At 37.8% G+C, this 56,303-nt stretch carries 59 protein-coding genes, 2 tRNA genes and 5 pseudogenes (1 of these 66 running past the window's edge); 26 read left to right on the top strand and 40 right to left on the bottom strand.

All coding sequences use genetic code 11. The features are described 5' to 3' along the window. The 5 genes in view from lptB to KTI78_RS14145 are tightly spaced (at most 37 nt apart) and all read right to left on the bottom strand, a layout consistent with a single transcriptional unit that may run on beyond the window. Positions 1 to 469, bottom strand: the 5' portion of a protein-coding gene (lptB, locus tag KTI78_RS14165) for an LPS export ABC transporter ATP-binding protein (RefSeq protein ID WP_009389082.1). 278 nt of this gene lie to the left of the window's left edge; only the first 469 of its 747 coding nucleotides appear in the window; the start codon lies at positions 467 to 469; its stop codon lies beyond the left edge, outside the window. Next, on the bottom strand, positions 469 to 1,017 hold the full coding sequence (gene lptA, locus KTI78_RS14160; protein WP_002122334.1) for a lipopolysaccharide transport periplasmic protein LptA: 549 nt from the start codon (positions 1,015 to 1,017) through the stop codon (positions 469 to 471). The genes lptB and lptA overlap by 1 nt, the downstream gene beginning before the upstream one ends. Beyond that, a complete protein-coding gene (gene lptC / locus KTI78_RS14155; RefSeq protein WP_262446461.1) occupies positions 1,001 to 1,549 on the bottom strand; it encodes an LPS export ABC transporter periplasmic protein LptC in 549 nt (182 codons plus the stop codon). Before lptC ends, lptA begins: the two co-directional genes overlap by 17 nt. 37 nt (positions 1,550 to 1,586) lie before the next feature. Beyond that, complete coding sequence (locus KTI78_RS14150) at positions 1,587 to 2,126, bottom strand: KdsC family phosphatase (RefSeq protein ID WP_016141540.1); 540 nt, start codon at positions 2,124 to 2,126, stop codon at positions 1,587 to 1,589. A 3-nt stretch (positions 2,127 to 2,129) separates the two neighbouring features. Further along, positions 2,130 to 3,107 carry an SIS domain-containing protein gene (locus KTI78_RS14145; RefSeq protein WP_224992514.1) on the bottom strand — a complete coding sequence of 326 codons (978 nt, stop codon included), beginning with the start codon at positions 3,105 to 3,107 and terminating at the stop codon, positions 2,130 to 2,132. Between the two features lie 213 nt (positions 3,108 to 3,320). On the opposite strand from KTI78_RS14145, the gene cysS reads away from it, so the two are divergent. Continuing rightward, complete coding sequence (cysS, locus tag KTI78_RS14140) at positions 3,321 to 4,742, top strand: cysteine--tRNA ligase (RefSeq protein WP_262446459.1); 1,422 nt, start codon at positions 3,321 to 3,323, stop codon at positions 4,740 to 4,742. Between the two features lie 63 nt (positions 4,743 to 4,805). Further along, positions 4,806 to 4,881, top strand: a tRNA-Gly gene (locus tag KTI78_RS14135). Between the two features lie 125 nt (positions 4,882 to 5,006). Here the strand turns inward: KTI78_RS14135 and KTI78_RS14130 are convergent. Both KTI78_RS14130 and KTI78_RS14125 read right to left on the bottom strand, forming a co-directional pair. Continuing rightward, a complete protein-coding gene (locus tag KTI78_RS14130; RefSeq protein ID WP_262446457.1) occupies positions 5,007 to 5,465 on the bottom strand; it encodes a DMT family transporter in 459 nt (152 codons plus the stop codon). A 9-nt stretch (positions 5,466 to 5,474) separates the two neighbouring features. Further along, positions 5,475 to 5,909, bottom strand: a complete 435-nt coding sequence (locus KTI78_RS14125) for a DMT family transporter (RefSeq protein WP_262446456.1) — start codon at positions 5,907 to 5,909, stop codon at positions 5,475 to 5,477. Between the two features lie 98 nt (positions 5,910 to 6,007). On the opposite strand from KTI78_RS14125, the gene KTI78_RS14120 reads away from it, so the two are divergent. Together KTI78_RS14120 and KTI78_RS17645 are read left to right on the top strand one after the other, a co-directional pair. After that, positions 6,008 to 6,940, top strand: a complete 933-nt coding sequence (locus tag KTI78_RS14120; protein WP_262446488.1) for a LysR family transcriptional regulator — start codon at positions 6,008 to 6,010, stop codon at positions 6,938 to 6,940. A 174-nt stretch (positions 6,941 to 7,114) separates the two neighbouring features. Then, positions 7,115 to 7,383 (top strand): annotated as a pseudogene (locus KTI78_RS17645) (site-specific integrase); the annotation flags it as partial. A gap of 149 nt (positions 7,384 to 7,532) precedes the next feature. Here the strand turns inward: KTI78_RS17645 and KTI78_RS14115 are convergent. From KTI78_RS14115 to KTI78_RS14100, 5 genes and pseudogenes are all read right to left on the bottom strand, one after another. After that, positions 7,533 to 8,162 (bottom strand): hypothetical protein, encoded by a 630-nt coding sequence (locus KTI78_RS14115; protein WP_262446455.1) that lies wholly within the window; start codon positions 8,160 to 8,162, stop codon positions 7,533 to 7,535. Positions 8,163 to 8,546: 384 nt separating this feature from the next. Then, positions 8,547 to 9,140: a DUF4142 domain-containing protein gene (locus KTI78_RS14110; RefSeq protein WP_262446454.1), complete on the bottom strand. Its 594-nt coding sequence runs from the start codon at positions 9,138 to 9,140 to the stop codon at positions 8,547 to 8,549. 570 nt (positions 9,141 to 9,710) lie between these two features. After that, positions 9,711 to 9,812, bottom strand: a pseudogene (locus tag KTI78_RS17670) (hypothetical protein); the annotation flags it as partial. A 213-nt stretch (positions 9,813 to 10,025) separates the two neighbouring features. Next, complete coding sequence (locus tag KTI78_RS14105; RefSeq protein ID WP_239975756.1) at positions 10,026 to 10,355, bottom strand: hypothetical protein; 330 nt, start codon at positions 10,353 to 10,355, stop codon at positions 10,026 to 10,028. 85 nt (positions 10,356 to 10,440) lie between these two features. Then, positions 10,441 to 10,887, bottom strand: a complete 447-nt coding sequence (locus KTI78_RS14100) for a winged helix-turn-helix transcriptional regulator (RefSeq protein WP_262446452.1) — start codon at positions 10,885 to 10,887, stop codon at positions 10,441 to 10,443. 110 nt (positions 10,888 to 10,997) lie between these two features. On the opposite strand from KTI78_RS14100, the gene KTI78_RS14095 reads away from it, so the two are divergent. Then, on the top strand, positions 10,998 to 12,236 hold the full coding sequence (locus KTI78_RS14095; protein ID WP_262446451.1) for an MFS transporter: 1,239 nt from the start codon (positions 10,998 to 11,000) through the stop codon (positions 12,234 to 12,236). Positions 12,237 to 12,390: 154 nt separating this feature from the next. On the opposite strand, the gene KTI78_RS14090 is transcribed toward KTI78_RS14095, so the two are convergent. After that, positions 12,391 to 13,644, bottom strand: coding sequence for a mechanosensitive ion channel family protein (locus KTI78_RS14090; RefSeq protein ID WP_016141627.1), 1,254 nt, complete (start codon positions 13,642 to 13,644; stop codon positions 12,391 to 12,393). Positions 13,645 to 13,886: 242 nt separating this feature from the next. Between KTI78_RS14090 and KTI78_RS14085 the strand changes: the two genes are divergently transcribed. After that, positions 13,887 to 14,249: a DUF3592 domain-containing protein gene (locus KTI78_RS14085; RefSeq protein WP_262446450.1), complete on the top strand. Its 363-nt coding sequence runs from the start codon at positions 13,887 to 13,889 to the stop codon at positions 14,247 to 14,249. Between the two features lie 4 nt (positions 14,250 to 14,253). Here KTI78_RS14085 and KTI78_RS14080 read toward each other — a convergent pair whose 3' ends face one another. From KTI78_RS14080 to KTI78_RS14065, 4 genes are read right to left on the bottom strand one after another with little or no spacing between them, the layout of a single operon-like run. Beyond that, positions 14,254 to 14,898, bottom strand: coding sequence for a glycosyltransferase (locus KTI78_RS14080; protein ID WP_239969056.1), 645 nt, complete (start codon positions 14,896 to 14,898; stop codon positions 14,254 to 14,256). Beyond that, complete coding sequence (locus tag KTI78_RS14075; RefSeq protein WP_262446448.1) at positions 14,895 to 15,494, bottom strand: class I SAM-dependent methyltransferase; 600 nt, start codon at positions 15,492 to 15,494, stop codon at positions 14,895 to 14,897. The genes KTI78_RS14080 and KTI78_RS14075 overlap by 4 nt, the downstream gene beginning before the upstream one ends. Beyond that, positions 15,469 to 16,263: a PIG-L deacetylase family protein gene (locus KTI78_RS14070; protein WP_262446447.1), complete on the bottom strand. Its 795-nt coding sequence runs from the start codon at positions 16,261 to 16,263 to the stop codon at positions 15,469 to 15,471. The genes KTI78_RS14075 and KTI78_RS14070 overlap by 26 nt, the downstream gene beginning before the upstream one ends. Then, complete coding sequence (locus KTI78_RS14065; RefSeq protein WP_262446446.1) at positions 16,251 to 17,264, bottom strand: acyl-CoA dehydrogenase; 1,014 nt, start codon at positions 17,262 to 17,264, stop codon at positions 16,251 to 16,253. Before KTI78_RS14065 ends, KTI78_RS14070 begins: the two co-directional genes overlap by 13 nt. A gap of 249 nt (positions 17,265 to 17,513) precedes the next feature. Here KTI78_RS14065 and KTI78_RS14060 point away from each other — a divergent pair, with 249 nt between their 5' ends. After that, positions 17,514 to 17,747: a DUF2171 domain-containing protein gene (locus KTI78_RS14060; RefSeq protein WP_016141633.1), complete on the top strand. Its 234-nt coding sequence runs from the start codon at positions 17,514 to 17,516 to the stop codon at positions 17,745 to 17,747. 295 nt (positions 17,748 to 18,042) lie between these two features. Then, a complete protein-coding gene (locus KTI78_RS14050; protein WP_016141634.1) occupies positions 18,043 to 18,984 on the top strand; it encodes a metal-dependent hydrolase in 942 nt (313 codons plus the stop codon). Positions 18,985 to 19,037: 53 nt separating this feature from the next. Here KTI78_RS14050 and KTI78_RS14045 read toward each other — a convergent pair. From KTI78_RS14045 to KTI78_RS14035, 3 genes and pseudogenes are all read right to left on the bottom strand, one after another. Then, positions 19,038 to 19,599: pseudogene (locus KTI78_RS14045) on the bottom strand (TetR/AcrR family transcriptional regulator). Between the two features lie 865 nt (positions 19,600 to 20,464). After that, positions 20,465 to 20,803, bottom strand: coding sequence for a hypothetical protein (locus tag KTI78_RS14040; RefSeq protein WP_016141636.1), 339 nt, complete (start codon positions 20,801 to 20,803; stop codon positions 20,465 to 20,467). Positions 20,804 to 21,085: 282 nt separating this feature from the next. Then, the gene (locus tag KTI78_RS14035; RefSeq protein ID WP_262446444.1) at positions 21,086 to 21,853 is read right to left on the bottom strand and encodes a class I SAM-dependent methyltransferase; all 768 of its coding nucleotides are present in this window, start codon (positions 21,851 to 21,853) and stop codon (positions 21,086 to 21,088) included. A gap of 363 nt (positions 21,854 to 22,216) precedes the next feature. Between KTI78_RS14035 and KTI78_RS14030 the strand changes: the two genes are divergently transcribed. Both KTI78_RS14030 and KTI78_RS14025 read left to right on the top strand, forming a co-directional pair. Next, complete coding sequence (locus KTI78_RS14030) at positions 22,217 to 22,702, top strand: Lrp/AsnC family transcriptional regulator (protein WP_224992494.1); 486 nt, start codon at positions 22,217 to 22,219, stop codon at positions 22,700 to 22,702. Between the two features lie 178 nt (positions 22,703 to 22,880). Next, entirely contained in the window at positions 22,881 to 22,997 is a 117-nt protein-coding gene (locus KTI78_RS14025) for a hypothetical protein (protein ID WP_004793556.1), read from the top strand. Between the two features lie 15 nt (positions 22,998 to 23,012). On the opposite strand, the gene KTI78_RS14020 is transcribed toward KTI78_RS14025, so the two are convergent. The 4 genes from KTI78_RS14020 to KTI78_RS14005 all read right to left on the bottom strand — a co-directional run bounded on the left by KTI78_RS14020 (position 23,013) and on the right by KTI78_RS14005 (position 25,993). Beyond that, positions 23,013 to 23,822 carry a pyrroline-5-carboxylate reductase family protein gene (locus KTI78_RS14020; protein WP_262446443.1) on the bottom strand — a complete coding sequence of 270 codons (810 nt, stop codon included), beginning with the start codon at positions 23,820 to 23,822 and terminating at the stop codon, positions 23,013 to 23,015. Between the two features lie 345 nt (positions 23,823 to 24,167). Next, complete coding sequence (locus KTI78_RS14015; protein ID WP_262446442.1) at positions 24,168 to 24,392, bottom strand: hypothetical protein; 225 nt, start codon at positions 24,390 to 24,392, stop codon at positions 24,168 to 24,170. 212 nt (positions 24,393 to 24,604) lie between these two features. Beyond that, positions 24,605 to 24,820 (bottom strand): cold-shock protein, encoded by a 216-nt coding sequence (locus KTI78_RS14010; protein ID WP_016141641.1) that lies wholly within the window; start codon positions 24,818 to 24,820, stop codon positions 24,605 to 24,607. A 240-nt stretch (positions 24,821 to 25,060) separates the two neighbouring features. Beyond that, on the bottom strand, positions 25,061 to 25,993 hold the full coding sequence (locus KTI78_RS14005; protein ID WP_262446441.1) for a lauroyl acyltransferase: 933 nt from the start codon (positions 25,991 to 25,993) through the stop codon (positions 25,061 to 25,063). A 216-nt stretch (positions 25,994 to 26,209) separates the two neighbouring features. Between KTI78_RS14005 and KTI78_RS14000 the strand changes: the two genes are divergently transcribed. Beyond that, the gene (locus KTI78_RS14000; protein ID WP_239976992.1) at positions 26,210 to 26,827 is read left to right on the top strand and encodes a LysE family translocator; all 618 of its coding nucleotides are present in this window, start codon (positions 26,210 to 26,212) and stop codon (positions 26,825 to 26,827) included. Positions 26,828 to 26,925: 98 nt separating this feature from the next. On the opposite strand, the gene KTI78_RS13995 is transcribed toward KTI78_RS14000, so the two are convergent. From KTI78_RS13995 to KTI78_RS13985, 3 genes are all read right to left on the bottom strand, one after another. Further along, positions 26,926 to 27,471: a glycoside hydrolase family 108 protein gene (locus tag KTI78_RS13995; protein ID WP_262446440.1), complete on the bottom strand. Its 546-nt coding sequence runs from the start codon at positions 27,469 to 27,471 to the stop codon at positions 26,926 to 26,928. A 30-nt stretch (positions 27,472 to 27,501) separates the two neighbouring features. Beyond that, positions 27,502 to 27,891, bottom strand: coding sequence for a hypothetical protein (locus KTI78_RS13990; RefSeq protein ID WP_262446439.1), 390 nt, complete (start codon positions 27,889 to 27,891; stop codon positions 27,502 to 27,504). Between the two features lie 208 nt (positions 27,892 to 28,099). Further along, positions 28,100 to 28,354 carry a hypothetical protein gene (locus KTI78_RS13985; RefSeq protein WP_016141646.1) on the bottom strand — a complete coding sequence of 85 codons (255 nt, stop codon included), beginning with the start codon at positions 28,352 to 28,354 and terminating at the stop codon, positions 28,100 to 28,102. Positions 28,355 to 29,026: 672 nt separating this feature from the next. Here KTI78_RS13985 and KTI78_RS13980 point away from each other — a divergent pair. Then, positions 29,027 to 29,698 carry an XRE family transcriptional regulator gene (locus KTI78_RS13980; RefSeq protein WP_002119885.1) on the top strand — a complete coding sequence of 224 codons (672 nt, stop codon included), beginning with the start codon at positions 29,027 to 29,029 and terminating at the stop codon, positions 29,696 to 29,698. Between the two features lie 149 nt (positions 29,699 to 29,847). Here KTI78_RS13980 and KTI78_RS13975 read toward each other — a convergent pair whose 3' ends face one another. Together KTI78_RS13975 and KTI78_RS13970 are read right to left on the bottom strand one after the other, a co-directional pair. Beyond that, on the bottom strand, positions 29,848 to 30,084 hold the full coding sequence (locus tag KTI78_RS13975) for a hypothetical protein (RefSeq protein ID WP_016141647.1): 237 nt from the start codon (positions 30,082 to 30,084) through the stop codon (positions 29,848 to 29,850). A gap of 174 nt (positions 30,085 to 30,258) precedes the next feature. Next, positions 30,259 to 30,335 (bottom strand) — tRNA-Met (locus KTI78_RS13970). 256 nt (positions 30,336 to 30,591) lie between these two features. Here KTI78_RS13970 and xseA point away from each other — a divergent pair. Together xseA and xseB are read left to right on the top strand one after the other, a co-directional pair. After that, a complete protein-coding gene (gene xseA / locus KTI78_RS13965) occupies positions 30,592 to 31,857 on the top strand; it encodes an exodeoxyribonuclease VII large subunit (RefSeq protein WP_262446438.1) in 1,266 nt (421 codons plus the stop codon). Continuing rightward, the gene (gene xseB, locus KTI78_RS13960; RefSeq protein ID WP_262446436.1) at positions 31,847 to 32,041 is read left to right on the top strand and encodes an exodeoxyribonuclease VII small subunit; all 195 of its coding nucleotides are present in this window, start codon (positions 31,847 to 31,849) and stop codon (positions 32,039 to 32,041) included. Before xseA ends, xseB begins: the two co-directional genes overlap by 11 nt. 262 nt (positions 32,042 to 32,303) lie before the next feature. On the opposite strand, the gene KTI78_RS13955 is transcribed toward xseB, so the two are convergent. Beyond that, positions 32,304 to 32,522 (bottom strand): hypothetical protein, encoded by a 219-nt coding sequence (locus KTI78_RS13955; RefSeq protein ID WP_016141649.1) that lies wholly within the window; start codon positions 32,520 to 32,522, stop codon positions 32,304 to 32,306. Between the two features lie 47 nt (positions 32,523 to 32,569). After that, positions 32,570 to 33,163, bottom strand: coding sequence for a LysE family translocator (locus tag KTI78_RS13950; RefSeq protein ID WP_016141650.1), 594 nt, complete (start codon positions 33,161 to 33,163; stop codon positions 32,570 to 32,572). Positions 33,164 to 33,602: 439 nt separating this feature from the next. Between KTI78_RS13950 and KTI78_RS13945 the strand changes: the two genes are divergently transcribed. Together KTI78_RS13945 and KTI78_RS13940 are read left to right on the top strand one after the other, a co-directional pair. After that, positions 33,603 to 33,932, top strand: a complete 330-nt coding sequence (locus tag KTI78_RS13945) for a hypothetical protein (RefSeq protein ID WP_239968074.1) — start codon at positions 33,603 to 33,605, stop codon at positions 33,930 to 33,932. A 475-nt stretch (positions 33,933 to 34,407) separates the two neighbouring features. Then, entirely contained in the window at positions 34,408 to 34,764 is a 357-nt protein-coding gene (locus KTI78_RS13940; RefSeq protein WP_262446434.1) for a four-helix bundle copper-binding protein, read from the top strand. Positions 34,765 to 35,359: 595 nt separating this feature from the next. Here KTI78_RS13940 and KTI78_RS13935 read toward each other — a convergent pair. The 3 genes from KTI78_RS13935 to KTI78_RS13925 form a co-directional block, all read right to left on the bottom strand. Beyond that, entirely contained in the window at positions 35,360 to 35,767 is a 408-nt protein-coding gene (locus tag KTI78_RS13935) for a GFA family protein (protein WP_239968072.1), read from the bottom strand. 27 nt (positions 35,768 to 35,794) lie between these two features. Further along, the gene (gene cueR / locus KTI78_RS13930) at positions 35,795 to 36,196 is read right to left on the bottom strand and encodes a Cu(I)-responsive transcriptional regulator (protein ID WP_005070253.1); all 402 of its coding nucleotides are present in this window, start codon (positions 36,194 to 36,196) and stop codon (positions 35,795 to 35,797) included. 75 nt (positions 36,197 to 36,271) lie between these two features. Further along, positions 36,272 to 38,743: a heavy metal translocating P-type ATPase gene (locus KTI78_RS13925; protein WP_262446432.1), complete on the bottom strand. Its 2,472-nt coding sequence runs from the start codon at positions 38,741 to 38,743 to the stop codon at positions 36,272 to 36,274. A gap of 166 nt (positions 38,744 to 38,909) precedes the next feature. On the opposite strand from KTI78_RS13925, the gene KTI78_RS13920 reads away from it, so the two are divergent. Beyond that, complete coding sequence (locus KTI78_RS13920; RefSeq protein ID WP_079748319.1) at positions 38,910 to 39,110, top strand: heavy-metal-associated domain-containing protein; 201 nt, start codon at positions 38,910 to 38,912, stop codon at positions 39,108 to 39,110. 52 nt (positions 39,111 to 39,162) lie between these two features. Here the strand turns inward: KTI78_RS13920 and KTI78_RS13915 are convergent, their stop codons facing one another. Further along, the gene (locus KTI78_RS13915; RefSeq protein ID WP_016141656.1) at positions 39,163 to 40,122 is read right to left on the bottom strand and encodes a LysR family transcriptional regulator; all 960 of its coding nucleotides are present in this window, start codon (positions 40,120 to 40,122) and stop codon (positions 39,163 to 39,165) included. Positions 40,123 to 40,166: 44 nt separating this feature from the next. Next, positions 40,167 to 40,297 (bottom strand): annotated as a pseudogene (locus KTI78_RS13910) (hypothetical protein). Between the two features lie 104 nt (positions 40,298 to 40,401). On the opposite strand from KTI78_RS13910, the gene benA reads away from it, so the two are divergent. From benA to KTI78_RS13875, 7 genes and pseudogenes are all read left to right on the top strand, one after another. Then, entirely contained in the window at positions 40,402 to 41,784 is a 1,383-nt protein-coding gene (gene benA, locus KTI78_RS13905) for a benzoate 1,2-dioxygenase large subunit (RefSeq protein WP_031947818.1), read from the top strand. After that, positions 41,781 to 42,300 (top strand): annotated as a pseudogene (gene benB, locus KTI78_RS13900) (benzoate 1,2-dioxygenase small subunit). The gene benA and the pseudogene benB overlap by 4 nt, the downstream one beginning before the upstream one ends. 52 nt (positions 42,301 to 42,352) lie before the next feature. Next, positions 42,353 to 43,369, top strand: a complete 1,017-nt coding sequence (gene benC / locus KTI78_RS13895) for a benzoate 1,2-dioxygenase electron transfer component BenC (RefSeq protein ID WP_262446429.1) — start codon at positions 42,353 to 42,355, stop codon at positions 43,367 to 43,369. Between the two features lie 21 nt (positions 43,370 to 43,390). Continuing rightward, the gene (locus KTI78_RS13890; RefSeq protein WP_262446428.1) at positions 43,391 to 44,176 is read left to right on the top strand and encodes a 1,6-dihydroxycyclohexa-2,4-diene-1-carboxylate dehydrogenase; all 786 of its coding nucleotides are present in this window, start codon (positions 43,391 to 43,393) and stop codon (positions 44,174 to 44,176) included. 57 nt (positions 44,177 to 44,233) lie between these two features. Then, positions 44,234 to 45,427, top strand: coding sequence for a benzoate/H(+) symporter BenE (benE, locus tag KTI78_RS13885; RefSeq protein WP_262446427.1), 1,194 nt, complete (start codon positions 44,234 to 44,236; stop codon positions 45,425 to 45,427). A gap of 477 nt (positions 45,428 to 45,904) precedes the next feature. Beyond that, complete coding sequence (locus KTI78_RS13880; protein ID WP_174765894.1) at positions 45,905 to 47,263, top strand: aromatic acid/H+ symport family MFS transporter; 1,359 nt, start codon at positions 45,905 to 45,907, stop codon at positions 47,261 to 47,263. A gap of 44 nt (positions 47,264 to 47,307) precedes the next feature. Continuing rightward, positions 47,308 to 48,570: an OprD family porin gene (locus KTI78_RS13875; protein WP_262446426.1), complete on the top strand. Its 1,263-nt coding sequence runs from the start codon at positions 47,308 to 47,310 to the stop codon at positions 48,568 to 48,570. Positions 48,571 to 48,675: 105 nt separating this feature from the next. Here KTI78_RS13875 and KTI78_RS13870 read toward each other — a convergent pair whose 3' ends face one another. Further along, the gene (locus KTI78_RS13870; protein WP_032004013.1) at positions 48,676 to 49,782 is read right to left on the bottom strand and encodes a beta-ketoacyl-ACP synthase III; all 1,107 of its coding nucleotides are present in this window, start codon (positions 49,780 to 49,782) and stop codon (positions 48,676 to 48,678) included. Positions 49,783 to 49,877: 95 nt separating this feature from the next. Further along, positions 49,878 to 53,735 (bottom strand): ATP-dependent RNA helicase HrpA, encoded by a 3,858-nt coding sequence (hrpA, locus tag KTI78_RS13865; protein ID WP_016141664.1) that lies wholly within the window; start codon positions 53,733 to 53,735, stop codon positions 49,878 to 49,880. A 352-nt stretch (positions 53,736 to 54,087) separates the two neighbouring features. Between hrpA and ahpC the strand changes: the two genes are divergently transcribed. Further along, complete coding sequence (gene ahpC, locus KTI78_RS13860; RefSeq protein ID WP_003652649.1) at positions 54,088 to 54,651, top strand: alkyl hydroperoxide reductase subunit C; 564 nt, start codon at positions 54,088 to 54,090, stop codon at positions 54,649 to 54,651. Between the two features lie 194 nt (positions 54,652 to 54,845). Continuing rightward, positions 54,846 to 55,061, top strand: a complete 216-nt coding sequence (locus KTI78_RS13855; protein WP_005070287.1) for a KTSC domain-containing protein — start codon at positions 54,846 to 54,848, stop codon at positions 55,059 to 55,061. 65 nt (positions 55,062 to 55,126) lie between these two features. Here the strand turns inward: KTI78_RS13855 and KTI78_RS13850 are convergent, their stop codons facing one another. After that, a complete protein-coding gene (locus KTI78_RS13850; protein WP_262446424.1) occupies positions 55,127 to 55,714 on the bottom strand; it encodes an O-methyltransferase in 588 nt (195 codons plus the stop codon). Positions 55,715 to 55,759: 45 nt separating this feature from the next. Then, positions 55,760 to 55,978, bottom strand: a complete 219-nt coding sequence (locus tag KTI78_RS13845) for a DUF1653 domain-containing protein (RefSeq protein WP_004702746.1) — start codon at positions 55,976 to 55,978, stop codon at positions 55,760 to 55,762. Positions 55,979 to 56,303 lie beyond the last annotated feature (325 nt).

Raw genomic sequence — 56,303 nt, 5'->3', positions numbered from 1 at the left:
GTGCAATTTCAGCACGACGGCGCTCACCACCAGACACACTCATGCCCAATGAATCTTTAATATGACTGATTTTAAAGTCATTCAATAATTCAGTAAGACGTTGCTGGCGCTGTTGCTTATTTAAGTCTTTGCGTGTTTCTAAAATAGACATAATATTTTCAGCAATTGTTAGCTTTCTAAAAATAGAAGCTTCTTGCGGGAGATATCCAATCCCTTTACGTGCCCGTTCATGCATCGCCAAATCAGACATATCAAGATCATCAAGGTGAATTTCACCTTTATCCATACGCACGAGTCCAACAACCATATAGAAACTTGTTGTTTTTCCTGCACCGTTAGGGCCTAGCAAACCAACAATCTGTCCACTTTGCATACTAAAAGATACGTCTTTGACGACCCAACGTTTACTATAGTTTTTTGCTAAGTGCTTAATACACAAAGTTTGGGGTTGTTGAAGAGCTTGTTGCATTAGTCACGCGCTCCTGGGAAACTTTTTGAAGTTGATGGCGGAATAATAATCTGAACACGGTTAGATGATGAGCCTTGTGCTTCAACATCGCCTTTATTCATACTATATTTCAGTGAGTTACCACGAATACTTGAACCATCTTGATATAGATATGCACCGCCAGTCAAAGTAATAATGCCTGTATCTGCATTATAAACAATGGTTTGACCCTCGCCTCGTGCAACGCCTTTGTCTGCACTAATTTGCTGTTGGAATTTAGACGGTCTACCTTTGGCAGTAATCGTTTGAATTTCACGCTTAGAGTTTAGAGTAGCCACAATTGAGTCGGCTTGAAGCTTCATCGTACCTTGCTCAATCACGACATTACCCGTATAAGTCGTTAAACCCGTTTTCTCATTATAAGTTGCACGGTCTGCCACTAACGAAATTTGTTGATTACGGTCAGACGGTAAAGCAAAAGTCGAAGCAGATGATAAAGCAACGAATGTAATTACCGCAGCTTGTTTTAGGAAAGCTGAAGAACGTTTTAAATTAAGACTTTGGTGCATACTTTCCTCGAATATTAAAAAATTCGTACTGACCATTATTCAAATTGGCTTTTAGTCCTTTGCTGACAAAATCGCCTTGCGGAGATTGAACAACGACCTGATGATTCGTTTCAATTTCTCTGGTTTTTGGATAGCCAGTTAACTCATCAGTATGGAATTCAATCTTTCCTTGTGGCGCAAGTTTAGTAGCGACCACATTGCCCGATAATATAACTTTACGGTTATCATCGTAGCCATTTGCCTGTTTTGCAAAGAACGTTGCATCAACTTTGCCATCTTTATACATCGAGGCATTGAGTTGATCCAACTTTGATGTTTTTTGTTGCATATCCTGTTCAAGCTGACGAACTTCAGCACGAATATACAAATTGCCTTGATCATCAGTTTGAGTCAAATGGACGCCCTGCGCTGAATATGTCATATTCTTCGCAGAACCAATGTCTAGTTTTTTTGCCTTGCCACTATAGTAGTAATAACCACCACTTATAGCAGCAACTACTACAGCAACAATTGATAAAACTCTGGTATCCATGAGCAGGAATAGCCTACCTTTTTAAGTAATCTTATTATTAATGCGGTACTGCAAGATATTTTTCAAGAAGTTCTTGGTAAATGCCTTTTGCGATCAGCAACATATCACAGACCTCACGTACAGCACCACGCCCGCCCATCGATTGCGTAACCAAATGCGCACGGCGACGTACTTCTTCATGACCATTTGGCACAGTAACACTCATACCTGCAATCGCAAAAGCAGATAAATCAGGCCAATCATCGCCCATATACAAGCAATCAGACGGCAAAATATTAAACTGTGCACATGCTTCACGCAGCGCAGAACCTTTGTCTTCACGCCCTTGAAAGACTAGATCTACACCTAAGTCAGACATGCGTTTTTCAACAATATTACTTTTTCGGCCTGTAATAATGATGACTTTCATGTTCGCTTGCTGCACAAGCTTCATGCCTAAACCATCACGAATATCGAATGATTTAATTTCATCGCCACTATTGGTTAACGTTACAAAACCATCACTCAAAATACCATCAACATCCAGAACCAATGCCTGTAAATGACGTGCTTGTTCTAACAATGCATAAGATGCCATTGATTAATTTACCCCTGCCTGAATAAGGTCATGCATACTAATTACACCAATCACTTTATTTTGGTCATCGACCACCACAAACTGACTAATTTTTTTCAGGTTAAGCTGTTGTAGAGCTTCTACCGCACGTGCTTCTTGAGAAATAGTTGACGGTTTCTTTGTCATCACTTCAGAAACAGGCAAAGTCACATCGAAACCTTGCTGTTTATCAATTAAACGGCGCAAGTCACCATCGGTGAAAATACCAAGTAAATGGTCTTGGTCATCTACAATCGTGGTCAAGCCTAAACGTTTATTAGAGATTTCATAAAGTACTTGATTCATTGGCGTATCTGGTGAAACTTTTGGCAGTTCATCGCCTGTATGCATGAGGTGTTTTACATGTAAAAGTAAGCGTTTACCCAACGCACCTGCCGGATGCGAACGAGCAAAATCATCTGCAGTAAAACCACGTGCCTCAAGTAAAGCGACAGCCAGTGCATCACCCAAAACTAAAGTTGCTGTCGTACTCGACGTAGGCGCCAAACCTAATGGGCAAGCTTCGTCAGACTCGCCTAAAGTTAAAGCGATGTCGGCATTTTGCGGCATTGGACCTTTATCATCACGGCTAATGGTAATAAGCGGCACGCCAAGATGTTTGATTAACGGCATCAACATCATGATTTCATCACTTTTTCCAGAATTGGAAATCGCAATTAAAACATCTCCACGAACCAGCATTCCCAAATCGCCATGCCCAGCTTCGCCCGGATGCATAAAGAAAGAAGGTGTACCAGTTGAGGCGAAAGTTGCAGCCATTTTACGGCCAATATGCCCTGACTTACCCATGCCAGTAATCACAACACGACCTTTACACTGTAACAATATTTCACAAGCTCGATTAAAACTGTCACCAATTTGTGTTGCTAACACGTCTAAGGCTTGTTGCTCAATACGCAATGTTGCTAATGCGCTGCTTTGGAAATCTGTAGGATTGGGCATACGAGTTTGACTCAAAATAATTGATCTGATCTCTTGTGAAGATCGGTGATTTTAATCAAAAGATTTGGGGGCATTCTAACATAACTCAATCACCTACACGTTTTTAAATGTATAAGATTTCACAAGCTTATAAAATTCTTGCATAAAACTTTGTGAAAAATGATGCATCAGTTATGATGTAACACTGTTTTTGTTGAGTGTTTGAAAACCCTTATGCAACCGTTTGTTTTATATAACTCTGAGCAACGAAAAAAAGTTGAATTTGTACCTCGCAAAGAAGGTCACATCGATATGTACGTCTGCGGTATGACCGTTTACGACTACTGTCATATCGGGCATGCTCGAGTTATGGTTGCATTTGACTACATTATTCGTTTCTTACGTAGTCAAGGCTGGAAAGTTCGCTATATTCGCAACATTACCGACATTGACGACAAAATCATTAAACGTGCGAATGAGAATGGTGAAACAATCCAACAACTCACCACTCGTTTTATCGATGCAATGAATGAAGATGCAGCGAACTTAGGCTGTTTGGCACCAGATGAAGCACCTAAAGCGACTGAATATATCGATCAGATGCAAAATATGATTGGCAATCTGGTCAACAAAGGCTCTGCTTACCCTGCTTCAAACGGCGATGTTTATTTTGAAGTGACCAAATTTGAAAAATATGGTCGCCTCTCTGGCCGTAAGCTTGATGATATGCAAGCTGGCGCAAGTGAGCGTGTTGATGTAGAAGTTGAAAAGAAACATCCTTTTGACTTTGTACTTTGGAAACATGCGAAAGAAAATGAACCGTCTTGGGCATCCCCTTGGGGTAATGGCCGTCCGGGTTGGCACATTGAATGTTCCGCAATGTCGACTTGCTGCTTAGGCAATCACTTTGACATTCATGGTGGCGGTTCAGATTTAATGTTCCCTCACCATGAAAATGAAATTGCGCAAAGTGAAGCTTCGACTGGTGAGCAATATGTAAACTACTGGATGCATGTTGGCTTCATTAACGTTGATGGTGAAAAGATGTCTAAGTCTTTAGGCAACTTCTTTACGATTCGCGACGTGATGGAGAAATTCCACCCTGAAGTGATCCGCTACTTTATTGTGTCTTCACACTATCGTAGTCCTGTGAACTTCTCTGATGTGGCACTCAAAGAAGCAAAAACTTCTTTAACTCGCTTCTATCATTCATTTAAAGCTTATCAACAAGTGTATGGTCAAACGACAACTGAATCGCTTGATCAAAGCTTTATTGAACGCTTTAACAATGCGATGTGTGACGATTTCAATACTGCTGAAGCAATGGCGGTATTGTTTGAACTGAACAAAGAGTTAAACCGTGCTGTAAAAGAAGAGCAAGCTGACCAAGCGACTATTCTTTATTCGACGTTACGTCACCTCACCAACATTTTAGGTTTGGTACAACACAATGTAGATGATTTCTTAAAATCAGATATCGGACAAGAAGCGCTTGCTTTGTCTGATGCTGAAATTGAAGACTTTATTCAACAACGTGTGGATGCTAAAAAAGCAAAAGACTTTGCTAAAGCAGATGGTATTCGCCAGTCTTTGCTTGACCAAGGTGTTGTGCTTGAAGATACTCGTCAAGGTACAGTTTGGCGTCGTGCTGATTAAATGTTCAATTAAATCACAAGAGTGTTGACACTTTAGTGAAACACTCTATAATGTGCTCACATTGCGGGAATAGCTCAGTTGGTAGAGCATAACCTTGCCAAGGTTGGGGTCGCGAGTTCGAGTCTCGTTTCCCGCTCCAAAATTCAAAAACCACTTAATTCGAAAGAATTAGGTGGTTTTTTTATTGTCTAACACTTAATTAATATTCAAAGATAATAACAATCGTCGAGACGTAACAATTAAAAAAGGGCTTTTACACCCCGTTCAAGCTTCTACCTGATTTGTTTTACTACTCGAATAAATAAAATATAGCGCGATGCCTAAACAGATGAGCGCTGCTAATCGATAAATTGAAAAAGGTAGGACTTCATTACCAAACCAGCCAAAGTTATCAATCAGTATGCTCATTAAGAGCTGACCAAAAATAACTGCAACTGTTGCAACTGCTGCTCCAATTCTTTGTACGGCTAAAACCATAATTACAATATATGGCACACCACACATTGCACCTAATAATTGCCATTTGGGTACGTCTAATAAAGTTAAGCTTTGCTTCGGTTCAAAATAAAAAATAAGTAATGCTGTAATTAAAGCACCTACAGAGAAAGTTAGAAATGCGCTCTTAAATACACCAACTTTACTTCCAAGTTGACCATTAATTGCAGCTTGAACACTCAATAAAGCACCACCAATTACAGCTAATAAAATCATTAAAATAGTCATGTTACCCTCTTATGCAGTCGCTACAAGTGAAAGTGCTATCACAATAAAGACAAGAGCAATAACGCGCTTGCAATCAACTTTTCTACGCGGCGTACCCAGCAGGCCATAATGGTCAATAATAAGACTCTTAAAAACTTGCCCCGCCAAAATACCAATCATTGTCATGGCGATCCCGATAATAGGTGCCGTAATAGTGAGAATAATCACATAGATAGGTCCTAATACACCGCCTAATAATTGCCATGATGGAATACTAAAAAATGAGGGGCTATTGCGTGGACTAAAAAATAACATCAATAAAAAAGTAAGGGCTGCCCCTACTCCAAAAATACTGAAAGTTGCCCACAACTCACCCACTTCCTTTCCCAATGGACCTAAAAGCCCAGCTTCAACGGACAACCCCATCCCGCCTAAAATTGTTAGGAGCAGTAATATAATTTGCATCTACATTGCCTCAACTTATCTAGGCAACGAATACTAGAGTAGTCAATTCAATGAAAAAACAGCATAATTCACGAATCACTTTTGCAGAAATTGCACAGATGAATTTAGCAAATTCGATAGATATTCGTACTCTTCGCTTTTTTATAAGTGTATATAACGCTCAAAACTTTTCTATTGTGGCTCGTAAAGAAGATGTATCTGCCTCAATGATTTCTCGCACAATACAACAATTAGAAGATGCGTTAGGCCAGCAGCTTTTTTATCGGAATACTCGGGCAATTACCCCTACAGAATCAGGTAAATTGTTTTTTGAATATGCCAAAAAAATTACTGAACAATTTGATGAAGCACAAAAGGCTTTGCAAGATAAAACCATTGAACCATCAGGCTTAGTTAGAATTAATGCGCCTGTCTTTTTTGGTCAACGTCATATTGCCCCGTGGCTGACTGGACTATCGGAGCTTTACCCAAAACTTCAAATAGAATTAATTCAAACTGATGAATTTATAGATCCTTTACGTGAAAGCACTGACTTAATATTTCGTATTGGAACCTTAACAGACTCTTCTTTTCACGCACGTATTTTTGGAACACAGAAATATCATTTAGCTGCCTCACCCAAATACTTATCTAAGTACGGGACACTCAAAGATCCTAAAGAATTACATGACCACAAATGCCTAGTTTATAAAGGTTTTGAAGGCCCTAACCGCTGGTTAGTAAAAGAAACCAATGGGGAATGGATACACTACCCGATTAATCCGCTGCTCTCTTCAAATAATGCTGAAAGTTTAATGACAGCGGCACTCAATGGAATGGGTATTGTTTTATTTCCAGATTGGTTAATTGGTGAAGCACTTAAAAACGGCGAATTAATAAAACTATTACCTGATTACGAGACTTCTATTAAACCTCAGCCACAACATATTGCAGCAATTTATCCCAATGTTCGTCATCCCCCATTAAATATTAGAGTAATTATTGACTATTTTGCAGAAGTTTATGGTTCACTACCGTATTGGCAAGAATAATATTGAAGGAAATTACACCAGCAAGTTCCTATCTCCTTTCCCGCTCCAAAATTCAAAGACCACTTAATTCGAAAGGATTAAGTGGTTTTTTTATTGTCTATAGGTCAATTCAAAATTCGCATTAAAAAGCGCTTTATATTTCCATTGCAGTACCATGAAATTTGGAGTGTTATTATGCAAAAGCCGGTTAAGCGCGGAAACGCGTGGCGCATCACTGTCTGTTATTTAGGTAAACTTATACAGCTACTCGAGACACTGTGAGTGAGTGTGAACAATGGGCCGCAAAAAAATTATTAGAATTACAATCTCAACAGGCTAACCCTGAGTCTGAAAAAATCCATATCTCCTTCTATGCCCTTTTTGAACAGTACTATCAAGAAGAAGGCAGAAAAATGAAGAGTGCCCGCTTAATTGTTCAAATACTTAAATGCCTAAAGAATAATGAAAATATAATTAATATTTTATGATTAAACCCATCATTAAGTTTTTATTGATATTGAAATTAAAAATTGGCTTAAAATTAAAGATTAGCTTAAAAGTATATTATCGCAAAGTCTCCCCCATTGAGGAGACTTTCTAAGTATTAAATGAATTAAGGATGAATTTTTTTCAATCCATCTTCTACAGCAAATTTAGCTTCCTCCCACTGTAAACGTGAACTGCCTTTAACTTGTTCCCATTTAGTTTTCAATTTAGATTCAACCTCGGAAAAATTAATTTCTGCATTATTATGTACACGATTTTCATAACCTAAACGATAAGCAGCCTGATAATCACGATCATATTCTAAATTCTTGTCTTCAGTATAATATGGCATTTTTTTATAGTTTTCTCGCCAATAATTATCTTCTTCTTGCCAGTCATTACCATCATCTTTTTGGCTATTTGTTTGAGCTATATCATTACCTGCTATTGCCCCTACCACACCACCAATAATCCCCCCAACAACAGCACCTGGAGGGCCGCCAACAACACCAAATGCAGCACCTACCGCCGCTCCTCCCAAGGTTCCTGCACCTGTAGCAACCAAATTCTCTCCCCCTTCATTCATATCGGGTACATGATTGTTATTAGTCGGTGGAGAGTTTAAATCTGGACGAGCATTATCAATTGTGGATGAAATGTCTTGTAATGGTTTGCTATTTGATACATTACCATTAGAAGATGGCTCTTTTTGAGTCGTATAATTACCATCTGAATTTGAGTGTTTTGTATTTACCATTTTCTTACTCCCTATATTTTAAAATCTAGTGTCTTTCAAAAGAGCTAGAATATTAAAAGAACTTTTGAAATATGCTTGATAATTATTATTATAATTCACCTTTAGGTTATTTATGTTTCATAAATACCCCTATTAAGTAAAGAGATGTTATTAATTAAAGAAATTATTTCTCATCAATAAAAATTCTTATTTAAATAATCTTCATAATTATATCACCCTTTATCCCATAATTATTATATTTCGCTAGATTAAACATCACCCATAACATTCTAGTTTTAAACTACCCTACAGGAAATTATGATTTTATGTATATGCAATTTAAAAAAGCCTAGTTAATTAATACTAGGCTTTTTAAAAGTATTTTTAAAAGATAATAATTATATATTATTTCATATTTTTAAATATATCTTCAGCTGCTTTTAGGTGTTTCGCAACAGCATCACGTGTTTGTACGAGCATATTTTTTAATTCAGAACTTTTCGTGTTTGGTATTAACTGCTTATCAATTATCGTCAAAACTTTACGGTGAACTTTAACTTGACTCATCATATAATTTTTATCAGTATCTGATGTTATTTGATTAAGCTTACTAACAATTTTATCACTATCATTTTGCAATGATTTACTAAGATTACTGGTTTGTGAAATCAACTGTAATCGACTTGCCAACGCTTGTGCATTTTTTTCATTGGCTGAATGTTCTTTAATCATCATTTCAGCATATTTCTTAGCTTCATCCATTTTTAGTTTTGGCAACGCAGTTTTTGCCTGCTTAATTTCACCATTATTAGCTGTACTTAATATCTTCAAAATTTGACTATCAGTCAAATTTTCATGGTTTTCATTTAATATTTTAGATTGATTCTTCCCATCATTTATAGTTTGTTGATTCGCTGCCATAATCTCAAATGCACTGAAGCTTAAAACACCACTAATTGCGATACAGCTAATAATTTTCTTCGTTAAAATAGCTTTCATACCAATATCCTTTAACTTAATTCATGAGTATTTCTACCTATGGGTAGTTTTTTCACATTTCCAATCTATATCCCAACTTGTAAATTCAAGATTGGGGTTATTTATTCTTTATTTCAATCAATCATATTTATACCGCTCGTTGAATATTCTTCGCAAAGGGTTAATAGCTTATTTAAAGTAGATGATATAAATTTAATAATGAATCATACATCTGTATCCAATCTTATTAATGTAAATATAAAATATATATAATTTTAAAAAACATTAACTTAAAAACAATTTTTATTTTTTATTTTTACGAAAATAACAATAAAGCTCGTTATATTAACTTATAGATACTAAAGCTAGAATTAAATATATTTAAAAAAAATTTAAACCAATTTAACTTATTCGCCCATCTATAAAAAAGCGTTCTCCTAAAGTCTTTAATTCACACACTGCACACACAAACAGTGACATGCACTTTTATAGATATCGTATGAGCTATGCATCCTGAAAGTAGAATACACAGCGAAATCAGAACCTTCATAGTGAAACGCGGTTAGCGATCCAACCATAAAAGAATTGCTCTTAGGTAGGATTTCGCTCACAAATTTCGATGTAACGTTGGCCTTGCATGATATTAAGAACTCGAACTAAAACCTTCTCTCCTTCTTTACCGCGCTTAGCCAGTGTTAACGAGAAGAAATTAACCTCGAATCAACACTTTTAACTGCAGAAGAGTATGAATTTGCCAATTTCTTAATCTCACATAGCTAAATAATTTACCCCTAACTTATACACAACAAAAAGCCCTCTGAAATTCCGAGGGCTTTTTATAACTAAGAGGTAAGTAAGAAATAAAGTTCTATCTTCCAACCTAAGCTAGCCATTTCCCCCTAACACTCAAATATTTTTAGCCAAGTCTTTTGCCAAACATTGTTCATGCCAAGTGGTTTGAAAATTCTCGACAGCTTTTGATTTGATGAGAGGGTCTTCAAATAGCTTTGAAGAATATGCAGATTTGATAAGCTCTTGATAAAGTTTTTTGGCTTGTTGCTCTTCAAGATGATTGGCGATGTCATGTAACTCTTTAGCTGGCACTTCATGTTGTCTCGCATCCATCACGCCACTTGCTGCTTTCTTCACAGTTTCACAGTAATGAAGTTCCATTGCTTCGGATGCTGCATAACATTGAATTGAAATTGCGCTTATAAAGAGGAATATAAATCTCATAATCTCACCTTAATTTGACGCGCAAGGTTATCAACTAATCAGCCTAAATTTAAGTTAAAAAAGGTTATTTTTGTTTTCTCTTATTTTATTTCACCTTTTGCACTTGAGTGTCAGAAGCGTTTAGCACTTCTCCATCTGCTGAGACGGGTGCCATAAATGGAATTTGCTGACCTGTATTTTTATCAATTAACAGAGAGTGGCGCTCACCACTTTCAAATAGGTTCTGTTCTCCCCATTGTCGTAAAGCTACAACCACAGGAAACAAGCTCTCTCCTTTAGCTGTCAACACATACTCTTGATAGGCCGTGCCATCCGAAGCATCTTGCATTTCGAGAACACCTGCATCCACCAACTTTTTCAGCCGGTCAGAAAGTATATTTCGCGCAACGCCCAAGCTGCGCTGGAAATCTCCAAAACGGCGCATTCCATCAAAAGCATCCCGCACAATAAGCAGTGACCACCGATCTCCAATGAGATTGACGCAGCGCGCAACAGGACAAGGCTCGTCTTTTAACAATGTTGAGTTTGCCATCAGATTTCCCTACAAATTATCCGAAACAAGTTACCTAGTTGCATTTTAAAACTAGCAGGTCTAATATTCAACTAGTTGCATTTTAAAACTAGATTAAGTGGATTTAGGCCATGAAAGCTTCTCTTGCATCTTCTACTTCACACGCCAAAAGTGATAAACCGCTTTCAAGCATGCCTCGCGGAGTAATTTTGCTGTTTGCTATTGCAAGTGGTGCAAGCGTAGCAAATGTTTACTATGCACAGCCTTTGCTCGACATATTGGCTAGAGACTTTAATGTTAGTCATGCCGCCATTGGCGGTGTAGTTACAGCCACTCAAATAGGGTGCGCCCTAGCTTTGGTGTTTTTAGTGCCATTGGGTGATCTTGTAAATCGGCGTCGATTAATGGCTATGCAGTTACTGGCTTTAATATCTGCATTGCTAATAGTTGCCTTTGCTCACTCTACAATTGTTCTCTTAATGGGAATGCTTGCCGTGGGTTTACTCGGCACAGCCATGACACAAGGACTTATTGCCTATGCTGCAAGTGCTGCTGCTCCACATGAGCAAGGACATGTAGTCGGTACTGCACAAAGTGGTGTGTTCATTGGCTTACTGCTTGCTCGTGTATTTTCAGGTGGAATTAGTGATGTGACGGGTTGGCGCGGCGTTTACTTTTGCGCCGCCATTATCATGCTCATGATTGCATTGCCACTTTGGAAACGACTCCCTCATTTAAATGTTCAGCCTGTTAGCATGCGCTACCCGCAACTTCTGGCATCCATGTTCAAACTGCTGCGCCAAGAAAAAGTACTCCAAATGCGCGGAGTTTTAGCTTTACTCATGTTCGCGACCTTCAATATTTTCTGGAGTGCGTTGGTATTACCGTTGAGTGCGCCACCATATAACTTCTCGCATACTGTAATTGGGTCTTTTGGACTCGTCGGGGTTGTCGGCGCTCTGGCTGCCGCACGTGCGGGTTACTGGGCCGATCGTGGATATGCTCAGCGTACAAGCGTGGCAGCACTTGTAATATTACTGCTCGCTTGGGGCCCACTTTCACTTATGGGTTACTCGCTTTGGGCACTAGTAATAGGTATCGTATTGCTAGACTTAGGTGGACAGGCTCTACATGTGACTAACCAGAGTATGATTTTTCGTACTCGTCCAGAAGCGCATAGCCGGCTTGTCGGGCTATACATGCTCTTTTATGCAGTCGGTAGTGGTTTGGGTGCAATCAGTACTACAGCCACTTACGCCTATGCTGGATGGTTTGGCGTATGTGCCTTAGGTGCAAGTGTCAGTTTGTTAGCTCTAGTCTTTTGGTGGATGACACGACGTATTGTGCCTCACGTTAGAACTAAACAATAAAAATATATAAATAGAATAAGACTGGATCTGACAAAGGTTCTTTAAGTTCTAGCAGATGCATTAAAATTGAGGAGGTTTAAGTCCAATACAAAAATTAAAAAAGCCCTCAAAGTGAGAGCTTTTAGTGAAACAACTTTTACATTTAATATGGCAGTTAAACTTCAGTTGGGCTAATTTCTGTCGTTAATCTTTGCAAATCATGACCCGACGGTGCTTGGTAAACGCGTAAACCAAATTCAGGAAGAATCGCAATTAAGTGATCGAAAATATCTGACTGAATTGCTTCATAAGAAACCCATGCAATGGTATTGGTAAATGCATAGACTTCTAAAGGTAAACCTTGGCTGGTCGGTTGTAACTGGCGAACCATAATCGTTTGGTTTTGAGCAATGCCCTTGTGCTGGCGCAAGTAAAATTCAACATAGGCTCTAAATGTACCAATGTTGGTTAAACGGCGCTTGTTATAACGAGATTGATTGCTTAATTGCTTATTAAATTCTTCAATTTCAGATTGTTTCGCATCAAGATATTGGTCTAATAATAAAAACTCTTTTAATTTTTGCTGCTCGTCATCAGTCATGAAATGTACACTGCTTTGATCAAGAAAGAGTGAACGCTTCATACGGCGACAACCCGAATTGCTCATGCCTCGCCAGTTTTTAAAAGTATCGGTAACGAGTTTATTGGTTGGAATAGTGGTATAGGTTTTATCAAAATTTTGAACAGTCACTGTATGCAATGAAATATCAATTACATCACCATCAGCATTTAGAGATGGCATTTCAATCCAGTCGCCAATACGCACCATGTCATAAGAAGCGATTTGGACACTCGCGACTAATGACAAAATAGTGTTTTGGAAAACCAGCATTAATACTGCTGCCATCGCCCCGAAGCCTGCAAGTAAAGTGAACACATCCTTTTTAAGGAATGTTCCCAAAATCATGAGACCACAAACCACAAATAAAATGAGTTTAACCAGCTGTAAATAACCCTTAATTGGCTTATTTCTAGATTTTGGGTTACGTTGATAAATAAGGTTAAAGATATTTAATATTTCACTGACCGTAAGCGCCAAAGTTAGGAAAATAAATGCTTGTGCAGCCATCTCTACAAAAGTAATAAACTTTGGAGATAGATGAGGAACCGTTGCAATACCATTCATAATCACAACAGCAGGAACAATATTTGCAAATTTCTGTATAACGCTATGCTGAGCAAAAATAGACTGATTTGGTGATTTGAGCTTTGTAACTAAATGACGAACGCCCCGAACAATAATGCGTTTGGCAATAAAATTTGCAATTGCAGCAAATAAAATCAAAATAGTGAGTGAAACAAACATCTCTAGCCAAGGATATTGGCTTAACTCACCCCGAATATCACGAAAAAAATTTAAAAAATCCAAACCTATACACCTTAACACTTTATTTTCACTAATTTTAAGGGCTAAGGCATTTGATCATAAGGTTTGTTTACATATGTAGTCATAAATACAACAACTAAGTTATATACCCTGCTTAAATTTAATTTTGATCTATTAATTTTAAAGCTTCTTAAGTTTATGGTTCAGTCCGATTATATAAAGTAGATCGAACCTATTTGTTCCTTTAGAATAATACGTTAAACAAGTAGCTTTGGTTTGAATGAGTGAAATTTTCCGATTTTTTAACTTTTATTGGAATGGTCTGGTTCAGCTTATTCTTTCTCTATATCGCTTGGGTCTTTTTTCTTAAAAGTCTGGTTCATAAATTTTTAATTTATAGACGAGGAATAATGACTTCTGCTGAGGTCGTATATTTTCAGGACTCATTAGCTAAGGTGCAATATCGCCCTTTATGTTATATCAAATTGAAATTCCAAACTGAGCAAGGCCAAATCATGACTGAAAATCTAAAGGTGCTTGTTGCTAAACAAAATCATCATAAATATAAAGTCGGTAGCATTATCAATATTAAATATGACCCTAAAAATTTAATGAACATTTCAATATTGGGCGAGGTCATGCTTTAAGTCATTAGAGATTATTTAAAAAATACGATAATCCCTGCGGTGCACGTCCATTTAAGCGGCTACTCGTTGTTACTCGCACCAGATTACTCCAAGTAATATTGCAACAATGCTTGAGCAATTTTTTGATTAAAGACACATCTTCATGACATGAAATAGGCTCAAAGCCACCGACCAAAAGGTAGACCTCTGCACTAAAACTTAAATTTGCTCCATGAATATGCGCATGGTCCATCTCATCTTTATAGTGTGCTAAATATTTTTGTCGTTTAGTGATAGAGAGATGACTAAAATCATCGAGCGTTACAGTGCCGCAAATGGCATCTGTCGGTTGATGCTGGATTTGATAGCGCAGCCAATCAGGGCTGACCACGGTGTCTGCATCGGTACAAGCAATCCATGTGACCCCTCTTTCAATTAAATGGCGAATACCTAAGTCTCTTGCTTGCCCAACACATGCATAGTCGCATTCAATCCAATTGATTTGATGGCTTTGTACGATCAAACGCGACTGATCTGTACAGCTATCGAGTACAACAAGCACTTCTACGTCATAACCACCGATGTTATCGATCGCCACCTGAATAGATTGCAGACAGGCAGATAAATAGTACTCTTCGTTATGCGCGGGAATGACGATACCTATTTTCATCTTAGTTTTTCCTGCTGTGCTAAAGAGGAAGTGTTCGCCGTCCATAGATCAATCATAAAATCTGGATCGGTTAAGCTGAGATAGTGATGAAATGGAAAATGTTGCTGAAAAGCTTGATGGACTTGCTCAGCGTTCAACTCAAAATCTTGAATTTCATGACGCCAGTGGCAACACAAAATTTCACCGTCATCATTTAAACTATGTTTTAACTTTTCAATAAACTGATGTAACTCATCCTTCGATAAGTAATAGGCCATCTCACTAATTAAAATCAGATCAAATTTTTGAATTGAGTAGTCTTCGGGTATTTTTCTATTTTCAACAACAACATGCTCCAATTCTTTTAAACGCTCAGAAGCCAAACGAACAGCATTCTCAGAAACATCTATACATACCAATTGCTCAGCTCTTTGCGCTAAATGAAAACTTAAATGTCCGTTTGAACAGCCGACTTCTAGCACTTTTGGATAGCGAGGCTTTGTCAGCAGCGCGAGACAAATTTGTCTTTTCCGTGCTTCATACCAGTGAGCGTCATAGCCCCATGGATCACTGTTATGACGATATAAATCTTCAAAGTACATGCGAGAATGAATCACTCAAATAAACCTCATAAGGCATTAAAAGACGATTAATCGCACTTGGAGATAGCACTGCGGCATTCCCCGTGCTTTCATCTGCTTCTAGTTGGGTTTTAAACTGCAAAATTGCTTGATGTTTTTTAGTTAGCTGTTCTTGTGTTAAGGAATACGCTTTTGCTCGGTGCCAATCAATTCGGAAATCTAAAGGCCTTGCCCAATGCCAAGCCCAGATTAATACGTGTAAACATAGGAGTTGTTTCGTAGTTGCATAGGCTTGTACGGTTTTACCTACTGCTTCATGGTCTGGATGTCCATCAAATTCATAGCTACAAATTAGAATATCGTTGGCTTGCACCATCTGATCTAGACACTGCCAGAGTTGCTCGGTTTGCAAATGAATCTGACCATCTAACAAATTAAGTTCTACATGCTCGGTTGACTCTGCTACGTCTAGACAATTTAAGGCCGCCAAGCTTTCTTGCGGACGAAGAATATTGAGCTGATCTGGAGGATATTTTGTAGAGTTAGGATGGCTTTGTGTGCCGTTACTCACAGCTAAAACCACTATTTTACAATTCAATGTGATCAGTTGCTGCATTAACCCGCCACAGCCAAGCACTTCATCATCAGGATGTGGAGCGACAATCACCACCCTTTTATAACGAAATAACTCAAGATCTAAAGGCGCTAGTGGATCATCTTTAAATGCATTTAACCATTGCTCTTTGGCCGTGCCCTCACCAAAAATAATGCGGTCTTCAACCAAAGGATGTTTTAAAGTTCCCATAGGCTTTGCTCCGACACACAGAGTTCTGCAATTTGCTCATAGTCAAAAGCAGCATGACTTTGTCGTATAAACACAGGCAAATCTGCCATGAGCTGAGCAAATGTTGCATCTTCACAAAAAGGACGCGCGCCCAAAGCTTTCCCGACTCGTTCAATAATGCCCAGACAACATTGCTCTGTTTGGGCACGTAATATGCGTATTTCCCGTTCATGACTTAGCATTGGTTTATGGTCAATTAACTCGGCAACATATTGAAAATAGTGTTTGGTGATTTCTAATTGCTGAGCGACCTCGCCTAAATACAATTTTTTATACGGATTAGGATTTGCCTGACAATTTTCTTGCAAATAACCCGCTAAGCGCACGGCGGCACCATACCAACAGGCCGCAACACCTGCTGCCCCATGCCAAAAACCTGGACGTTTTAAATAACTATTTGGCTGACCTATTGCCGTAACAGGCGTATTTTTAAAAGTTACTTGCGCGGTCTGTGTTGCATGCATGCCTACAGCCTGCCAGTGGCTTAAATCGGTAGTGATTGACGGATGACTTAAGTCGGCAATACAAAGCTGCGCCTGTCCTTGCTGATCTTTATAACTCATTAAAGCTTTTTGGATAAATTCCGCGCCAGAGCACCACGGTTTGATGCCATTACAAAGGTCATTAGTGACTTGCAAAGGCGCTGGCCCGCCATCGGCTGCCCAAACCGCCCAAGTCTTGTTATCTATTTCTTGTTGATAACCCAATTCATTTAAAATGCTTAAGGCATCGCAATGAGATTCAAAAAACTTAGCTAGACTTAAATCAACCCCAGCAATCTGCCCAAAAAGTTGCCAACGTTGATAAGTCTGCCCCGAAGCTGGATGAGGTAAATTTTTCGCTACATTGATTAATTGATAGAGCAAACTAATACGCAGCTTACTTTTAACTTCAGCTGAGGCAGTTTCAAATTCATTCAAGATACTCAATATCGTCATGTTTATAGGTATTTTGATATTCATTGCAAATAATTATTTATAAGACTTAACTCAACCATAACTAAACATTTCTGTTTAAATAAACACGTAAATTGTAATAAAAAGAAAAATAATATTAGTTTTATATCCAATTATTTCATTGTTATCCAAATATTCTTATTAAGTGAACTTATAATCCGATCATGTAAGGTTTATTAAAAACCCAACATTTAAGCGATTATTTAAAGTAATTTAGTTTCTACCGTTTTTCTATTTCCAAAGAAGAGGTCCAAAATGAATACTTTAAATATTAATGATATTAAAAAACATGCTGATGTCATTGCTTCATGTGGCACAAAAGTAGGAACTGTCGATCATCTTGATGGTGAGAACCAACTCAAACTCACCCGAGATGAAAGTGGCCAACATCACCTTATCCCTACTGGATGGATTGGGGAAGTGAAAGAAAACCAAGTCATTCTGAATAAAAATTCAGAAGAAGTTAAAGAGCAATGGCAAGCAATCTAGGCTTGAAGCACGGCGAGTTATTCACCGTGGTCATTTATAATTAAAATATTTCACTATAAAAATAAATGAGTAGGCTTAAATTATTTTAGGCCTAAATGATAAAAATGAAGGCTCCTTTTTATTAAGGAGCCTTTTTTATTGCATAAGCTTCAAAAACACGAAGTGACAATGCTTTTTATCTGAACAAACCATTGAAGGGATATTTTTGTCCCTTAAGCACATGGTGATTAAGTTGACTGAATGCTAAAAATGACCCATTCGCATTAAATAAACAATTATGAATAGGGTGACGGATATGCTCACAGGGAATCATCAGCTTAAAGCAAGAAAAGTACATTTTGATTTTGCGGAGTCATCCGTCTGCTGGATGCCAAATGATCCTCTCTGCTCTCATGTCGCCAATGGCATTAACATGCTCTTGCCGGCTGGTGAGTTTTGGTTTTGCCGTGTGTTTAATAAAACCCTGCCCTTGATTACCGATGAAACACTAAAACAAGAAGTGATTGGATTTGTCCGCCAAGAAGCAGCCCATGCACGTGCCCATGAAAAAGCACAGGACTTCTTACGTGAAAATGGCTACGACATTCAAGAGACACTCAACCGTGCCCATTTTGTTTTTAACATTTTATTGGGTGACAAACCTTTAGGCATGCCTTTTTTAAAAGGTGAAAAGCTAGATGAATATTGGCTACTTTTCCGAGTAGGTGTGATTGCCGCAATTGAGCACTTTACCGGCACCATTGGCCAGTGGACACTCGACAGTAAGACGTGGGACAAAGCCGACCCTGCTATGGCAGATTTGTTCCGTTGGCATTTGGCTGAAGAAGTTGAACATCGCTGTGTTGCTTACGATTTATTTGAGCATCTCTTAACAAATAAATTTGGTTTTTATGTGTCGCGCCAAGTGATTATGGCGGCGGTTTTCCCACTGTTTATTTACTTCCTTGCTGACTTTGCCCGTAGTCTAGGTAAGCAGGATTTAGAGCACGAGGATATTCAAAAACTAATGCGCCGTGGCTACTTCAAAATTATTCGTGAATTTGAAAAAACTGCGACTCGCTCAGACAACTTACCGACCATAAAATATTTATGGAAAGCGACATTAAGATGGGCTTCTCCAAAATTTAATCCGCTTCATGAGGGAGACACCGCGCAAGCTTTAGCTTATATGGCTCGCTCGCCTGCGGTCCAATATTTTGAAGGAATGCATTCTGCAAAATCTGTGTCATTAAGTTAAACATTCTGAAATAAAAGCCCCTGAATTGGGGCTTTTTTTAAGTTTTTATCTGATTAAGCCAAGTTTAAAAAGAAATAATCTAATAACCTTGATCTGTCATCTACACTATTTGTGCCTAAAAGCTGCACCATCGCCCCATCAATCATAAATAAAAACATATAGGCATCTTGGACCGAAGCGGTCGATTTGAGCGTTAAAAGCAGCTTATATATTTCATTAATAAACCAGTTTCTGTAGTCGACCACAATTTTATAGGCAACTGGATAAAGCTTTTCAATTTCAAAAATTGCCTTAAATGGCAAACGGTAAAAACCATCTAAATTGGCATGTAGAAAGTAAATCTCCTTCAGTTTATCGAGCACCATTTGTTCATTGTAGGAATTGAAAATTGAAAATTGAAAGTACTTTTACTTTGAGTGCATCAGTTTGAAAAGTGAGACTCATCTCGATGAGCCGTTCTTTTGAATGGAAGATTTTATAAAACGTAGTTTTAGACACTTGTGCTTCGGCAATAATTCGATCAACACCGATTTTTTGAAACCCATCTTGATTAAATAAGTCTTTTGCTGTGTGAAGCACTCTTAATGCTGTAAAGGAAGATTGTAAATTTGGCATAGATATACCGCTTAAAATAATTTTTTGTTGTATATAAAAGAGATAGAAATGCCGCCACTCTTAAAATGAGTGCTAAAAACAGACATGAATAAGCAGTACCAAAACGGCGTGCTCACCTATCTCGGGTTTTATTGTTGCTATGATTTTTAGTCGTAACGATTCTTAAGGCGTAAAAAACCTAGAGTCGATTAAACCCATTGATAGAGTATTTAAACGGTATGAATAGAGGGAGTTTGGCAAAGGCCAATAAAGAAGAAATAGTACGCATGAGCGGACTCCTTTGGCTATAAAGAAGCTTCACTACATTACTGTCAAATAATGGTGGTGAAACGAGAGAAGGTTGACAGACTGATAGCCAAAAGATCAGCACACCCGAAGGTGTCCCCCTCCCGTTCCACCGCAGAGGGGGCACGCAGGGATGCCCACAAAAAAGAGAGACTTTTTCGTGTGCGTTGGCTATCCGACCTGTCAAAGTCGACTGGCAATGTGGCCAGCAGGCAAAGCATAATCGGAGGGGTTTAGAGTGTCAATGTGATATTGGATAGAAAATAATTGAATAAATATTATTTTTCATTGGATTAGAATATTTTATTACTACATTAGAAATTCATTATTTAGTAAAAATAATAATAGAACAAAAGAGGGTTAGCAGACTGATTTACCCAAAAATCAGCACATCCGAAGATGTCCCCCTCCCGTTCCGCCGCAGAGAATAATAAGAGAAATTTTAAGTGTCAATGTGATATTAGGTGGATTCTTAAAGTTTATTTTTTATTTTAAATTATATGCTGTGATATACCGATAAAATGAATAATTAAATCCATTTTATCGGCTTGCTAGAAGAGGTTTTTAAAACCTTATTTTTTTATTGTTTAATATATTTTGGAAACTCTTTTAAAACCTTATGACAAAAGTGGCCCTGAGTGTCCTCTTTCTTGCGCTCTTCAAACTCCTTCATACCAAATTTCATGACTTCTCTACCGTATTTTTCGCCAAGATCATGTTTAGTACATTTTGCAGCAGCATCCTTTAACTCTTCTGAATAATAGTGATAGTTGCAATCGAGTTGAGCACGGCTTAAAAAACCATGTAGCTCTACTGCTTTCTCACACTGTGTTTGCTCTAAAAGATTTCTAGACTCTTGAGCAGCATAAATTGATGTTGCTACGAATAAAGTAAAAATCGTTACTAAAAAATTACGCATTATTTCCCCGAAAAAGTTATTAAAAGTATTAGTGATAATATTGCGGGCGTATTAAATAATAATTATTTATAAGTGTCTATTAATAATAAAGAAAATAGGATAAAACCCCTTCTCTTTTGAATACTTAATCACCTTAATAAAATTGGGTGATTAATTTTTATCAAAAATAATATTAAATTGTTTTATAGCGATCTTTAATATAATCCAAGTTATTCAAGAAAAGAGTTTTAGCAATATTTAATTGATTTCTAATCTGCTAAAACCCGTACTCATTTCAGCGCTTTAAAAACCTAGTTTCTTAAAGACAAAATAACCCACATGGCTTTCAAAGCTACCGTCATTTTGAATTTTGAAATATTTTTTCACAAGGTCAGATGAACCTTCCTGTAAATAGCGTAAAGTTTTGATTTGATCTTCAGGCGTTTTCATACGCTTTACCCAACTATCAAAGTCTAACGCAAGCGTTTGTTTATCTAAACCCACCAAGTCAAAGCCTGCATCTTCGATAAAATAGACCCACTCTTTGACACTATAGTTTCGTACATGACTTGGGTCTCGAATGGTTTCGATGGTCTGTAAAAACGTATCTAATATTGGAGAGCTAGAACTGATAATGTCTACAAAAATAACAATACCATCAGGCTTAAGCACACGGTTCACTTCTTTCATAGCCGCCGGAACATGCTGCCAGTGATGAGCTGAATATCGGCTAATGACCACATCAAACTGCTGATCACTGAAAGGCATATCTTCAGCAATGCCCTGCTGCACAAAGATGTTTTTTAATTTACGTTGACTGGCGGCCTTAGAGACTGTATCTAACATTTCATGAGATAGATCATAAGCAAAAACAAGGTCAGCATGTGGAGCAACATTATAAGAGACATGACCACCACCACAGCCTAAATCAAGAACCACAGCCTTTTCAATTTTCTGAACTTCATTAATAAATTTATTAAATTCAATTCCTTGAGAATGAGCTTGGCTGTTTAAATAATCGATAGATTTATTTTGATATTGTTTTTGGTTTATATCGTGCTGGGTGATCATAACCTTGCTCCTATATGCAATGAAATTAACATAAAGGAAAAGTTAGATAAAAAATAATGATTAGTTTTTCTTCAATTAATAAATAAAAGTTATTATTTAATTTGTTTTAATACGTTATGCCCATTCATCAAAATCGATTTAACAATTTATAAGAAATCCGCAAAGAGCACTGTTTAGTCACCCTTACTGAAACAGTGCTCTTTGCTCCATCTCAACCTCTATCCAGGAAGGTTTGATGCATAGAAATAGTGTAGGTACCTTTTGCTCAAAATGTTTCCTGTATTTTTTAATATTTTTAAATGTTCGCAGCATAAAAATAAAGTATATTTAGATTTATCAGAAGATTCTTCTTTGGTTTATATTTTGAACAGAACAGAATACGTACTAGATCGTATAGATCGGAAAATTTTATCTGCATTACGTGGAAATGGCCGTTTAACCGTTGCTCAATTGGCCGAAGAAGTCGGTCTTTCATCTTCTCCATGCTGGACACGACTAAAACGTCTGGAAACTTTAAAAATTATCGAAGGATATACGGTAAACGTAAACCCCAAAGCGATTGGGATTCATGAAGTATTCTTTATTGAGATTACTTTAGAGCGCCACGACGATGAAATGCTAGAGAATTTCAGCGAAGCATTAGCTGACATACCGGAAGTCGTTGAAGCTCATCTCGTTACAGGTGACTATGATTATCTGGTTAAAGTGGCAGTCAAAGATGCTGACCATTACGAACGGTTTTTAAGGAAGAAACTTTACTCGATTAAAGGAATTCGACACACCCGTTCGACCTTTGCTCTACGACCTCTCAAATCTGCCAATACAGCAGATTTAATGTTAATTGAATAAATGCATTAAACAGTTAAAGACAATTATTTAATTCATTGATTTTAAAATTTTTATCAGTAGAAAAGCTAAAAAATATAACAGATTTAGACTCTGTTATATTTTTTTTAAAAAATTCTGTATCTATGATTACAGCCTGTATTTCTTCAAAATGTAATTAATCTGAATTGGAGGCATCGCCATGAACATTTTGAAGAAAAAAAATAAGGCCAGTTTTGTATTCTTTATTATTACTCTCTACTCTTTTATTGGGTTTGGCTTAGGTTTCATTATTTGGGAATACTTTTTAAAGGCCTAAGTTGCGCAAAGAGAGTTAATTAACCTCTGTAATAATTTCAGAAGTGATTTCTTTACTACGATGATATGCGGCCTTCATAGCTAAACGTATATCATCGGATAGATTTCCTAGCTCAAACATTCTTAGAGCCGATTCTGTAATTCCGTTAGCCAAAGTCACTTTCCCACACAGATCCGCAGGTGAAACATTACTTTTACGTACCATTTCAACTGCACCACTGGCCGCTTGGAGTGCTAAATCTAGGGCAAATTGCTTATCAAGCCCTAAAGAAACTCCTGTCTTTATCATGCTATCTAAAATATAGAAAAAGTAAGCTGGACCCGAACCAGAAAGTGCAATAATTGCATCGGTTTGCGTTTCCGAGGGCGCCCAAAAAGTCTGTCCCGTTGCAGAATACAGTGTTTCAATTACGTCTTTATCGAGTTGGTCCATTTGCTCTGAAGCAATAAGTACATGCGTACCCGTATGGGTAAGCACAGGCGGATTTGAAATCACACGTACAATTTTTTTTGAACCCGTGAAACGGGCCAAGTTCGCAATATCAATTCCTGCCATCATAGAAACAATAATTTTATTTGCTAACACCTTTTTAAGGGGTACAAGTATTTCTTTTAACTGTTTAGGCTCTAATAGCAATACAACAATTTCAGCTTTCTTTAATCCATTTTCATTTTGCTTTAAAGCATTTGTAGGATTAATATTTTTCTCTTCAATCAGATGTATTTTTTCTTTTTTAAATCCTTTTAAAACTAACCCTCCTATTAAAGCCAAAGCTAAATTACTACTACCGACAAAGCAAATATTAGGGTGTACTGCATTTAACATTTAAAATGTTTTCCTTTCTTAAGAGAGGCTTATAACAATGAATATTTCTATTAATTATGAATATTGAATTTAAGATGACCGTCTGAATAAAGAACCCATTTTAATAAAATATATTATTAAAATGGGTTTTGTTTTATTTGCGCAATAAATAAAACAACTTTAGCTTAAGCCTAATGTAGTAGCTTTATAAGCAAAGACCACTCAATAATTGTTTAAAATATGTAACAAATACTATAGTATTGTAAATAAGTTATATCACTTTAAGAAAATAGAATTTTTCAATTGAGCTTATAGTTAGAACATCTTTTATTTACACTAATATAGTTGGGCTATTTTGTTTTAACTTTAATTACAGTATTTCTTTTTTTCTAAAATTTGCTCTGCTCTTCTTGTTGCTTGTGCTAAATCTATATCCTCACATACCCAGAAAGAAAGAATTTTTCCAAATAAATGAAAGTGTTGTTTAACATAGTGAGAACTATGATCTGAATAATGATCTTCCACTTTGAAAGTATCTTTATTATTTTCTATTTTTTGACCGTCAAAAATACCGCCAATACAAATATCCATTTTAATACCAAAAATTTAATAAATCATATTATAACATAAAATTAATGAAGCTCTTCTAAACAAGTATTTTGATACTTCTCTTTTATTTTAAATACAATTTGAGATTAAAATTATAAAAACCCACAAATTTAAGTGGGTTTTCGTAAATACTATATGTTTAAATATAATTTATTTAAAAATGTATTTAAATTCAATAAAGTATTTTTATTTAATTATGAGTTTTGAAGAATAACAATATTTGAAGCCTGTGGCCCTTTTTTACCTTGTACTACAGTGAACTCAACACGTTGGCCTTCGAGAAGAACTTTAAAACCTTGTGTTTGAATATCGGTAAAATGAGCAAAAATATCTTTACCTTCGTCAGCCGCAATAAAACCAAAACCTTTAGTTTCATTGAACCACTTTACTGTACCAGTAGAATTAGACATGTTTTAATCCTGAATCTTTAAAATATTATAACTTATTATTGGGGAAACCAATTTAACTAAAAAATAGACGTGAAAACTTAAATGACTGAAAACCGAAGGATTATAAATAAAACTACGAAAAGAGAAATTTATGATGACAAGAATATTTTGTTAGTTATGCTCGATAATACACGCTTCAAAATCATTTGCAATCGATATTCAACATAATTAAAGCAACAAAAATTCTATGTCTCTTTATCCTTAATAAAACTTCTTTTCACCAGCAGGACGTGTCTTAAACCGTCGGTGAAACCACATGTATTGTGTAGGGGCAATACGAATTTGATTCTCAATAATCTTGTTTACCCTTTCAGCGTCACTGACTTCACAGCCACTCGGGAAGTTTTCTAATTTTGGCTCTACCAACACATGGTATTGAGGATTACGAATATCGCCACTTCGATAAAAATACAAAGGCACTGCTGCTGCTTTTGAGATATCCATCAGTCTGCGATGTGCTGTAACTGTAGCAGCTTGAATACCGAAAAATGATGCCATGACACCTTGTTTTAAGCCAAAGTCCTGATCTGGGCTATACCATATTGCATGGCCATGTTTAAGATTTTGGATGAGTCCACGCATGTTGTCTCGAGCAATCTGGTTTTTATACACCCTCGCACGACTACGATGAATCAGAAAATCTAAAAATGGATTATTCTGAGGTCGGTAAACTACGTCCATATTAAAAAATAAGGTACACGCGGCTCCGCCTGCATCTAAAAGTGTACTATGAGTACCCAATAGCAGTACGCCATTTTCCTGATTATTAGTTAAATTCTCTAAACCATCTATATGAACACGGCTTTTAAACCAGTTCGGGCAATACCAAGCATTTAACGCTTCAAATACTCCCGTTAAGGTATCAACAAAAACCTGTTTAGCTTTTGCCTCAATTTGAAGAGATGTTTTTTCAGGAAAGCAAGCTTCCAGATTTCGTAGCGTAGTTTTGCGTCTTGAACCTAGATATTTCCAAGCGATTTTTGAAAGAAGATCTGCGAGACGCCATTGAATAGCCCAAGGTAACATCGCAAATAACATCAGAATAAAAGCTAAAAACCATATACCCCAATATTTAAACGATAAAAAGGAAAATTGAAATTCGCCAGATTTAAACTGCCGTTCTTTTTTCGTCATACTATATATTTCTTGAGGTATAGGTCTAGCATACTACCATGCTTAATTTTAAGGGTTGTATGTTTATGTTGCTTTTAACTTTTATATAAATGCATATTTTAAATATTTAATCTATTTAACCCTAAAATAGACATAACCTTCTGTATACACCGTTTATTTTCTCATTTAAAGTAACCACACATTTTTTGCCTCAATTGATAAATAGGATATATCAGCGTGAGCGGTCTTTTAGTGTTTATAACAATTGCATTTCTTACCCTATTAAGCCCAGGACCGGGAGTTTTATTTACTGTCACAAATTCAATTAATTATGGTGTTAAAACTGCTTTGTTTGGAATTAGCGGCTTAATTATTGGTATGTTTGTGATTGCGGTAATTTCTGCCAGTGGTGTAGGACTTATTATTACCAGTAACCCTACTATTTTTACGGTTTTAAAATTTATTGGTGCATTTTATTTAATGTATCTAGGCTATAAAAACTTTACGAAAAAGCTTCCCTCACAAGAGTTAATGACTGATCAACAAAACAATAAAGTTATAAGTAAATCTAAACTATTTTATGAGGGCCTGCTCGCTTCTTTACTTAATCCGAAAACAATCGTATTTTTTATTGCACTCTTCCCTCAATTTATTGATATCAAGAAAGAAATTTTAAATCAGTTTTTAATTCTTTCTTTAACCTTTTGTTTCATTGGTTTTTTAATTCATTTAGTCTACGCAAATTTCTCTTCTATTTTCAAAGAGAAAATGTTGGCGGGAAATAATTTCTCGATTCTCAATAAAATTAGTGGTGCTATTTTCTTTCTTCTTGCAGTTTTACTTATCGCCCAATAAATCATTACTCGATATATTATGTTTTGAAAAGCCTTAACTCATGGTTAGGCTTTTCAAATCTTTTGATCTATGAACATATTTTTATCTAATTACAATTTTTAGACCGCTACTCTGTTTAATATCCAACCATAAAAAAAATCTTCATATTTTGGATTATTCTCTGTAATTTCGATATAACGCTGCCCTTGCATAATATTTAAAACACGGACTAATACCTTTTCACCTTCTTTATGGCGTTTGTTTAAATACGTTTTAAGAGCTTGAAAAGTAAGAGGACCATATTGACCATCTATAACAAGATTTGGCCAACCTTCTTTTCCCTCTTTATTCAGCAGATTTAAAGCACGTTGTAATAAAGGTTTTGCAAAATTGATACCACAGTTGATAGCTGTATCGAGTAACTCTTCGGCAACTGCGGGGCTAATCGTATCAATTTGGTCGAATTGAGGTTCAAGCCAATATTGTTGTTTATAAATAGATTTAGCCACGGCTAATGGTAAATCTTGCATATTGCCTTGATATCCATTTGATCGAGCGACGGCTTCGGTAATACCAAATTTAGTGGCATGACCGTGATCAGATGGATGGTTAACATAGCCGCCTTCTCGTCTGATCAGCGATTCTAAGTATTGATCAATATTCATTTTATTTTTACCTATGTGTATAAGTCATCTTTAGCTATTTTGAAGATCATCTTTCGCCTTTTTTAGGTCTTTCATGACCTCCACAATCGTTTTACCTTCTTGTTTATTAATAAAGTTAAATATCCATCTCACAATAGCCCAGCCCGGTAATCCGCAAATGAAGAAGAATCCACATAGCGTGATCATTCCCCAAATATCGGATATCCATTCATGCAGATTCCATTTCATAATAATAAAGGAACCACCTGTCAGACTTGAAACTACGGTGCAGATGAGACCAACAATCCATTCTTGTGGTGAACGTGGAAAACGCATCATTAATACCACTGCGACAACTAAGCTGACTGCAAAAGCCACCATAATGGCAATGCTATAAATATTTAAAAAAGTGGCTAACCCACTGGTTGAAACTGTTTCCATGACTTTGTCCTGCTTTAAAGGGTAAAACTTAAAAAACCAACATAATCATTAGCTTGTTGTTTTTATGTTTTATAGTGACCCTTAGTTTTCTTTATTACAGTCAATAAAAAACACTAACGCTTTTAAACCGCGCCAAATCGCAAGACGAACTGATCCTTGACCCCATATTTCAGGGGTCCAAGAAAGAATGTTTGTATGCTAAAGCCTGTTAGTGTGCACTGCTTAAGGCCTGTTCAATCAACTCAATTACCGTGATTGCACCTAGCGCTTTTTGCATAGAGACTTGATCATCAAATATGAATGCTTCATCTTCAAGCTCATTGACAATCTGCTTTGCCTCCTCGAGTGCTCTTTTTATTTTTTGTACCTTATATTTGTTTACGTCTTTTGCAATTGTTGGGACATACCCTCCACGTTTTGCATTTTTAAGTTGTTTAGCTCTGTTCTGCATTGCTGTAGTCATTCACTATCTCCAACTCAACTCACTCGTTTAGTAAGGCGTCTTTATCGTTTGTTATTCTTGAAGTTTTCATACATTCTCTCAGCAATATAGCCAAGCTATTACTACAAATATGTGTCCGAAACGTTTCTTCTGGTACAACAAGCATAAAGACCTAAACGTTATATATTTAAAGCCTTAATTTACAAATAAATATTTCCTTTTCGAAAAATGTAAAAAAGTATTAATCTTTCTAGAATTGAACATTTTCCATACTTTAATTTTTTGACCAAAAAGTTCATATAAGGCTTTGCCGTATATCGGAAACTTTTGTTAGCGCTCACAATCTTTGTTAAATTCTTCATGTTCTTGATACCCTTTATCGACGAACATTAAGCCTGATCCACGGAATCGGGCTTTTTTTATTCCAATTTTTGTTTTGATAGCCTCTTAGCAATAATCATTGAGCTATCTCCCTTTTATTCTGCTACCTATAGAAACAAAATAAATTTAGCTTTGATCTCAACACTTTGATAAAGCTATGAATAGTGACTTAAACACAATTTAAACTTTATCTATGCATCTGAAGATATAACTGATATTATAACTATAGTTATTACTAGTCAATAACTATAGTTGTTTTACTCGATATAACTTTAGTTATATATTTGTTATAAGTTTGCTGGTGTGACCATTATGGCTCTTAAAGACCGTTTGAAAGATTCTAGAATTAAAGCCAAAAAAACTCAGGCTGAAGTGGCAGAAGCAGTAAAGATGTCTCAGCCAGCCTATCAGGCTTTAGAATCCGGGAAAAATTTGAAATCTGCGTTTCTTCCTTTAATTGCTCAGTTTTTAGGTGTGGATGGTTATTGGTTAACAACTGGGAATACAGAAGATTCATTTAGAGAAAGCGACGTATTTAGCCCTACTGTGGTGAGTGCTGAGTCTACCGATCAATATGTTTGGATTGAGGTGGTAGAAGCTAACTTTTCTTGTGGTACGGGTGAATCTATCGAGTTTCACTTTGACGCCATTAATGGAAAGATTCCTTTCCCTGCTTCATTCTTTAAAGAAAAACGCGTTGCTCAAGAATGCATGCGTATTATTAAAGCAAAGGGCGATAGCATGACAGACTACATTAAAGATGGAGATCTGGTAGGGATTGATATCTCTCAGACTGAAGTTATTGATGGTGAGATTTATGCGGTTTACTTTGCTGGCGAAGGAATGATTAAACAAATTTTTAAAGAAGCAGATGGTTCTTTAATTTTGCATAGTTTAAATGAAAAATTTAGAGATCGGCGTGTCACTGAAGAGAACGGAAAGAACTTTAAAGTGATGGGCCGTCAGTTTTGGCGAGCAGGCTAATTAAGTTATTAAATATAGCTAAAATAATAATTTCATTGCTTTAATAGGGTTTACCTTTATATAACTTTAATTATTTATATAACGTGTAGATATAAAAAAACCTATCTCCATTAAAAGAGATAGGTTTTTTGCTTTAACGCCTAACATGATCAACAATACGTATTACTTAAACGATAAAGTTGATTAAAGCCAGCGTAGAAGCTTTTACCATCTTGGTTTAACTCAATTTCTTCACCAGACTGAAGTTGAATTTTTTTACCAACTTCGACCCAACGATATCCATCGAGAGAGTTTTGCTTACGCACGTGAGGAACAATCCTCACATTAATTTCATTGCCATTTACGGCTGTGGCAATTAGCCACTCATTTACTATATTCACAATCATTCACTCATCACTGAGCTCATGTGATTTAACGGTATTTAATTAGAACGCTAGATTTAAGGTATGGACAGTCAGTCTAGAATTTAATATTTAGCTTTATATAGGGTTATTTATAAGCTAATTGCTTTTCATAATTTTTGTATTATGAAAAGTGGTACATCACAGAGCATAATATTTTGGTTGCGGGGGCCGGATTTGAACCAACGACCTTCGGGTTATGAGCCCGACGAGCTACCAGACTGCTCCACCCCGCAATTGGAAGTAAGCTTTATACGCCCATATATTTTATAAAGCAAACCTTATTTTTTAATCGGTTGTAATTATTAAGAATTATCTTTTTATTAATTTTTCATTTTAACCATTCGGTCTAAATAGCCATATCGATTTCCAGCATTTAGTTGTTTAAATTGTTGTATTTATTTTAAACAGAACCTGATATTCATAAACAGCAATTGCCTTGGAGGGGTGGCTTTTATACTATCTAGTTTGGCCCTTTAATCTTTAGTTCCTATGTCTGAACCTCAGTTTTCCCTTAGTGAATATCTCGGCACAGTTCAGGAAGTTATCCGTCTGGCCTTTGATGAACCAGTTTGGGTAAAAGCAGAAATTCGAAATTTAAATGTTAAAGGTGGCCATTATTATCTAGAACTCGCAGAAAAAGATGCCGAGACAGATAAAGTCATTGCCAGTTGTAAAGCCACAATCTGGAAATTTTCAGCAAGTAAAATTGTTTTAAAGTTTGAACGTGAAACTGGTATCGAAATCTCAAGTGACTTAAATGTGCTTATCAAAATTAGAGCACGTTTTGATCCTCAATACGGATTTTCGGTCAATATTGAAGAGATTGACTCAAGCTTTACATTGGGTGAAATTGCTAAACGTTATCAGCAAATTATTGAACGACTCACTCAAAAAGGCTTAATTCATAAAAATAAACTCCTCCCTACTCCTTTTGATATTCAAAATGTTTTAGTGATTGCTCCTCAAAATGCAGCAGGCCTAGGCGACTTTAAAAAAGATGCAGATGTTCTAGAGAGAAACGGGGTTTGCCATTTTGTGTATCACAGCGCGACATTTCAAGGAAATACGGCTGCAACCAGCTTGATTGAGTCTTTAGGTTCAGGTTTAAGACAATGGGCTAGCACATTTACATTTCCACCAGACTTGATTGTGATTATTCGTGGTGGCGGTGCTGTCAATGACTTGGCTTATTTAAATGATTATGAGCTTGCCGCCCTGCTCTGCAAACGCAGTGTACCGATTTGGGTGGGAATTGGTCATGAAAAAGACCGTACCATCTTAGATGAGATTGCACACCGTTCGTTTGACACACCAAGTAAAGTGATTGCTGGTATTCGCAACCATATTGTTGAGCGTATACAAGAAGCAGTAGATAGTCTACAAACCATTAAGCTGCTTTCTCAGCATCAAATCACGACCTATCAAAGCAAGAATGATCAACTGCTTCATCACATTAAGTCATCCGCACAAAATCAACTTAACTCGGCGCATCGCCTGCTTGACCAGATGAGAGAAAGGATTCAGTTCAGTTCACAGCAACAAGTTAAATTTTCATTAGCTCAAATCGAATCTTTAATGAAGGAAATTCTTTTGCAAAACCCAAAACAGGTCCAAGCCAAAGGCTATGCAATTGTCAGATCCGAAGGAAAAGCGATTCGCTCTATCCATCAAATTTCAGGCCCTGCCATTGCTATTGAAATGCAAGATGGTGTGGTTGAAGCCAACATTACACAGGTAATCCCAAATGAAGAATGAAGAGTTAACGTTTAAGGACGGCCATGACATTTTGAAGAAAAATGCCGAATTATTAGAATCTCAAGAAAGCCCAGATATTGATAATTTAATGAAAGTTGTTGAAGAATCGATTACTGCTTATAAAGCGTGTAAGTCACGTATAGAAGCTGTTCAGCAAGCTTTAGATGAAACATTTAAAGAATAAATTGAATAGAAAAAGCCCATTCCTACTTCTCATTGAAGGAATGGGCTTAGTGAAATCCACTTAATCCTGAAATACAAAAATGTGGATTAGGTCACACTTTTGCATAGGCATAGTCCCATAATCATTTTAGATGTTCAATATTTTAATTGTGTCTGTACGTTAATTTGACTTAATTTTCACCAAATCTTAACTAAAATTTCTATTGTTAAGATCAAACCAGACACAAGCTCTACTCATGATTATCGTAAACTTAATTTAAAACCTATTCCTCGCTGAAAGGTCCAATTAATTGATAAATTTTGCCATCTTTTGGATTTTCATAGAGCAAATCCATATTAGGCAAAATAATATCGTCATTAATTTCAATATGTTCAACGCTCTTATGAAGTTCAAGTGCGTGATCATTCATTGGTCTAACTTTTGCCAAAGCAATTGATTCTTTATCAAACTGATCCTTGATAATTACTTTTAATCTTGTCATGAAAATCTCCTGAAAATTAAATTTTTAATATAAATAATGGGTTAAGTTTAAAATGAGCTAATCGCAGAATAGCCGATTGGCATAGCAAAAAAAGTTAAGATAAATGCAGCCGTACGTTGTAAATTACGTTGGTTTAACCAAGTTACTTTGTTTGAAATTAATACGGTTCCAAAAGCAATCCATAAAAATGCAATGGGTGTAATTAAAGATAAAAAAACAGCAATATGAACAAAATATACGTGAAGCACTTCCCATGCTGCATGTGGAAAAATAGCAGAAGCAAAGAGCAAAGCTTTAGGATTTAAAAGTGTTGCGACAAATAAGGCCTTAGGCGTAATCAGTGGGGTGTCTAATTTGATGTCATTTGTTGATGTTATCCAAAGTTTAAATGCAAGATAGAGAATAAAAGTTGCACTTATTAACTTTAATAAGGCAGGAAGCCAAGGGATAAAATGTGAAACTGACTCCAGCAAAATACCCCACGAAGTAATTGCAATGAGATACCCCATCACTTCAGCAGGAATAAGTTTAAGAGACTGCTTCACCCCTGCTTGTATTCCAGCTGAGGCTAACAATGTATTTGTTGGGCCTGGAGTCAACAAAATGGTGACCACAAGTCCAATAAACATAAATGACACCATAGGCAACGAACTCTTTAGTTATGCTAGGCGAAATATGTCAAAAAGGAATATCTATTGTCGACAAAATGGTTGTAACAAGAAATATTAATATTTAATTATTTATTTTTAAAACAATTAATTAAGTTAAACTGACCTTAAATTCACTTACAGTTTCAACAATTTTAAATATGCAAAATTGATCACAAAAATAGAAAATAACGAGCTATTTTTACAAGCTTATAAAAAAACTAACTCGAGATTTTCGCTCAAAAAATAAGCTGTAATTTTTAATATATTGCACTCATTTAGTTTACTTAATAATCGTTTTTCTTACTTGAAATTTTCAAATTGATCAATATATAAACAACTAGAAATCGTGATTTTACTGAATATGATGTCTTGCTCCCCATCAATTCATTGATCGCCGCTTTCATCACATAAATCAGATGATCGAGGATGCATGATGAATGCTTATGTTCGCCCTCATCCAGATGGTTTTAAATCTTATTTAGGAAAGAATCAGAAAACCGGACTCTACATTGTACGAGTGGGTTGGACGGTTTATGAAATGAATGGCAATGGCTCTGTTTTGTACATTGTCAAAAATGAAGATACGATTCCATTGGATGTAGAAAAGTTTAAAACTGACCGTCCCAAAATTTATGCTGCTCTTCTAAGCGAAGTTCAGTTTCAACGCAAGAAACAACTTGCGATTGATCTCCAACAATCAAACATCCCTTCTTATGATCGTAAAGCCTACAAAAAACGCCGTGGCTTTATCAACTCTTAAATATATTTTCCTCTGTAAACTCATATAGAAAAAGCACCCTCGGGTGCTTTTTCCGTTAACGACCTGTTGCAATTAATACAAACATACTCAGTATTAGTGTGCTTAATGATCGTTTGCAATGTATGTGGACTTCATGCTCAGCTCCGTGAGCGTATTGATTAACGTTTTCCATTTCGTGTGCCCTTAAAGTTCACACTGATAATTTGCACAAATTTCAAACAATAAGAAATTAGCCAAAAGTATTATATCTAATCAAATTTTAAACCTAATTTTTTAATTGGTATTTTGCGTTTTATAAATCAACTCGAACCGATCTACACACAGGAGATGTAACATTCTTATACGAGGTTAACTGCCTATTGAGTGTTTGTAGACCTTTCATTTCAAACTCACCTGCCAAAGAAATGATTTTATAAAATGAAAAAAGATAACAATATTCTATTTTTTAATAATAGTCTTCGACAGGAGAACTCTTATGGAAATGCAACAAGAAACCGATCCTTCTTTATTTTGTAATACCTCAACCTCTATCCAAGCCTGCATTGAATGTATGATTGCCTGCAAAACCTGTGCAGCAGCCTGTTTGCAAGAAGAACATGTAAGTATGATGCGTGAATGTATTAAGCATTGCATGACATGTGTAGAGATCTGCCAACTTTGTACGTCTTTAGAGCTAAGAAACTCAGAATTAGCAGAGCCGGCAATGCAACTTTGCGCAAACGCATGTCAACTCTGTGCAGCAGAATGCAGCAAACATGAGCATGAACACTGCCAGATCTGTGCAAAAGCATGTTTAGCGTGTGCTAAAGCTTGTCTTGCCTATCGTGCCTAAATAATTTTTCAGATATAAAGCCTACGCGTCTTTAGATCGTAGGCTAATTAAAATATTTTAAATAACAATAAATTATTTATTTTTTATTTAAGGATTACTTTTTTATAGGCATAAAAAAAACCCGCATCTTGGGGAAAATGCAGGCTCTTAGATCTCCCACAACGACCATGAGTTCATTATTAAACTTGAACTTTAAACCGTTAACTAAATGTACAGCGAATAAAAATAAAAAGCAATACAGAATAGTCTGTATATTTGAAATATTTTATTATTTTTACATTACTTTTTCATAAATAATTTAAAAATATAAGCTAACTCTACATAAGAAATAGTTTTTACAGGCATTAAAAAAGCCCGTTTCACGGGCTTTTCTGCAACGGTGAGCAATCTAAGATTTGTGTCTATCCATCTCTTGGTTTGCTCTTTGCTAGCTATATGTAAGGTCTTATCGTATCTTTTGCCCTGTCCCAAGTTTCCCTGTAGATCGAGGAGATATTACGATTACCTTAAGTACAGTTATAGCACATTATTTATTCATGGCTAGTGCTGTTCACGTTTTTTTACAAATGAATAAAATTCGATCTAACCTTAATATTTAAGGGTTTTCTACCCCATTTTGATATTGGCGAGCATTATCGCAAATTGGATACCACTTCACTTTTGAAGACACAAAAGCATGAGAAATTACCGATGTCGATATTTCTTCATTAATCAGCCCTACCCTTAAACGCACCACATCAGGTTTATCTAGACGTTCACTCCAGATCGGTGAACCACAGGTTTTACAGAACACTCTCTTTTTATTTGGCGATGCAAAATAAGCCTGTAAAAGATTTTCACCTTGCACAATATTTAAGTCACTTTTTTGTACTTGGGTAATGGCAGCAAAAGCAGCCCCTTGTGCTTTTTGGCATTGTGTACAATGACAAACCATGATGGGTTCTAATTCGCTATTAATTTGCAGTTGAATCCCATTACAAAGGCAAGAAGCTGTATAAGTCATCATTTTTCCTTTTTATTTTTATAAGTTTTAGCTTACACCCACACCTTTTTCAATGTGATCTAAGATGGCACAAGAAGCTTGTTGGTTACCACAGCAATCATCGGCTGAAGCCTGCAAAATATTAACCATCTCTTGTAGATGAGCGATTTTTTGTTTTAACTCGGCAATGTGTTTTACGGTTAAGGCTTTCACTTCTGCACTATGCCGATCTGTGTTTTTCCAAAGCGAAATAAGTTCTTTCATCTGTTCTGATGAAAAACCTAACTCTCTCGCATGTTTTAAAAAGTTTAAAGTTTTAAGGTCTGTTTCTGAATAAATGCGATAGCCAGAAGCAGAACGCTGGGCTGCTTCAAGTAAACCGATTTCTTCATAGTAGCGAATCATTTTCGCTGAAATGCCTGAATGTTTGGATGCCTGACCGATATTCATCTCACACCTCAAATATTAAATTTGGTTTAAGACCTGCTGTCATGATCTTAAACCAAAAGTTGATTTTCAGCACCCTTACTCTACTGGCGCATGAAAATGTTTTAAGCGTAACGCATTGCCTAAAACAAAAACCGAAGAAAGTGCCATCGCGCCTGCTGCAAACATAGGTGAAAGTAATACACCAAATGCTGGATATAGCGCTCCTGCTGCTATTGGAATCAGAGCAACGTTATATACAAATGCCCAGAACAGGTTTTGACGTATGTTTCGGATAGTGGCTTTACTTAGCGCAATTGCGTTTGGTACACCTTTTAAACTGCCTGACATGAGCACAACATCGGCTGCTTCAATCGCAACATCTGTGCCCGTACCAATAGCTAAGCCCACGTCCGCTTGTGCCAAGGCTGGTGCATCGTTAATACCGTCACCAACGAAAGCTAAGCGACCATATTGTTTTTGCAGTTGGCGGACTGTATCGACTTTGCCTTCGGGTAAAACCTCGGCCACGACTTCATCAATTTTTAGCTTCTTGGCAATGGCTTGCGCCGTATGACGGTTGTCTCCAGTAATCATGGCAACCTTTAACCCAAGCTGATGTAAGGCCTCAATCGCTGCATAGGTTGTTTCTTTAATTGGGTCTGCCACGGCAATAATTGCTGCAAGTTGCTGGTCAATGGCAACATAAAGTGGTGTTTTGCCCTCTTCACCTAACTGAGCCGCAATCACTTGGAATGAGTGGGTATCTAAACCAAGTTGATGCATATAACGGTCTGCGCCAATTTGTACTTTTTGACCTGAAACTTCCGCCTCAATACCTGAACCTGTAATCGAGTTAAATGCTGTTACGGGTAATAAGTTTAGGCCTTCGCTTTCTGCTGCTTGAACAATGGCGAGAGCAATTGGATGTTCAGATTTGGCTTCGACAGAGGCAACTAAAGCCAGCACTTGTTTACGTTCAAAACCTGATTGCACATTAAAGTCTGTCAGTGTCGGTTTACCCTCGGTAAGTGTGCCCGTCTTATCAACGGCAACCACTTGTGCTTCTTGTAAAAGCTGCAAAGCTTCACCTTTGCGGAACAAGACACCTAACTCAGCACCACGTCCAGTACCAACCATAATAGAAGTTGGTGTTGCAAGTCCCATCGCACAAGGACACGCAATAATGAGTACTGCAACGGCATTCACTAAACCAAAAGTGAGCGCAGGTTCTGGCCCAAAAATAAACCAAGCCAAGAAAGTAATTGCAGCAATGAGCATGACAGCCGGTACAAACCACATGGTGACTTTATCGACTAAGCCCTGAATTGGAAGTTTAGAACCTTGGGCCTGCTCAACCATGCGTATAATTTGTGAAAGTACAGACGAAGAACCAACGGCGGTTGCCCGAATGTTTAGAGTACCGTTCTGATTGACTGTACCACCCACCACCTGCTGTCCTACTCTCTTTTCAACAGGAACAGGCTCACCCGTAATCATAGATTCATCAATGTAGCTGTGTCCTTCGACTACTTCACCATCGACTGGCACACGCTCACCCGGACGAATTTCTACAATAGTTCCACTGACCACTTCAGCAACAGCAACTTCTACTACTTGACCATCACGCTGGATGCGGGCAGTTTTAGGCTGCATTCCCACTAAATGTTGAATAGCTTGCGAGGTTCGTCCTTTAGCTTTGGCTTCAAAATATCGCCCAAGCAAAATTAAACTGACAATAACGGCAGCCGCTTCAAAGTAAACATTGACCGTGCCTTGGGGTAATACCTGTGGCATGAAGGTTGCCACAACCGAAAAACTGTAGGCAGCCAAGGTTCCAACAGCAACCAGCGAGTTCATATCGGGTGCTAAACGCCATAAGGCTGGAATCCCTTTTTGATAAAAACGGCGACCCGGAAAAACAAGTACTAATGTGGTCAAAACAAACTGTAAAAGCCAGCTGTTATATTGACCAATGGTGTGCATGACCCACATGTGAAAAGCTGGAATGAGATGTGAACCCATTTCCAAAATAAACACAGGTAAGGCCAACACAATCGAAATGATTAAATCTTTTTTAAGCTGATCTAACTCAGACGCTTTTTTGTCGAGTTGCTCATCTTGATTTTTTTCAGATGCTTTCGCGTCGTAACCTGCTTTTTTAACGGCGCGAATAAGATTTTCAACATTGACTGATGCATCTGCTTGTACCCAAGCCTGTTCTGTTGCTAAGTTGACGGTTGCTTCTTGAACGCCGTCTACTTTTTTAAGCGCTTTTTCAACACGTGCAACACAAGATGCACAAGTCATGCCTTCAATAGACAACTCTAATGGTGCAGCTTTTGGCACATCGTAACCCGCCCGTTCAACTGCTTTAACCAGTGCTTCGCGTTGAATTGGTTGATTTGAATAAACAACGGCTTTTTCTGTTGCCAAATTAACGTTAGCAATCTCTACATTTTCAACTTTCTTAAGTGCTTTTTCGACACGACCTACACAGGAGGCACAGGTCATGCCTTCGATTGGAAGTGTTTCACTATATGCTGGCAATTTTGTGTTTTTTGAGTCCATCAAACACCTCTGCAAATCTGCAAAATTTAATATTCTGTATCGAGCATACAGATTCCCATCATGGGAAGGTCAAGCATATTTTTTAAAAAAATTGGTCTTGACCTTACAATCATGACAAGGTTTAGACTCAGTGTTATCCAAACAAATATCTCGTTCTTGATGGAGTATGAATATGAAATTACTTATTGAAAATATGACTTGTGGCGGTTGCGCTCGTGGTGTGACTGCGACGATTCAAGATGTCGATCCAAATGCAAAAGTAGATGTAGACTTAGCAACAAAAATCGTGACTGTTGAAAGCAGTGAAAGCGTCGATAAAATTACTGAAGCACTTGAAGAAGATGGTTTCCCAGCTCAAGTGCAATAAAATATCAATATTTTGCATAGCTTCAACCTTTGGGGCTATGCATTCACTTTATTTAAAAATCAATACCGTTTGAATCATCTATCGGGTTCTGATCGAGCGTAAAAACGGTGCGTTTATATGGAATACCTTCTAAATCATAAACTTGATAAATACAGTCAAATAAAAGCTGTAAGTCTTCACTTCGGTCCATTGCGCGTGCAGTAATGAAAATTGGGCTGACTGCGCCGTTATCTAAAATCGGAATGTAGTTTAAATGAGGAAAACGGATGGTGTCGGCACTTGCTGGAATAATACAAATCCCTTCTCCCGCTGCGACTAGGCCCAGAGCCAATTGAATTTCGCGTATTTCATGCAAATTTTTCGGAACCAAACTATGCTCGGCAAAGATGTTTAAAAGCTGAGTAGAAAAATTAGGTTTAGGCGATGTGGGATACATAAACATCTTTTCATCAATCAAGTCAGCTAGATATACCCCTTCCGTACGTTGAGCTATGGGATGACTCGTATGCGCGGCAACCACCAAACGCTCTTTACGTAAAAGAATACGTCTCACAGCAGGGTCGCTAATTCTTAAACGACCAAACCCGACATCAATACGTCCTTCCTTTAATGCCTGTAACTGTTCGGTTGTACTTAACTCCATGAGTTGAATGTTCAGATGAGGTTGCTGTTGACGAAATAAATAGATAATTCGTGGCAGTAAACCGTAGAGCAAAGACCCAACAAAACCAATGGTCATACTTCTTTCAATGAGACCAATACGCTTGGTCATACTTTTTATTTCTTCAGCATTCGACAAAAGTTTAACAGCGTGCTGATAAAAGAAATGTCCGGCTGGGGTTGTCTGTAAAGGACGGCTTCCGCGCTCAAACAGTTGAATTCCAAGCTCACTTTCTAGATTTTGAATCTGTCGACTCAAAGGTGGTTGAGCAATAAATAGTTTTTCGGCCGCCTTTGTAAAGCTCTGTTCTTCAACAACAGCCACAAAATACCGTAAATGTCTTAGTTCCATCAGGCTTCCATACCTTTAAGATATAAAAAAATGCAAATTCAGTCTTAGACACAGTTTAACCATTCTTTTAAGGTATATACAAGCAACAAACCGATGAAGTGATGAATCGCTTGGTGAAAAAAGCCTTCTTGCCAACCTTCCCGTGATTCATCTTCATCAATTCACGGTTAAACACCCAGCGCACTCAGGCGCTTCATTGACAATATTAGGATATCAAGACCTTTAAGAGTAGCTAAGGCCTTGGTGACTTCCACACTTTTGGAAAGTCGGAGAACGGACATGCCACGTATTCCTGTAATCAATACTAGCCATCTTGACCGTATTGATGAATTACTTGTCGATAACATCGATACAGGTGAATTTAAACTTCATCGCTCAGTGTTTACTGACGAAGCCTTATTCGACCTCGAAATGAAATATATCTTTGAAGGGAATTGGGTTTATTTAGCACACGAAAGCCAAATTCCAAACAATAATGACTATTACACCACGCACATTGGTCGTCAGCCGGTCATTATTGCCCGTAACCGTAACGGCGAACTCAATGCCATGATCAATGCGTGTTCACACCGCGGAGCACAACTTTGCCGATACAAACGTGGTAACAAAGCAACATATACCTGCCCTTTTCACGGTTGGACGTTTAATAACTCGGGTAAATTACTCAAGGTTAAAGATCCAAGTGAAGCAGGCTATTCTGACTGTTTTAACCAAGACGGCTCACATGACCTGAAAAAAGTGGCTCGTTTTGAGAGCTACAAAGGCTTCTTATTCGGTAGCTTAAATCCCGACGTTCCGTCACTTGAAGAGTTCTTGGGTGAAACCACCAAAATCATCGACATGATTGTTGATCAGTCTGAACATGGCCTTGAAGTTTTACGTGGTTCATCTACGTATACCTACGAAGGTAACTGGAAACTCACTGCCGAAAATGGCGCCGATGGTTACCACGTTTCTGCTGTTCACTGGAACTATGCAGCAACAACTCAACACCGTAAAGAAACTCAAGCTGCCGATAACATCCGCGCGATGAGTGCAGGTTCTTGGGGTAAACAAGGCGGTGGTTCTTATGGCTTTGAAAATGGCCACATGCTGCTTTGGACACAATGGGCAAACCCAGAAGACCGTCCAAACTTCCCGAAAGCAGACGAATACACCGAAAAATACGGTGAAGCGATGTCGAAATGGATGATTGAGCGTTCACGTAACTTGTGTCTCTATCCAAACGTTTATTTGATGGATCAGTTCGGTTCGCAAATTCGTGTACTTCGCCCGCTTTCTGTCAATAGAACCGAAGTCACCATTTACTGTATCGCGCCTAAAGGCGAAGCACCCGAAGCTCGTGCACGTCGTATCCGCCAATATGAAGATTTCTTCAATGCTTCAGGCATGGCAACACCAGACGATTTAGAAGAATTCCGTGCTTGTCAGGCAGGCTACGCAGGTATTGCACTTGAGTGGAATGACATGTGCCGTGGTTCAAAACACTGGATTTATGGACCAGATGATGCAGCAAACGAAATTGGTTTAAAACCCATGTTAAGTGGGATTAAAACTGAAGATGAAGGTCTTTATCTTGCCCAACATCAATATTGGTTACAGACCATGAAACATGCGATTGCATCAGAGAAAGAAATTGCTGATCAGGGAGAAACAGCATGAGTGCTCAAGACAAAGCAACTTTAGAAAATATTGCTCAGTTTCTCTATCGTGAAGCTCGTTTTTTAGATGATGAACAATGGGATGACTGGCTTGAATGCTATGCACCGGAAGCATCTTTCTGGATGCCAGCTTGGGATGATGACGACAGATTAACTGAAGATCCGCAATCTGAAATTTCACTTATTTATTATCCGGACCGTCAAGGTTTAGAAGATCGAGTATTCCGTATTAAAACCGAGCGCTCATCTGCAACCATGCCGGACACACGCACAAGCCACAATATTGCCAACATTGAAGTCGTAGAGCGCGATGGTGACAAAGTCACTATTCGCTTTAACTGGAATACCTTGAGTTTCCGTTACAAGACAAATTACAGCTATTTCGGTATGTCACGTTATGTGATTGATTTTTCAGGTGATCAACCAAAAATCTTGAGCAAGTATGTCGTTTTGAAAAATGACTACATCAACCAAGTGATTGATATCTACCACCTTTAAGACATACCCCCTCAGTTAAACGGACTGTTGGCTGAGGGTAAAAGTTTCAAATATTTTGTAGGATACATGCCATGTCAAACCACAATGTTGCACTTCAATTTGAAGATGGTGTTACACGTTTCATTAACGTAGCTCAGGGCGAAACCTTATCTGACGCAGCCTATCGCCAAAAAATTAATATTCCTTTGGATTGCCGTGATGGTGCATGTGGAACTTGCCGCGCTTTTTGTGAGTCCGGTCATTATGACATGCCAGAAGAAACCTATATTGAAGATGCATTAACCCCAGAAGAAGCTGAGCAAGGTTATATTCTTGCGTGCCAATGTCGACCAACTTCAGATGCGGTATTCCAAATTCAAGCGTCGTCAGATGTTTGCAAAACAGAAATTCATAGCTTCCAAGGCACATTAGCCCGCGTTGAAAATTTATCAGACTCAACCATCACATTTGATATTCAACTTGATGAAGGTCAACCGGATATTCATTTCCTTGCAGGTCAGTATGTAAATGTTGCAATTCCTGAAACTGGCGAAACGCGTTCATATTCGTTTAGCTCAAAACCGGGCAATCGCTTAACGGGCTTTGTAGTACGCAACGTACCGAACGGAAAAATGAGTGAATTCTTAAGTAAAAATGCCAAAGCTGGCGACAAAATGACGTTTACCGGTCCATTCGGTAGCTTCTATTTACGTAATGTAGCACGCCCAGTGCTGATGCTCGCAGGCGGTACCGGCATTGCCCCATTTATGTCGATGTTACAAGTGCTTGAAGAAAAAGGTTCAGAACAGCCTGTTCGTTTAGTTTTTGGTGTCACCAATGACTTTGATTTGGTTGCTTTAGAAAAGCTTGATGAGTTACAGGCGAAATTCTCATGGTTTGAATATCGAACTGTAGTTGCAAGCTCTGAGAGTACTCATGACCGTAAAGGCTATGTCACTGGGCATATTGAAAGTGGATGGTTAAACGGTGGTGATGTCGATGTTTATCTATGTGGCCCAGTGCCAATGGTAGAAGCTGTTCGTGGCTGGTTAGAAACTGAAAATATCAAACCTGCTAGCTTCCTGTTTGAAAAATTCTCTGCAAACTAACTCAAGGTGGAGAAGTGATCTATGTCAAACCGTCAAAGATTTACCGATAAAGTTGTAATTGTTACAGGTAGTGCTCAAGGCATTGGCCGTGGCGTGGCACTACAAGTCGCAGCAGAAGGCGGACAAGTCATCATGGCTGACCGCTCTGAATATGTTGAAGACGTTCTTAAAGAAATTCAGAACACAGGTGGCGATGCTGTCACGATTAATGCTGACCTTGAAACCTATGCAGGTGCGCAAGCGGTTGTTGCAAAAGCCATTGAACACTATGGTCGGGTAGATATCCTGATTAATAACGTAGGCGGCGCGATCTGGATGAAACCTTTTGAAGAGTTTTCTGAAGAAGAGATCATTAAGGAAGTGAATCGCTCATTGTTTCCAACTTTATGGTGCTGCCGCGCTGTGTTGCCCGCCATGATTAAGCAACAATCGGGGGTTATTGTAAATGTATCTTCCATTGCAACCCGTGGTATTAATCGTATTCCCTATTCTGCATCTAAGGGCGGTGTAAATGCTCTAACAGCATCGCTTGCTTTTGAACATGCTAAAGATGGGATTCGAGTCAATGCTGTTGCGACTGGTGGAACCGAAGCGCCACCTCGGAAAGTACCACGTAACATCAACCCATTAAGTCAAAATGAAAAAGACTGGATGCAGCAAGTGGTTGATCAAACAATAGATCGAACATTTATGGGCCGTTATGGCACAATTCAAGAACAAGTAAATGCAATTTTATTTCTTGCATCAGATGAAGCATCGTATATGACTGGATCAGTTATTTCGGTCGGAGGTGGAGATCAGGGTTAACCCTGATCTTTTTGCATGATTGGGTAAATAATATGATTTGCATGGAGGCAATCACACATGGCAACCCTGTTAAAGACATTAAAAAATGACTGGTCCATATCAGCAACAGTTGCTGGCTTTCTTGCAGTTTTAATTTCTTACTCAGGCCCACTGATTATTTTTTTCCAAGCTGCTCAGCGTGCCCATGTCTCAACCGATATGATGGTGTCATGGATTTGGGGAATTTCAATTGGTGCCGCCGTTTCAGGTATTTATCTTTCAATTAAATATAAAACGCCTGTCATAACCGCATGGTCTGCACCAGGCACTGCCCTATTGGTTACCCTGTTTCCAAACGTCTCACTGAATGAAGCAGTAGCTGCCTATATTACTTCTGCCATCGTTATTTTTTTAATTGGCGTTACAGGTTACTTCGACAAGCTACTTAAATGGATTCCACAAGACGTCGCTGCCGGCATGATGGCAGGTATTCTTTTTCAATTCGGTATTGGCCTATTTACTGCATCTGATAGCATGCCTTTTATTGTCTTTAGCATGCTTATTGTCTTTTTAATTGCCAAACGTTTAATGCCGCGCTACACCATGATTTGGGTGTTAGCTGCTGGAGTTTTATTAAGCCTTATTTTAGGCAAAATGAATCCAGTTGATGTGAGTTTTAGTTTAGCGATCCCGCAATGGATTAGCCCAGAATGGACATGGAACTCAACGCTCAACCTCGCTGTTCCTCTCATTTTAGTCAGCCTAACCGGCCAATTTTTACCGGGTATGGCAATTATGAAACTCAGCGGTTACGACACTCCAGCCAAACCCATTATTACTGTCACCAGTATTGCCTCTTTAGCTGTTGCTTGCGTCGGTGGTATTACGATTGTGCTTGCCTCAATTACCGCTGCTTTATGTATGGGCAAAGATGCACATGAGCTGAAAGAAAAACGCTATATCGCAGGAATCGCCAACGGAATTTTTTATATTTTAGGAGGCTTATTTGCTGGCAGTATTGTCATGCTCTTTAGCCTACTTCCTAAAGAGTTGGTTGCAGCACTGGCTGGTTTAGCTTTGTTAGGTGCCATTGCCACCAATATTTCTGTTGCCATGAAAAATGACCGTCAACGTGATGCCGCACTTATTACCTTTTTAGCGACGGCATCAGGCATGCATTTTCTTGGCTTAAGCTCAGTTTTTTGGGGTATTTGTATTGGTGTAATCGCCCATTTCATTCTTACACCACGATCAGCTCCCATCACAAATTAAGTTTTTTATTTAAATCCCCAGCTAAAATAAAGCTTAAATCGCCAAATTAGACAGCAAATAATTTGCTCATTCTGATTTGGTGATTTTTTATTGAATATAAATTAAATTTCATTTTTAAGATAAATCTTTAAAATAATTAAATAATAGACTTTAGTATTTTATTTTTATATTTTCGCTTCAATTCATAATATAAACCTATCTATATTTTCAACTGTGATTCTCATCAATAAAATCTATAAAAAAACATCTATAAAACCCTTAGAATTCTCATAATACAATATTCAACTCCATTTTAAACATTGTAATAAGACCAACTCGACCAATTAAAATAAATTATATTTTTCAATTATTTAAATCAACAAAAATAAGATACCTAAAAGACATAAAGATATATCAATTAGGTTTTTGACTCTAATCCAATAACAAAATAGTTTATTAAAAAATAACGCGATGCTTCACAAATTGGAGGTGAAGAAAATGGATACGAGTAAGGTTAATATTAATGAGTTAATTGATAAAGCCAGTTTTACATCTTTTCATTGGAAAGTTTTAATCTGGTGCTTACTTATTATTATTTTTGATGGATATGATTTAGTTATTTATGGGGTTGCTCTTCCTCTATTAATGCAGCAATGGTCGTTAACTGCGGTAGAAGCTGGTTTACTCGCCAGTGCTGCGCTATTCGGGATGATGTTCGGTGCCATGATTTTCGGCACACTTTCAGACAAACTGGGACGTAAAAAGACTATTCTAATTTGTGTCACCTTATTTAGCGGATTTACCTTTATGGGTGCCTTTGCTAAAGGGCCAACTGAATTTGCTATTTTGCGCTTTATTGCAGGTCTTGGGATTGGCGGTGTCATGCCAAACGTTGTGGCACTTATGACCGAATATGCACCAAAAAAAATCCGCAGTACCTTGGTCGCAATTATGTTTAGTGGCTATGCAATTGGGGGCATGACATCTGCTCTACTCGGCGCATGGCTGGTGAAAGATATGGGCTGGCAAATCATGTTTTTAATTGCAGGTATTCCCCTGTTATTACTGCCACTCATTTGGAAATTTTTGCCAGAGTCTCTCGCCTTTTTAGTGAAATCTAACCATAGCGAACAGGCAAAAAGTATTGTGAGTAAAATTGCACCAGAAACGCAGGTAAACGCCAATACTCAACTGGTGTTAAATGAAAGTACAACGACAGATGCACCTGTCCGTGCACTTTTCCAACAAGGCCGTACTTTCAGCACATTTATGTTCTGGATTGCTTTCTTTATGTGCTTACTCATGGTGTATGCCTTAGGAAGCTGGTTACCTAAACTCATGCTGCAAGCAGGCTATTCATTAGGTGCGAGCATGTTGTTCCTGTTTGCGCTCAATATTGGCGGCATGGTGGGTGCAATTGGTGGTGGTGCTTTAGCAGACAGATTCCATTTAAAACCTGTTATTACCATTATGTTCATTGTGGGATCAGCCGCTTTAATTCTGCTTGGCATTAATAGTCCACAATTTATTTTATATAGCCTGATTGCAATTGCTGGTGCTGCCACAATTGGTTCTCAAATCTTACTCTACACTTTCGTTGCACAGTTCTATCCAACAGCACTTCGTTCAACTGGCATGGGCTGGGCATCTGGAATTGGACGTATTGGCGCGATTATCGGACCAGTTTTAACCGGAGCTCTACTCACATTTGAGCTTCCTCATCAAATGAATTTCTTAGCGATTGCAATTCCGGGTGTGATTGCTGCACTTGCAATATTTATGGTCAATCTTAAAGCCTCTGTTGCTGCACAAACTCCATCAACTTTTAACCCTCAAAACACACTTACTCAGCAGTAAATATAAATGCGCCGAGGACTGGCGCATCTTTTTGGAAATGGATTATGGAATTATTACACCGCTTTAAACCATGTAATTTAGCAATAGCAACATTATTAGGTTTCTTGACTAGCTCAAGTTTATGGGCAGCAGATACGGCTCAACAAAGCGAAGATGAATGGAAATTCACGCTAAAGAATGCTTATATCAACCGTAATTTTGATAATGATGCACTCAAAGATACCGGCAGTTGGTCTCAGGCAGCATCGCTATTTTATAAATCGAAAATGCATGACACTCCACTAGTCATAGCAGACAAGCCAATCACGATTGGCGCCGATGCTTCTGTTCAATACGCCGTACGCTTGAGTTCAGATAAACATGTTGCGGACACGGTCTTACCTTTTAACAAGGAAACGCAATCTCAAGCATCTGACTTTTTAAAATATGGTGCAACATTAAAGCTGGGCTATGACAAAACCCTTTTAAGTGTCGGTGAACTCTGGCTAGACTTACCTGTAACAGCTGTCGATGCGAGCCGACAACTACTTGCCTCTTATTGGGGAAGCAATCTTAAATCACAACTTTCAGATCAGCTTTATGCAGAAATTGGTCGGGTTGAAAAAGTCTCTCCACGAAATGAAGAAGACTTTAAAAAGTTTTCATTTACTGCAAATGGCATTACCAAAGAATCTGATGGTTTAAATTACATTGACCTGCGCTATCAATTTACACCTTCACTCAAAGGCGAATATTACTTTGGTAATTTGGAAGACCTCTACAACAAACACTATGTTGGACTTGAGCATAATTGGAAACAACCTAACTTTGCGCTTACTTCTAAGTTTAAGTACTTCAATGCTAAAAATGACGGCAATACTTTTGATATTGATGCGCAAAACATTGGGGTGTTAGAAACACTCAAAGTAAAAAATCATACCTTTGGGTTGGGATACCAACAAATTATGGGTGAATCTGCCTATCCCTTACCAGATGGTTTTTTACCAGAGACTTATTTCATTAACTGGAATGCAACGGGTTTCTTTAAAGAAGACGAAAAGTCTTACCATGTGATGTACGGCTATGACTTTAAAGACTATGTCCCGGGCCTAAATGCGATGGTGAAATATGTGTATGGCCATGATTTTAAAGCAGCCAACGGTGAGAAAAACTATGAAACCGAGTCAAATGTGATTTTAAACTATGCATTTCAACAGCCTTTCTTAAAAGGCATTGCTCTGCAATATATTCGCATTGATTACAACGTAAAACACGGCAATGACTTTGGTGAAGACCGCTTGTTTGTAAACTACACCAAAAAGTTTTAATAACTTTTGATTTAATCTCAGCGGGCCAATGTTGGTTCGCTTTTTTTATATGATTTCGCTCATAAAAAAAACGCTCTTACGAGCGTTTTTAATTAACTTTGCAACTTAAGCAACGTGCTTTTGTACAACGATCGAACCGACTGAATAACCGGCACCGAAAGATGAAATCACGCCATATTCGCCATCATCCACTTCATGGCCTGTACGGTGTAAAGCAATAATCACACCTGCTGATGAGGTATTAGCAAACTCATCTAGAATAATTGGTGCACGGCTTAAATCTGCCTCTTTACCAGCCACATATTTCAAGATTAATTCATTCATGTTGGCATTGGCTTGGTGTAACCAGAAACGCTTAATATCGTTTGCAGTTAACTGCATTTTTTCCAACTGTGCATTAATAATTTTTGCCACTAACGGACAAACATCTTTAAATACTTTGCGGCCATCTTGACGGAATAACTTGTCATCAACCACTGCATCTTCACTACGGTTTAAGAAACCGAAGTTATTGCGAATGTTGTTTGAAAATTGAGTAAATAAATGAATATCTAAAATTTCAAAACCAGTTTTAGTCGTGGTTTCTTCAATAATAGAAGCAGTCGCAACATCACCAAAAATGAAGTGGCAATCACGGTTACGATAGTCTAAGTGACCAGAAGTAATCTCGACATTTACCAATAAAACACGGCGAGCGCCTGAGCGAATTGCATCAGCTGCTTGTTTCAAACCAAAAGTAGCAGCTGAACATGCAACGTTCATGTCGTAGGCATAACCTTGAATACCAAGAGCCGACTGAATTTCAATCGCTACTGCCGGATAAGCACGCTGCATGTTTGAACATGCCAAAATTACAACATCGATATCTTCAGCAGTTACGCCTGCATTTTCCATTGCCTGCTTCGCAGCAATCACGCCCCACTCTGCTTGAAGTGAAAGTTCATCATTTGAACGTTCAGACAAACGAGGACGCAAGCGATTTGGATCGAGAATACCCGATTTTTCAATCACGTAACGGCGCTTAATACCAGATGCTTTTTCAATAAATTCAGCACTTGAACCACGTAACTCTTCTAGCTCACCTGCTGCAATTTTCTCTGCATTCTCTTGGTTATATTGTTCCACATAAGCATTTAAACTGTCGGCCAGTTCTTCATTAGAAATGATTTCTGTTGGGTGAAATAACCCAGTACCTGTGATACGAATGCCCATGTAAAACTCCTAAAAAAATGAATAGGGTCTGTTAATATTTCATTTATAAATTGCGTTGTAGGCTAAACAACAACATAAACAGACCCCGATCTATCTTAACTGATTCCCAAACGATCCCATAACTTTTGCAGTCGAGTTGGCGAAATAGGCATCTTGGTTTTCATCGGTTGAGAAAATAAAGAAATGCGGAATTCTTCCAACATCAAATACAATTCTTTGATTTTTGGATTGTTTTTGAATTTAAATACCTTGTCCATCCATGGATCGACATCGTCAATAGCAGCATGATCTCGCTGTAGATTATTTGGCAATCGATCTAAACGCAATAGCAATGCTTTTAAATAACGCGGGTATTCCTGCCAAAGATCAACCGGTTGGCGGTAAACAAAATTGCCAAGTGACATGAGATCTAGTTGATCTTCAATATCATCAATACTGCGTCCAAACACATCTGGATCAAGCACTAAAAGCTGACGGCGAATTTGCTGCCATTGAATATAAATATCACTTAATTGCTCAAGTGCTTGCTGCCCATGACTCAAAAATTGCTTTTTGACCTGATCTAGCAGCTTATTAAATTCATCAGCGTTAATGGGCAAAGTCGTAATTGCCATTTGCAAGGTTGCATAGACCAACATCTGCTCAAGCTTAGCTTTATCTCCTAAAGGTGAATAAGCCAACGCGAGCGGTTTTGAAATCTGCTTTTTCAACTGGCGAACCAAGTCACCAAGCTGCATATGAACCAGACGAATAATCCCTTCGCGATGCTGTTTAATCGCCTCAGCTTGATCGTTAAACGTTTGAATAACAATGCCTGACTCATCTTTAGCTTCGAGCTCAGCAAAAGCCTTGGTCGGTACTAAAGCCTGATATTGTTTGACTACAACGCCCGTAACTTTATGAGAAGCCTCGAAAGTAAAGTTTTCAGGAAAGTCTTTAAACTCACCTTTTTGCTGTTTGACTGGACGATGTGTTTCCACGCGGCAACGCGCTTTTAACTCAGGTAAATCACGACCTTTAGCAATCAGCTTGCCTTTTTCATCAATCACTTTAATGAAAGGCACCAAATATGGGTCAATACGTTCAAACGAAAAATCTTTTTCGGTAATTTGCTCACCACGCAAGGCAAAAGCTAAATAACTGAAAATATGTTCACGTAAATGTACAGCATCAATGCCTTGCATGAGCTTACGGGCTGTATCAGGAATTGGCACCACATTACGACGCTTGTCTTTTGGTAAAGCTTTAAGTAAAGCCTCAATTAAATCTTGGCGCCAACCCGGAATTCCCCATGACCAAATATTTTCATCAACCTGAGGCAGCGCCTGCACAGGAATTTGAACAGTTGCACCATCTTCGTCATGGCTCGGGTCAAAATGATATGTGGTTGCTAAACGTAGCTGACCATTGTGCAAATGATCTGGAAATTGCTGCGTTGTTGGTCGGTCATTGAGCCAAAGCGCCTCATCGTCAATAAATAAATAACGTGGATTATTTGCTTCTACTGTGGCACGCCAGTCTTCAAAGCTACGACGGCTCGCAATTTCTTCCGGAATTTTAGACGCATAAAACTGATAAATCGTTTCTTCATCGACCACTAAATCACGACGACGCAATTTATCTTCAACTCGCTCTACTTCTTCAAGCTTAAGTAAGTTGTGTTTTAAAAATGGTGGAATCGTACCCAAGTTACCCGTGGTTAATGCATCGCGTAAGAAAATCTCATGGGCAGCAGGCTGATCAACTTTCTCAAAATTAATTAACCGTTTCGGCTCAATAATTAAACCAAACAACGAAATTTGTGCATATGCATTTACGATCCCAGCTTTCTTAGACCAATGCGGCTCAAAATAGTGATATTTCAATAAATCACGTGCAGCAAGCAAAATCCATTCAGGGTCAATTTTGGCTAAAGTACGTAAGTACACTTGAGAGGTTTCGACCATCTCAAAAGCCATCACCCAAGAGGTATTGGTTTTATGCAAAGTACTCGCAGGGAAAACTTTAGCCTTTTGCTGGCGCACTGCCATAAAGGTATTTCGTTCATCAGTTTTATTGGCAATGAACGATAATAAACCTGTCAGCAACGCACGATGCAAGTTTTCATAATTTGCAGCTTTTTCATTAAAACTAAGTTTTAAGCCTTCGGCTAACTCAACCAATTGCTGGTGTGTCTGTTTCCATTCACGTAAACGCAACCAGCTTAAGAAATGCTGCTTGGCAAATTGACGTCGTTTATTTTCAGACATCCCTGCTTCACCTTTAGGATTTAAAGTCTCCCAAAGTTTCAAATAAAACAGAAAATCTGAATCTGCCTCGCGGAATAATGCATGTTTTTGGTCAGCTTGCATCTGTTTATCTGCCGGACGCTCACGCGGGTCCTGAACAGCTAAAGCACTCACTACAATTAAGATTTCTTTGAGCACACCAAAATGCGCACCACCAATAATCATACGAGCAAGTCGTGGGTCAATTGGCATACGTGCCATCATTTGCCCAACTTTGGTCAGCTCATTTTTCTTCTCGTTAAGGGCACCTAACTCAATCAACAGTTTACGGCCATCATTTACAAGGCGGAAATCTGGTGGCTCAATAAAATCGAAGTTTTCTAACTCACCTAACCCTAAGCTCTGCATTTGCAAAATAACCGAAGCCAAGTTGGTTCGTTTAATTTCAGGTTCGGTAAACTCAGGGCGACTTAAAAAATCTTCTTCGCTATATAAACGAATACACACACCTGGAGCAATACGACCACAACGCCCTTTACGCTGATTGGCTGCGGCTTGAGAAATGGCTTCAATTGGTAAGCGTTGTACACGTGAACGGTAGTTATAACGCGATATACGAGCAAAACCACTATCAATCACATAACGAATATTTGGAACCGTAAGTGCAGTTTCGGCTACGTTCGTCGCAATAATAATACGACGACCTTTTCCACCCGGACTAAAAATCTTTTGTTGTTCAGAAACAGCTAAGCGTGCATACAACGGTAAAATTTCGGTATGTCTTGGTCCGTACTTTTGCAACGTTTCCTGCAACTCACGAATTTCTTGCTCTGTGCTTGAGAAAATCAGAATATCGGCATGTTCTGGATGACCTTTTGCCTCTGCATCCGCAAAGCATTCTTCTACCGCTTGTACAACTGCACGAGGAAGGTTTTCTTCAAAATCATCAAACTCATCGTCATCACTGCCGCCAATATTCATTTCTGAAATTGGGCGATAAAGCACTTCGACAGGATAACTACGACCTTCTACTTCAAAAACTGGTGCATTATTAAAGTAGTTACTAAAACGATTTACATCTAAAGTTGCCGAAGTCACAATCACTTTTAGATCTGGGCGTTTTGGCAGTAACTGCTTTAAATAACCCATAATAAAATCGATATTGAGTGAGCGTTCATGCGCTTCATCAATAATGATCGTGTCATATTTAGACAAGAAGCGGTCATTGCCTAACTCGGCAAGCAAAATACCATCGGTCATTAACCGTACAATTGAATCTTGCGAACCTTGTTCATTAAAACGAATTTTAAAACCAATCGATTCGCCAAGCTTTTCGCCAACTTCTTCTGCGATACGTTGAGAAACACTACGCGCAGCTAAACGACGTGGTTGAGTATGTCCAATCATACCGGTTAAGCCACGGCCTGCTAACATTGCAATCTGAGGAAGCTGTGTGGTTTTACCCGAACCCGTCTCACCCGCCACAATAATGACCTGATGCTTTTGAATTGCATCAATTAAACGATCAGCATATTGAGAAACAGGTAAATCCTGATTCAGTTTAATTTTAGGGAGACGTTCAAATCGCTGTCTTACTTTGGCATTAGATTGTTCAAATAATTTTTCAATCTCTGCTGCATTGGCTTTTTTATCTTTACGCAAACGATTTAAACGGTAACGATCTCTTGCCATCACCCACTGATCAATATTTAAATCATTCTGCACAGACAAATTTTCCTGAAAATACAACAATCCTCTATTTTACGCTCTAATGACCATAAGGTAAAACAGTTGGGTTTTTATATATTTTTAATTTTTTAAAATTTTGCCCTTGAATTTTGTCTCACTAGACTTCATGTTGTTAGGCAAGTTTCTTTTACGATAACTGTCATTTGATTTACATGTTTTTGCAGTCAAATCGAATACAGTGTTTGGGGACTTAAAAATCGTAAATTTATCACTTATTCGATTTTCCGATTTTAGTCATGTAAAAATACTATTTCCCCAATAAAGAATTTTTATTTATTCTAGATCTCGTAAACAAGTTTAAATATAAACCTCAATCATGGAGACAATGATGAGCTTGATTAATACTGAAGTTAAACCATTCCAAGCAACTGCTTACCACAACGGCCAATTTGTTGAAGTTAACGAAACTAACCTTAAAGGTAAATGGTCTGTTGTATTCTTCTATCCAGCTGACTTCACTTTCGTTTGTCCAACTGAACTTGGTGACTTAGCTGACAACTACGCTGAATTCCAAAAACTTGGTGTTGAAATTTATGCTGTATCTACTGATACACACTTCACTCACAAAGCTTGGCACGACACTTCTGAAGAAATCAAAAAAATCCAATATCCATTAGTTGGTGACCCAACTTGGACTCTTTCTAAAAACTTCGACGTTCTTATCGAATCTGAAGGTTTAGCTGACCGTGGTACTTTCGTTATCGATCCAGAAGGTAAAATCCAAATCGTTGAACTCAACGCTGGTGGTATCGGCCGTGACGCATCTGAACTTCTTCGTAAAGTAAAAGCTGCTCAATACGTACACGCTCACCCAGGTGAAGTTTGCCCAGCTAAATGGAAAGAAGGCGAAGCAACTCTTGCTCCATCTATCGACCTAGTTGGTAAAATCTAATCTCTTATTAGATTTTAAAAACTCAAAGAACCACCCCTCATCGGGTGGTTCTTTTGTTTTGAATAAGCACATCACATTTTCTACTGATACTTTTACAATTATGCCCTTCCCCATTACATGAAGTTTGAGTAATGTCGAATAAATAACCGATATTTTTTGAGCTTAAATCATATGAAATAAAAGGGGAAAAATTTATGGCGAATACTGTGGCAGTCACTTCATGGAAATACAATGCGACTTCACGTCATCTAAAAATATTTTATAGCGATGGTTCGGGCGAACTTTATCATCCTGTACCAGAATTTATTTATGACAACTTATTACGCTCAACAGACAAAGCTGCTTTTGTACATAAATATTTAGAATTCGACTTACACTTTACTCGCCTGTCTTTAGTCAATGCGTCATAACCTAATAAAGTAAGGCCTGCGTTGAACAGGCCTTTATGAACGACTAAATCATATTTTTAAATGACTTATCTCGCCACTACAATACATAAACCAGCGCCTACGGGTAAAATACTGCTCATAAAATTTTCATCTTTTTTAATTAAAGACAAGAATGAACTGACCTCAGCCGCATGTGAAATGACATTATCAATAATGAGTACGCCACCTTTTGGCTTCATTAAACGTTTTAAATCTGGCCAATAATTCTCATAAGCAGGACGCTCAGCATCTAATAAAATAAAATCGAAAGTTTCCTGAGCTTCTTTTAAATAGTCGGCTGCATCTCCTATCCAAAAATCAACTAATTCATCTAATGCCAATTCAGTCGCATGGCGTTTCGCTTCATTACTCCGATGGGCATCGATTTCAAGCGTGGTTACTTTACCGTGAGTTGCTTGTGCCGCCTCAGCAAGCCATAAAGTAGAATAACCTGTTGAAGTCCCTATTTCTAAAATTGATTTGGCTTGCTGCATTCGAATAAATTGCGATAGCAGTTTCGCAGACTCAGCCTCAATATTGCGATACCTTAGCAAACGATCTGCCTGCTGGGCATCATGTCGTTTAAAGGTGTCATATAAATCGGCAACTCTTTGTAAGAAAAAAGTATTTGGCATATATTCACCCTTTAAAATCGTTATTTTATATGACAGCCGTTTGAATTAAGTGCTTTGAATTAACTTAAAGCGCGGCACGATACTTCCATCAGCCATTTGAACCGTTTCAGTAAACATATCTAGTGGACGTACCCAAGTTGAATAGTCACCATAAAGACACTGATAAACGACTAATTCTTCTTCAGTCTCGCTGTGTTTTGCTACAGAAAAAACTTGATAGAGATTACCTTTATAATGCTGATAAATGCCGCGTTGCAATGACATGAAAGTACCTTTTAATGTTATGACATAAAATCTTTACAGCCCTATAACATATATAAATTTTTAAATACTTTCACTTTAAAACGCTACAAAAGATCAAAAAGCGTATTTTAGAGATAAATTATTGATCTTATTTATGAATGCTTTCAATAATTCAAAAAACCGATTGAATATATAAAAACATACTGTTTTACCTATTCTATGTTTTAACGTACTATGCATCTATTGAAAGAATTTGGATGCATTGGAGTAAAAACAGATGTTAGATCAAAACATTAAAACTCAATTAAAAGCTTATTTAGAACGTTTAGAAAGTCCCATCGAATTA

This window comes from Acinetobacter sp. WU_MDCI_Abxe161 (genome assembly GCF_025514355.1).
GTDB classification, from domain to species: domain Bacteria; phylum Pseudomonadota; class Gammaproteobacteria; order Pseudomonadales; family Moraxellaceae; genus Acinetobacter; species Acinetobacter pittii_E.
The sequence above is the reverse complement of the archived record's forward strand: the minus strand, read 5'-3'. Positions and strand labels throughout refer to the sequence as shown.

What these genes read in the sequence shown, in the direction of transcription:
- lptA (WP_002122334.1), bottom strand. Translation starts at nt 1,017, where the DNA reads ATGCACCAAAGTCTTAATTTAAAACGTTCTTCAGCTTTCCTAAAACAA.
- lptC (WP_262446461.1), bottom strand. Translation starts at nt 1,549, where the DNA reads ATGGATACCAGAGTTTTATCAATTGTTGCTGTAGTAGTTGCTGCTATA.
- KTI78_RS14150 (WP_016141540.1), bottom strand. Translation starts at nt 2,126, where the DNA reads ATGGCATCTTATGCATTGTTAGAACAAGCACGTCATTTACAGGCATTG.
- KTI78_RS14145 (WP_224992514.1), bottom strand. Translation starts at nt 3,107, where the DNA reads ATGCCCAATCCTACAGATTTCCAAAGCAGCGCATTAGCAACATTGCGT.
- cysS (WP_262446459.1), top strand. Translation starts at nt 3,321, where the DNA reads ATGCAACCGTTTGTTTTATATAACTCTGAGCAACGAAAAAAAGTTGAA.
- KTI78_RS14130 (WP_262446457.1), bottom strand. Translation starts at nt 5,465, where the DNA reads ATGACTATTTTAATGATTTTATTAGCTGTAATTGGTGGTGCTTTATTG.
- KTI78_RS14125 (WP_262446456.1), bottom strand. Translation starts at nt 5,909, where the DNA reads ATGCAAATTATATTACTGCTCCTAACAATTTTAGGCGGGATGGGGTTG.
- KTI78_RS14120 (WP_262446488.1), top strand. Translation starts at nt 6,008, where the DNA reads ATGAATTTAGCAAATTCGATAGATATTCGTACTCTTCGCTTTTTTATA.
- KTI78_RS14115 (WP_262446455.1), bottom strand. Translation starts at nt 8,162, where the DNA reads ATGGTAAATACAAAACACTCAAATTCAGATGGTAATTATACGACTCAA.
- KTI78_RS14110 (WP_262446454.1), bottom strand. Translation starts at nt 9,140, where the DNA reads ATGAAAGCTATTTTAACGAAGAAAATTATTAGCTGTATCGCAATTAGT.
- KTI78_RS14105 (WP_239975756.1), bottom strand. Translation starts at nt 10,355, where the DNA reads ATGAGATTTATATTCCTCTTTATAAGCGCAATTTCAATTCAATGTTAT.
- KTI78_RS14100 (WP_262446452.1), bottom strand. Translation starts at nt 10,887, where the DNA reads ATGGCAAACTCAACATTGTTAAAAGACGAGCCTTGTCCTGTTGCGCGC.
- KTI78_RS14095 (WP_262446451.1), top strand. Translation starts at nt 10,998, where the DNA reads ATGAAAGCTTCTCTTGCATCTTCTACTTCACACGCCAAAAGTGATAAA.
- KTI78_RS14080 (WP_239969056.1), bottom strand. Translation starts at nt 14,898, where the DNA reads ATGAAAATAGGTATCGTCATTCCCGCGCATAACGAAGAGTACTATTTA.
- KTI78_RS14070 (WP_262446447.1), bottom strand. Translation starts at nt 16,263, where the DNA reads ATGGGAACTTTAAAACATCCTTTGGTTGAAGACCGCATTATTTTTGGT.
- KTI78_RS14065 (WP_262446446.1), bottom strand. Translation starts at nt 17,264, where the DNA reads ATGAATATCAAAATACCTATAAACATGACGATATTGAGTATCTTGAAT.
- KTI78_RS14060 (WP_016141633.1), top strand. Translation starts at nt 17,514, where the DNA reads ATGAATACTTTAAATATTAATGATATTAAAAAACATGCTGATGTCATT.
- KTI78_RS14050 (WP_016141634.1), top strand. Translation starts at nt 18,043, where the DNA reads ATGCTCACAGGGAATCATCAGCTTAAAGCAAGAAAAGTACATTTTGAT.
- KTI78_RS14040 (WP_016141636.1), bottom strand. Translation starts at nt 20,803, where the DNA reads ATGCGTAATTTTTTAGTAACGATTTTTACTTTATTCGTAGCAACATCA.
- KTI78_RS14035 (WP_262446444.1), bottom strand. Translation starts at nt 21,853, where the DNA reads ATGATCACCCAGCACGATATAAACCAAAAACAATATCAAAATAAATCT.
- KTI78_RS14025 (WP_004793556.1), top strand. Translation starts at nt 22,881, where the DNA reads ATGAACATTTTGAAGAAAAAAAATAAGGCCAGTTTTGTATTCTTTATT.
- KTI78_RS14020 (WP_262446443.1), bottom strand. Translation starts at nt 23,822, where the DNA reads ATGTTAAATGCAGTACACCCTAATATTTGCTTTGTCGGTAGTAGTAAT.
- KTI78_RS14015 (WP_262446442.1), bottom strand. Translation starts at nt 24,392, where the DNA reads ATGGATATTTGTATTGGCGGTATTTTTGACGGTCAAAAAATAGAAAAT.
- KTI78_RS14010 (WP_016141641.1), bottom strand. Translation starts at nt 24,820, where the DNA reads ATGTCTAATTCTACTGGTACAGTAAAGTGGTTCAATGAAACTAAAGGT.
- KTI78_RS14005 (WP_262446441.1), bottom strand. Translation starts at nt 25,993, where the DNA reads ATGACGAAAAAAGAACGGCAGTTTAAATCTGGCGAATTTCAATTTTCC.
- KTI78_RS13995 (WP_262446440.1), bottom strand. Translation starts at nt 27,471, where the DNA reads ATGAATATTGATCAATACTTAGAATCGCTGATCAGACGAGAAGGCGGC.
- KTI78_RS13990 (WP_262446439.1), bottom strand. Translation starts at nt 27,891, where the DNA reads ATGGAAACAGTTTCAACCAGTGGGTTAGCCACTTTTTTAAATATTTAT.
- KTI78_RS13985 (WP_016141646.1), bottom strand. Translation starts at nt 28,354, where the DNA reads ATGACTACAGCAATGCAGAACAGAGCTAAACAACTTAAAAATGCAAAA.
- KTI78_RS13980 (WP_002119885.1), top strand. Translation starts at nt 29,027, where the DNA reads ATGGCTCTTAAAGACCGTTTGAAAGATTCTAGAATTAAAGCCAAAAAA.
- KTI78_RS13975 (WP_016141647.1), bottom strand. Translation starts at nt 30,084, where the DNA reads ATGATTGTGAATATAGTAAATGAGTGGCTAATTGCCACAGCCGTAAAT.
- xseA (WP_262446438.1), top strand. Translation starts at nt 30,592, where the DNA reads ATGTCTGAACCTCAGTTTTCCCTTAGTGAATATCTCGGCACAGTTCAG.
- xseB (WP_262446436.1), top strand. Translation starts at nt 31,847, where the DNA reads ATGAAGAATGAAGAGTTAACGTTTAAGGACGGCCATGACATTTTGAAG.
- KTI78_RS13955 (WP_016141649.1), bottom strand. Translation starts at nt 32,522, where the DNA reads ATGACAAGATTAAAAGTAATTATCAAGGATCAGTTTGATAAAGAATCA.
- KTI78_RS13950 (WP_016141650.1), bottom strand. Translation starts at nt 33,163, where the DNA reads ATGGTGTCATTTATGTTTATTGGACTTGTGGTCACCATTTTGTTGACT.
- KTI78_RS13945 (WP_239968074.1), top strand. Translation starts at nt 33,603, where the DNA reads ATGATGAATGCTTATGTTCGCCCTCATCCAGATGGTTTTAAATCTTAT.
- KTI78_RS13940 (WP_262446434.1), top strand. Translation starts at nt 34,408, where the DNA reads ATGGAAATGCAACAAGAAACCGATCCTTCTTTATTTTGTAATACCTCA.
- KTI78_RS13935 (WP_239968072.1), bottom strand. Translation starts at nt 35,767, where the DNA reads ATGACTTATACAGCTTCTTGCCTTTGTAATGGGATTCAACTGCAAATT.
- cueR (WP_005070253.1), bottom strand. Translation starts at nt 36,196, where the DNA reads ATGAATATCGGTCAGGCATCCAAACATTCAGGCATTTCAGCGAAAATG.
- KTI78_RS13925 (WP_262446432.1), bottom strand. Translation starts at nt 38,743, where the DNA reads ATGGACTCAAAAAACACAAAATTGCCAGCATATAGTGAAACACTTCCA.
- KTI78_RS13920 (WP_079748319.1), top strand. Translation starts at nt 38,910, where the DNA reads ATGAATATGAAATTACTTATTGAAAATATGACTTGTGGCGGTTGCGCT.
- KTI78_RS13915 (WP_016141656.1), bottom strand. Translation starts at nt 40,122, where the DNA reads ATGGAACTAAGACATTTACGGTATTTTGTGGCTGTTGTTGAAGAACAG.
- benA (WP_031947818.1), top strand. Translation starts at nt 40,402, where the DNA reads ATGCCACGTATTCCTGTAATCAATACTAGCCATCTTGACCGTATTGAT.
- benC (WP_262446429.1), top strand. Translation starts at nt 42,353, where the DNA reads ATGTCAAACCACAATGTTGCACTTCAATTTGAAGATGGTGTTACACGT.
- KTI78_RS13890 (WP_262446428.1), top strand. Translation starts at nt 43,391, where the DNA reads ATGTCAAACCGTCAAAGATTTACCGATAAAGTTGTAATTGTTACAGGT.
- benE (WP_262446427.1), top strand. Translation starts at nt 44,234, where the DNA reads ATGGCAACCCTGTTAAAGACATTAAAAAATGACTGGTCCATATCAGCA.
- KTI78_RS13880 (WP_174765894.1), top strand. Translation starts at nt 45,905, where the DNA reads ATGGATACGAGTAAGGTTAATATTAATGAGTTAATTGATAAAGCCAGT.
- KTI78_RS13875 (WP_262446426.1), top strand. Translation starts at nt 47,308, where the DNA reads ATGGAATTATTACACCGCTTTAAACCATGTAATTTAGCAATAGCAACA.
- KTI78_RS13870 (WP_032004013.1), bottom strand. Translation starts at nt 49,782, where the DNA reads ATGGGCATTCGTATCACAGGTACTGGGTTATTTCACCCAACAGAAATC.
- ahpC (WP_003652649.1), top strand. Translation starts at nt 54,088, where the DNA reads ATGAGCTTGATTAATACTGAAGTTAAACCATTCCAAGCAACTGCTTAC.
- KTI78_RS13855 (WP_005070287.1), top strand. Translation starts at nt 54,846, where the DNA reads ATGGCGAATACTGTGGCAGTCACTTCATGGAAATACAATGCGACTTCA.
- KTI78_RS13850 (WP_262446424.1), bottom strand. Translation starts at nt 55,714, where the DNA reads ATGCCAAATACTTTTTTCTTACAAAGAGTTGCCGATTTATATGACACC.
- KTI78_RS13845 (WP_004702746.1), bottom strand. Translation starts at nt 55,978, where the DNA reads ATGTCATTGCAACGCGGCATTTATCAGCATTATAAAGGTAATCTCTAT.